Annotated in this window: 42 protein-coding genes (1 of these 42 running past the window's edge); 13 read left to right on the top strand and 29 right to left on the bottom strand. The window is 46.2% G+C overall.

Annotation, left to right across the window (positions count from 1 at the left end; translation table 11 throughout):
* Positions 1 to 41 precede the first annotated feature (41 nt).
* From QUB24_RS00005 to QUB24_RS00040, 8 genes are all read right to left on the bottom strand, one after another.
* Positions 42 to 854, bottom strand: coding sequence for a reverse transcriptase N-terminal domain-containing protein (locus QUB24_RS00005; protein ID WP_333149410.1), 813 nt, complete (start codon positions 852 to 854; stop codon positions 42 to 44).
* A 585-nt stretch (positions 855 to 1,439) separates the two neighbouring features.
* Complete coding sequence (locus QUB24_RS00010) at positions 1,440 to 3,572, bottom strand: DNA-binding protein (RefSeq protein ID WP_333149412.1); 2,133 nt, start codon at positions 3,570 to 3,572, stop codon at positions 1,440 to 1,442.
* Positions 3,573 to 3,943: 371 nt separating this feature from the next.
* Complete coding sequence (locus QUB24_RS00015) at positions 3,944 to 4,639, bottom strand: Uma2 family endonuclease (protein WP_333149414.1); 696 nt, start codon at positions 4,637 to 4,639, stop codon at positions 3,944 to 3,946.
* A gap of 33 nt (positions 4,640 to 4,672) precedes the next feature.
* Positions 4,673 to 5,677, bottom strand: a complete 1,005-nt coding sequence (locus tag QUB24_RS00020) for a ribonuclease III domain-containing protein (RefSeq protein ID WP_333149416.1) — start codon at positions 5,675 to 5,677, stop codon at positions 4,673 to 4,675.
* A gap of 353 nt (positions 5,678 to 6,030) precedes the next feature.
* Entirely contained in the window at positions 6,031 to 6,723 is a 693-nt protein-coding gene (locus QUB24_RS00025; protein WP_333149418.1) for a hypothetical protein, read from the bottom strand.
* A 151-nt stretch (positions 6,724 to 6,874) separates the two neighbouring features.
* Positions 6,875 to 7,546 carry a glycerophosphoryl diester phosphodiesterase membrane domain-containing protein gene (locus tag QUB24_RS00030; RefSeq protein ID WP_333149420.1) on the bottom strand — a complete coding sequence of 224 codons (672 nt, stop codon included), beginning with the start codon at positions 7,544 to 7,546 and terminating at the stop codon, positions 6,875 to 6,877.
* A gap of 169 nt (positions 7,547 to 7,715) precedes the next feature.
* Positions 7,716 to 8,489 carry a PP2C family serine/threonine-protein phosphatase gene (locus QUB24_RS00035; protein ID WP_333149422.1) on the bottom strand — a complete coding sequence of 258 codons (774 nt, stop codon included), beginning with the start codon at positions 8,487 to 8,489 and terminating at the stop codon, positions 7,716 to 7,718.
* Between the two features lie 295 nt (positions 8,490 to 8,784).
* Positions 8,785 to 9,447 (bottom strand): VWA domain-containing protein, encoded by a 663-nt coding sequence (locus tag QUB24_RS00040; RefSeq protein WP_333149424.1) that lies wholly within the window; start codon positions 9,445 to 9,447, stop codon positions 8,785 to 8,787.
* 247 nt (positions 9,448 to 9,694) lie between these two features.
* Here QUB24_RS00040 and QUB24_RS00045 point away from each other — a divergent pair, with 247 nt between their 5' ends.
* Together QUB24_RS00045 and QUB24_RS00050 are read left to right on the top strand one after the other, a co-directional pair.
* Complete coding sequence (locus QUB24_RS00045) at positions 9,695 to 10,297, top strand: Uma2 family endonuclease (protein ID WP_333149426.1); 603 nt, start codon at positions 9,695 to 9,697, stop codon at positions 10,295 to 10,297.
* A 52-nt stretch (positions 10,298 to 10,349) separates the two neighbouring features.
* Entirely contained in the window at positions 10,350 to 10,604 is a 255-nt protein-coding gene (locus QUB24_RS00050; protein WP_333149428.1) for a DUF6737 family protein, read from the top strand.
* Between the two features lie 451 nt (positions 10,605 to 11,055).
* On the opposite strand, the gene carB is transcribed toward QUB24_RS00050, so the two are convergent.
* Together carB and QUB24_RS00060 are read right to left on the bottom strand one after the other, a co-directional pair.
* Entirely contained in the window at positions 11,056 to 14,367 is a 3,312-nt protein-coding gene (gene carB / locus QUB24_RS00055; protein ID WP_333149883.1) for a carbamoyl-phosphate synthase large subunit, read from the bottom strand.
* 751 nt (positions 14,368 to 15,118) lie between these two features.
* Positions 15,119 to 15,358 carry a hypothetical protein gene (locus QUB24_RS00060; protein ID WP_333149430.1) on the bottom strand — a complete coding sequence of 80 codons (240 nt, stop codon included), beginning with the start codon at positions 15,356 to 15,358 and terminating at the stop codon, positions 15,119 to 15,121.
* Between the two features lie 665 nt (positions 15,359 to 16,023).
* Between QUB24_RS00060 and QUB24_RS00065 the strand changes: the two genes are divergently transcribed.
* The 4 genes from QUB24_RS00065 to QUB24_RS00080 all read left to right on the top strand — a co-directional run bounded on the left by QUB24_RS00065 (position 16,024) and on the right by QUB24_RS00080 (position 19,482).
* Positions 16,024 to 16,281, top strand: a complete 258-nt coding sequence (locus QUB24_RS00065) for a hypothetical protein (protein ID WP_333070949.1) — start codon at positions 16,024 to 16,026, stop codon at positions 16,279 to 16,281.
* On the top strand, positions 16,274 to 17,497 hold the full coding sequence (locus QUB24_RS00070; protein ID WP_333149432.1) for a murein transglycosylase A: 1,224 nt from the start codon (positions 16,274 to 16,276) through the stop codon (positions 17,495 to 17,497). Before QUB24_RS00065 ends, QUB24_RS00070 begins: the two co-directional genes overlap by 8 nt.
* Positions 17,498 to 17,648: 151 nt before the next feature.
* The gene (locus QUB24_RS00075; RefSeq protein WP_333149434.1) at positions 17,649 to 18,371 is read left to right on the top strand and encodes a tetratricopeptide repeat protein; all 723 of its coding nucleotides are present in this window, start codon (positions 17,649 to 17,651) and stop codon (positions 18,369 to 18,371) included.
* A 223-nt stretch (positions 18,372 to 18,594) separates the two neighbouring features.
* Entirely contained in the window at positions 18,595 to 19,482 is an 888-nt protein-coding gene (locus tag QUB24_RS00080) for an ROK family protein (RefSeq protein WP_333149436.1), read from the top strand.
* A gap of 255 nt (positions 19,483 to 19,737) precedes the next feature.
* Here QUB24_RS00080 and QUB24_RS00085 read toward each other — a convergent pair whose 3' ends face one another.
* The 3 genes from QUB24_RS00085 to QUB24_RS00095 form a co-directional block, all read right to left on the bottom strand.
* On the bottom strand, positions 19,738 to 20,160 hold the full coding sequence (locus QUB24_RS00085; protein WP_333149438.1) for a hypothetical protein: 423 nt from the start codon (positions 20,158 to 20,160) through the stop codon (positions 19,738 to 19,740).
* A 477-nt stretch (positions 20,161 to 20,637) separates the two neighbouring features.
* Positions 20,638 to 22,296: a CTP synthase gene (locus QUB24_RS00090; RefSeq protein ID WP_333149440.1), complete on the bottom strand. Its 1,659-nt coding sequence runs from the start codon at positions 22,294 to 22,296 to the stop codon at positions 20,638 to 20,640.
* A gap of 106 nt (positions 22,297 to 22,402) precedes the next feature.
* Complete coding sequence (locus QUB24_RS00095) at positions 22,403 to 23,347, bottom strand: Rpn family recombination-promoting nuclease/putative transposase (RefSeq protein ID WP_333149442.1); 945 nt, start codon at positions 23,345 to 23,347, stop codon at positions 22,403 to 22,405.
* Positions 23,348 to 23,826: 479 nt separating this feature from the next.
* Between QUB24_RS00095 and QUB24_RS00100 the strand changes: the two genes are divergently transcribed.
* Together QUB24_RS00100 and QUB24_RS00105 are read left to right on the top strand one after the other, a co-directional pair.
* Positions 23,827 to 26,400, top strand: a complete 2,574-nt coding sequence (locus QUB24_RS00100; RefSeq protein ID WP_333149445.1) for a VIT domain-containing protein — start codon at positions 23,827 to 23,829, stop codon at positions 26,398 to 26,400.
* A 253-nt stretch (positions 26,401 to 26,653) separates the two neighbouring features.
* Positions 26,654 to 27,550 (top strand): pentapeptide repeat-containing protein, encoded by an 897-nt coding sequence (locus QUB24_RS00105; RefSeq protein ID WP_333149447.1) that lies wholly within the window; start codon positions 26,654 to 26,656, stop codon positions 27,548 to 27,550.
* Positions 27,551 to 27,692: 142 nt separating this feature from the next.
* On the opposite strand, the gene QUB24_RS00110 is transcribed toward QUB24_RS00105, so the two are convergent.
* The gene (locus QUB24_RS00110) at positions 27,693 to 28,232 is read right to left on the bottom strand and encodes a DUF2231 domain-containing protein (protein WP_333149449.1); all 540 of its coding nucleotides are present in this window, start codon (positions 28,230 to 28,232) and stop codon (positions 27,693 to 27,695) included.
* A gap of 51 nt (positions 28,233 to 28,283) precedes the next feature.
* Positions 28,284 to 28,562, bottom strand: coding sequence for a hypothetical protein (locus QUB24_RS00115; protein ID WP_333149451.1), 279 nt, complete (start codon positions 28,560 to 28,562; stop codon positions 28,284 to 28,286).
* A 211-nt stretch (positions 28,563 to 28,773) separates the two neighbouring features.
* Between QUB24_RS00115 and QUB24_RS00120 the strand changes: the two genes are divergently transcribed.
* On the top strand, positions 28,774 to 30,006 hold the full coding sequence (locus QUB24_RS00120) for an FAD-binding oxidoreductase (protein ID WP_333149453.1): 1,233 nt from the start codon (positions 28,774 to 28,776) through the stop codon (positions 30,004 to 30,006).
* A gap of 45 nt (positions 30,007 to 30,051) precedes the next feature.
* Here the strand turns inward: QUB24_RS00120 and QUB24_RS00125 are convergent, their stop codons facing one another.
* The 8 genes from QUB24_RS00125 to QUB24_RS00160 form a co-directional block, all read right to left on the bottom strand.
* Positions 30,052 to 31,170: an ATP-binding protein gene (locus tag QUB24_RS00125; protein ID WP_333149455.1), complete on the bottom strand. Its 1,119-nt coding sequence runs from the start codon at positions 31,168 to 31,170 to the stop codon at positions 30,052 to 30,054.
* 4 nt (positions 31,171 to 31,174) lie between these two features.
* Entirely contained in the window at positions 31,175 to 34,882 is a 3,708-nt protein-coding gene (locus tag QUB24_RS00130; RefSeq protein WP_333149457.1) for a PAS domain S-box protein, read from the bottom strand.
* 83 nt (positions 34,883 to 34,965) lie between these two features.
* Complete coding sequence (locus QUB24_RS00135; protein ID WP_333149459.1) at positions 34,966 to 37,752, bottom strand: adenylate/guanylate cyclase domain-containing protein; 2,787 nt, start codon at positions 37,750 to 37,752, stop codon at positions 34,966 to 34,968.
* Between the two features lie 57 nt (positions 37,753 to 37,809).
* On the bottom strand, positions 37,810 to 39,366 hold the full coding sequence (locus QUB24_RS00140; RefSeq protein WP_333149461.1) for a PAS domain-containing sensor histidine kinase: 1,557 nt from the start codon (positions 39,364 to 39,366) through the stop codon (positions 37,810 to 37,812).
* Positions 39,363 to 39,899 (bottom strand): Rab family GTPase, encoded by a 537-nt coding sequence (locus QUB24_RS00145; protein ID WP_333149463.1) that lies wholly within the window; start codon positions 39,897 to 39,899, stop codon positions 39,363 to 39,365. The genes QUB24_RS00140 and QUB24_RS00145 overlap by 4 nt, the downstream gene beginning before the upstream one ends.
* A 2-nt stretch (positions 39,900 to 39,901) precedes the next feature.
* Complete coding sequence (locus QUB24_RS00150) at positions 39,902 to 42,601, bottom strand: OmpA family protein (RefSeq protein ID WP_333149465.1); 2,700 nt, start codon at positions 42,599 to 42,601, stop codon at positions 39,902 to 39,904.
* 6 nt (positions 42,602 to 42,607) lie between these two features.
* Positions 42,608 to 43,216, bottom strand: coding sequence for a hypothetical protein (locus QUB24_RS00155; RefSeq protein ID WP_333149467.1), 609 nt, complete (start codon positions 43,214 to 43,216; stop codon positions 42,608 to 42,610).
* A 170-nt stretch (positions 43,217 to 43,386) separates the two neighbouring features.
* Positions 43,387 to 43,596, bottom strand: a complete 210-nt coding sequence (locus QUB24_RS00160) for a hypothetical protein (protein WP_333149469.1) — start codon at positions 43,594 to 43,596, stop codon at positions 43,387 to 43,389.
* Between the two features lie 745 nt (positions 43,597 to 44,341).
* Here QUB24_RS00160 and alaS point away from each other — a divergent pair.
* From alaS to QUB24_RS00180, 4 genes are all read left to right on the top strand, one after another.
* Complete coding sequence (alaS, locus tag QUB24_RS00165; RefSeq protein WP_333149471.1) at positions 44,342 to 47,056, top strand: alanine--tRNA ligase; 2,715 nt, start codon at positions 44,342 to 44,344, stop codon at positions 47,054 to 47,056.
* A 401-nt stretch (positions 47,057 to 47,457) separates the two neighbouring features.
* The gene (locus QUB24_RS00170; protein ID WP_333149473.1) at positions 47,458 to 50,772 is read left to right on the top strand and encodes a CHAT domain-containing protein; all 3,315 of its coding nucleotides are present in this window, start codon (positions 47,458 to 47,460) and stop codon (positions 50,770 to 50,772) included.
* A 360-nt stretch (positions 50,773 to 51,132) separates the two neighbouring features.
* Positions 51,133 to 51,492 (top strand): hypothetical protein, encoded by a 360-nt coding sequence (locus QUB24_RS00175; RefSeq protein ID WP_333149475.1) that lies wholly within the window; start codon positions 51,133 to 51,135, stop codon positions 51,490 to 51,492.
* Positions 51,479 to 53,035 carry a hypothetical protein gene (locus QUB24_RS00180; protein ID WP_333149477.1) on the top strand — a complete coding sequence of 519 codons (1,557 nt, stop codon included), beginning with the start codon at positions 51,479 to 51,481 and terminating at the stop codon, positions 53,033 to 53,035. The genes QUB24_RS00175 and QUB24_RS00180 overlap by 14 nt, the downstream gene beginning before the upstream one ends.
* Before the next feature lie 47 nt (positions 53,036 to 53,082).
* On the opposite strand, the gene moeB is transcribed toward QUB24_RS00180, so the two are convergent.
* The 6 genes from moeB to QUB24_RS00210 all read right to left on the bottom strand — a co-directional run.
* Positions 53,083 to 54,243, bottom strand: a complete 1,161-nt coding sequence (moeB, locus tag QUB24_RS00185) for a molybdopterin-synthase adenylyltransferase MoeB (protein WP_333149479.1) — start codon at positions 54,241 to 54,243, stop codon at positions 53,083 to 53,085.
* A gap of 79 nt (positions 54,244 to 54,322) precedes the next feature.
* Positions 54,323 to 54,802 carry a M67 family metallopeptidase gene (locus QUB24_RS00190; RefSeq protein ID WP_333149482.1) on the bottom strand — a complete coding sequence of 160 codons (480 nt, stop codon included), beginning with the start codon at positions 54,800 to 54,802 and terminating at the stop codon, positions 54,323 to 54,325.
* Positions 54,803 to 54,940: 138 nt separating this feature from the next.
* Complete coding sequence (locus QUB24_RS00195) at positions 54,941 to 55,549, bottom strand: Uma2 family endonuclease (protein ID WP_333149484.1); 609 nt, start codon at positions 55,547 to 55,549, stop codon at positions 54,941 to 54,943.
* Between the two features lie 181 nt (positions 55,550 to 55,730).
* Positions 55,731 to 55,958 (bottom strand): ferredoxin family protein, encoded by a 228-nt coding sequence (locus QUB24_RS00200; RefSeq protein ID WP_333054336.1) that lies wholly within the window; start codon positions 55,956 to 55,958, stop codon positions 55,731 to 55,733.
* A gap of 107 nt (positions 55,959 to 56,065) precedes the next feature.
* Complete coding sequence (locus tag QUB24_RS00205) at positions 56,066 to 57,172, bottom strand: hypothetical protein (protein ID WP_333149487.1); 1,107 nt, start codon at positions 57,170 to 57,172, stop codon at positions 56,066 to 56,068.
* Between the two features lie 15 nt (positions 57,173 to 57,187).
* On the bottom strand, positions 57,188 to 57,671 hold the 3' end of the coding sequence (locus QUB24_RS00210) for an MBOAT family protein (protein WP_333149489.1). The gene runs 896 nt beyond the window's last position; only the last 484 of its 1,380 coding nucleotides appear in the window; the start codon falls outside the window, past its right edge — the gene reads right to left on this strand; the stop codon is at positions 57,188 to 57,190.

A 57,671-nucleotide genomic window follows, 5' to 3' on the forward strand; every position in this document is an offset into this window, starting at 1 on the left:
GGATAGGTTTGGACACTAACCTAGAGAAGTCACCTCCTCACTCACAACATGCGACATCGTGTCGCGCTTACCATGTCGTCCGCGTAACGGACTGATTGGTGTATTTCCTCAATTCCATTGAGCGCAATATTGGCTAGTAATGGACTAACCACACCCCCTTGTGGGGTTCCTTGTTCGGGAAATTCTGGATTAACTCCTGATTTTAGACAGCGGAATATTCCGGTCTTGATGCCCCTTGGGGCGAGGAGTCGTTCCATTATGCTGGTGTGGCTTATCCTGTCGAAGCATTTTTCGATATCGAGTTCTATGACTCGCTTGGATATTCCGTGGGCTTTTGAGTTTAGATTTAGGAAAAGAAATTTCTGCGCGTCCTGCGCCGACCTTCCTGTTCTAAATCCATAGCTCCTAGCGTGGAAAGTAGCTTCGTGCGCTGGCTCTAGCGCGTATTTTGCGAGGCATTGCCACGCTCTATCGGCGATAGTTGGTATCTTAAGGAGGCGGGTACTCCCATCCTTTTTAGGGATTGGTATTGAACGTAACTTCTGATGTTTCCAGTTGTTACTTTTGGCTCTGAGTTCTTCACTCAGGGCAAACCTTTCCTCAAATGTGAGTGAGGCTCTTCCATCGATTCCCGCAGTCTTTTTGCCAGCATTTAGTTGAGTTACTTGACGTATCGCCAACATTCTTGCAGCCCAAGATTTCAGAATTAGCTTTTGAAGGGACTTCGCTTTCCGCTTGTCTCCAACCTGAATCGCTTTATACAGGCGCTTTTGTAGGCGGAATAAATTACGGCGGAATTTCTTCCACGGTAACGTCTTCCAAGATTCACTAACATTTCTGTTGTGACTAATCATGCTCTGCTCCAGTTTGTGTGTTCTGAACACCTCAGACCAATTACGGTCTGTCCTACCCGAATTGAGGGAGTTCCGCTTCTCGTCTAGCCTACTTGGAGTTCGACTTCCCCTTGACCCTTAGCTCGTTTTTCTTCGTTCCCTCGGTTAGATTGATTGTTCCTTTAGGTGGAGCCAATTTAACTACTGGTTTCCCTGGACTCTTGCCGATATTGGTGTATATATTCGGCGGGAATAAGCTCCAGTGGAGTCGGGAGTTTTGTCTGTGTCCCGCTCTGGGTTAAGTTACTTTTCTAGGCTCTGTTTCACCGTAGAAACCCCCCATTAGCGCCAGTGTCACCCCACAACGGATGTCTGATTGCGCCCTGTTCCCAGCTTCGCTCTCTAGAAATCGAGTCTAGTCGGCGTGGGCAGATAGGGAGTCATACCTGAGTCTGGTAGGCGAGACTTTCACCCGCATCCGACCGAGAGTTCAGCCTTGTGGCTGGAAACGTTATGTACGGACTGATTACCGTGATTCACGTTTCAACGAATCGCACAACACCTACCCATTCACGGATTTTCCACCCAAAAACAGACATCAACCGATCACCACTTACCCAACGCCCCCCAAACAGTACCCGAAACCACCCCCCAAATCGCCCCCAAACCAGCCCCCACGATCGCCCCCGCCACAGGCCCCAACTCCATCGGCACCCCAGCGCTAACAGCCGGAAACATCGCAGACACCCCCGCCCCCAACACAGCACCCGCAAAAGTCCCCAAAAAACTTCCCCAAATCGCCCCCAAACTCCCACCATTGACACCCGAAGGCTGAAACGAAATCGGCAACTTCGGCGCAAACCCGCAAAAGCCCAACAAACCCCCAGAAACCACACCTCCAACAGAACCCACACCAGCAGCCACGATCGCCACACCCAGCAGCAAACGCGCAAACTCATCCATCGGCCGCATCTGGACACCGTATTGCTGCCAAACCACCAGCCCAGCCCCCAAAAAAACACCAGCCAGAGTCCCCACAAACGAGCCCCAGACAGCCCCCAAATACCCTCCCCGCCGGCCCCACACCCTCCCCACCGGCAGCGCCAGAGGAGGCCGAAAACTCGCCCAAACACAGCCCCAGACTGCACCAGCCCCCGCCCCAGCCAAAATCCTCTCCCCGATCCCCGGAGTGCTATTAATTGCGCCAAACACCGCACCGCCGATCGCCGCCAACAAAAAAGCCCCCCAAGCCGCCCCCACCAAAACTCCGCCCCACTTCCGCCAAATCTGATTCGGCGGCAAAGTAAAAACCCCCCACATCACCCCAAAAAAACAGCCCCAAATCGAACCAACAAAAATCGCCCCCAAAATAGCACCGCCGCCCTCAGCTATTGCCGAATAAATCCCCCCGATCGCCGCCAAACACAAACTACCCCAAACACCTCCCCAAGCAGCATCCTGAAAAATGCGCTCAAACTTGCCCACCGGAAGCTGAGGCGCAGGAGTCCGACTCCGAGAAGACATCGGCATCGGTAGCAACGGCACTGCGTACTGACCGAGGGGGCGTGGCAGGCCCGTGGCGGGCTGTTGCCGGCGCACTGCGGGTGGGTTCACGACAGGCGGTGGTTGGGGCTTTTTACGCTTGATTTTCGCGGGCTGCAAGTGCAATCCGTGGCTGACTGCTTGCCGCGAAGGAAACGGATCGCGGCCTTTGAGGAGTTTTGCCCGATCGCACCAAGGGCACCGACTGAGATGATTTCCGTATTTATGCTGACTATTTTTGCTGCAAGTTACCAAAGCATCTTCCGCTTCCCGAATCGCATTCACCCAAGTTTTCGCATCCGGGCGCGCCGAAGGATTGCCGTGCCCTTCCTCAAAACAGCGGATAAACATCTGCCGCAGCCGCGGATGCAGCATCTCAAAAGGAGGCGCAGCGGGCATCGGGCGGTAGCGGGCGGGCACGGGGGCACCGCCCCTACTGCATCCGGGGACATGGCCCGATCGAATTCTCGCTTCCAAAGACGGTGGTTCATCGCTACCGAGATAAACTCCCGAAAACGGATGCGTACCTTCCATCAGCAATTGAAAAATTAATACCGCTAAACCGAACAAATCGTGCTCTGGAGATCGATCGATATCGCGGAAAGTCTGGCCCTGCAACTCCGGCGGCGTAAACTCCGGTTTCCCCACGGGACACCGATAAACGTAACCTGTATAAGGATCGCGCACTTGAAACGAATCCGTGTCTACCAGCGTTACCAACGCCGTATCCGTCACGAGAATGTTCGACTCGTTTACGTCACCGATGACGTAACCCCTGACGTGGAGGGCGTTTACAGCCGAGGCGAGATTTCTGGCGGTACGGTGGAGGTAAAGATAGCTAAATAGCGGTTTTTGTTCGCGCCTGGTTTTGGGAGTGTAGAAAGTGTGTACCGGCATCACTTTTTTGACGCGCGGCATCACAAAACCGACGATTTTTTCTCGCCCGCCGACAGTATGCAGCAAATCGATCGGCCAAGCAATCGAAGCGTGCCCCGGTTCCGCGATCGGCGCATCCGGCGGCATACTGAACATGACTGTGAGTTTGTCGCCGTCTTCGTCTGTCGGTTTGTGGTAGATTTTTGCTACAAGGGACGAGTCTTGGGCGATCGGGTAGATGCGACCTTCACCCCCACTGGCGATCGCGGTTTTGGTGTCGATCGCAATCAGTTGTCCGCTAAATTGGCGCTGCAACTGCATAGAATTCGCTTAGGGTATGGGGGCATCAATCGATTTTAGATTTTAGATTTTGGATTTTAGATTAAAGAAAGCTACCCCACTGATAAATCCGTAATTCTATTTTATTGTGGGGAGTAGGGGTTGGGCAGGAGAGCCCGCCCTGGAAAATTCAGCAACAGGGTACGAGGGACTGTTCCACGATAATTCTATTTTATTGTGGGTTGGGCAGGAGAGCCCGCCCTGGAAAACTCAGCAACAGGCTACGAGGGCCTGTTCCACAATAGTTCAATTTTATTGTGGGGAGTAGGGATTGGGCAGGAGAGCCCGCCCTGGAAAATTCAGCAACAGGCTACGAGGGCCTGTTCCACAATAGTTCAATTTTGCAGTTGTGCTTACAATTGATTGGGATCGATGCCCATTTCTCGGAGTCTTGCTTCCAAAGCTTGCGATCGCGATCGTTCTTGTTCCAGCAGCATTTCTGCCTGTTCTGCCCGCGCCTCGGCTTGCTGTCGCAGTCGATCGAGTTCCACAAAACTCATAAACGGTTCTCCAGAGGGCCCGAACATTTCGAGTCCTGTTTCTGATAATTGAAACCGCACTCCCAATCTCGGACTTACCCAACCGTCCATTTGTTCGATCTGTTCTAATTTTCCCTCAGCCCGCAACCATCCTATCAGTTCCAATTTTTCTGGATCGTACAAATAGTATTCTTCCACACCATAGCGTTCGTAAAATTGAAATTTTTGCATCATCGGAGTCAGACGATTTCCCCGCGACCAAATTTCAAATGCGACTTGTGGCGCAATATCATTTTCATACCACTGTTGATAGGAACCTCGATATCCTTTGGGGATGCCAAAAACTGCCATTACATCTGGTGCTTGAGACAGTTTGTTATTGCCTTCCACCGGATACCAAAGCAAGTCACCTGCTACAAAAACATTTGGATCATCGGCAAACAGCAATTCTAAGTTTTCTTTAATCCAAACAATTAATCGAAACTGATCCGTATTGTTTGAAATCGGTTCGCCGTTATCGTCGGGGTAGATGATATTTGATTTTTCGGGAGATTGCAGTTGTGTAACCATTGCTGTTTCCCCAATTTTTTTGACAAGTTGATTTTATTTTAGTCGATCGCCTGTTTCCTCTAGCAGTTCGTCAACTGCGCCTTTGATAAAGTTATCCACCAACCAGTCGCGGGTACGTGAGAAATTGCTCTCCAATTCCAGGTAATGACTGCCTAATTTTGCCTTAAAGTCTTTGGGGAAAATCTCTTTGGCCACTAACATATTTTTCCAGCGAGTTAGCTGGCTGGCGTTGCGTTCGGGAAAGCGGTTGTACAAATAGTCGATCGCGATCGCATCTAGAATAGCCGCACCGAGGATTTCCCGCCGTTTCACCTCGTTTTCTAGCGCAATTTCTCGCCGCTGACTTAGATCCTCATGCTGGCTAACGTTTGGTTCAATCCAGTGCTGAATCAGCCAGTTTCCCCCACGGAAAAAATCGCGCTTCAACTCCAAGTAAATCGCGCCAAACAAAGCTTCAAAAGTCTCTAAAAATCTTCTATTGTGCTCGCTTTCTTCTGTTTCTTTTCCATTCCAGACGCGCCAACTGAGTTCGTTGAATTTCAGATTTTGTGCAAAATCCGCAAGTTTTTTCGGATCTGCTAAACGATCTTTTAAGGTTGAGATCGCCTCTGGATCGAGTTCTGGATATTCGCGGTAGAGGTAATCGGTAACAACCGCACCGAAAATCGCTCCCCCTAAGAGTGACAGCCGTTTGTACTTAACCTCTTGCCAAGCGGGAGACTCCTCCGGGCGATCGGAGTAATAGCTGGTAGAGTAACGGCAATTCAAGGCGATTTCCAGCAATTTTGTCTGCTGAAAGCTGGAAAGGTCGATCGCTGCTTTGACTGCTTCAATATCTACATTATGTTTAATTCGCTCTAATTCTTCTTCACATTTTCCCCACTTTTCCAACCAATCACCGCCCGCATCTTCCACATACAAATCTACAAAATCTACCCCGTAATTCATCCATTCATCCTGCATTTTTCTGGCTGCTTCCAGTTCTTCCCAGACTTTTTGCAAGTTATTTTCAACGGTGTGTGTACCTTGTACTGTCATAGTATTTGATTTTGATTTAATTAGATTTTATTTCCAACACTTTCACCGCAATTAAATCACATCTCACTTCAATTTAGAGCGAGTTGCTAGTTATTTCACACGATTGATTGCTGCGGTAAATGTTCCCATTGCTTAGCCTTCGTATCAAGCACCTGTTGCCACCGTCTGGCAGACGCCTCCCCGAAACAGAAAAGGGGAGGAAGAATCTTGCTCCGCCTTTTCTTTTGCGGGAAGCTGTCTGGGGACTAGGCTTTTGCCATTGTCGAGAATTGTGAAATATGTGAGTTAGTCAAAATTTCTTTTTCACAGAGTTGGGAGCAGTCGAACTATTCTCAGCAGCATATCTGCTTGATTTACGGGAACTTGAGGTAACGACCTGCGGGCAAATTATCACTATTATATAATGCAATGTTAACTAACTGGTTCAGGAAATTTGCATCGTTTTTATCATAACTTAAAAATAATCCTCTGTCAATCCCCCAATCTTGAAGAGTTTGTTGCCAATTTTGATATTTGAGTTCCGAAAACTCATCCGAAAGAGTAGTGACTTGAATGCAGAGGGGCTGCTGTTGGCGGTTGCTAACGATGGAATCGGTTGCCATAGAAAGATCTGCAACATATCGATACAAAACAGTGCCTTGGCGATCGACAATTCGGGCTGCGATCGCACGAATCACGATATCATCTCCCGGATCGAATTGGCCGGCCTTGAGTTTTTGTTTCCAGATGTAAAATTTGCGATCGTTTTCGCTCAGCCATTTAGGAAATAGATAGCTGTACCAATACCTTTCTCCCGGAGTCATTAACTCAAAAGCGGCTTGCTGTTCTCTTTCCGAAGGTAGAGATTGAACTGCCAGCCAAACCTGAGAATCTCGGATAAGCTGCAGCAAAAAAGCCATCACAAATTTCTTAGCAGTTAGCGAACCGGGTTTAATATCTTTCACCCAGCGATTGATTTCATCCAATCTTCTCGCCAAACTCGGATCTATTAGATCTGCGTCGCTAATTAGGGAGTTGAGCTTATCCTTAATCTCTTGTGCTTGCAAATGACGACCTACTGTACAAACTAAAGCAGAATTGTTGACACCTCGATTTTATTATAGAACCGCGCCAAATTTTCACCGCTCATTAGACATTTCCAACAATTGTTATGGGGCAGGTATCCTGACAGCCCTTGACTTGATTTTTAGGAGATGTCTATTTAATAGTTGCAGCCGATTCCCGCAGGCGCTGGTACAATAAAACCAAATAAACATTCATCAACGGCCCGGCTAAAAATCCGAGTAGATTACCTGCAAGTTTAGATGCTAGCAAATTTGCCGTCGAACTGATTAATAGGATCATCAACACTATTGGCACGGAAACCACAAAAATGATCAGAAAACTCGCTCGGAATACCAACCACCAGCGCCCTTTAGTTAATTCCCAACTGCTGCTAAGACTGTCCAGCGCCGAAGAGTTATCAATGACGGTAGCGTACAAGGAAAATATTAAGCGATATGATACATAAAGACCGGGAATTATTAGTGCAATGAAGCCGGCCAACGCCAGCCCCGAAGACATAATATAAACCCAAATAAGGGGCAGCAATCTTCTGTTTGCTTGATTGAAAGCCTGACCCACAGTTACTTGATTTCGAGTCAAACTTCGGTAAGTGTAGAAAATCATGGCTCCCGACAATAAAGGAATTGCCACGAACCAGTAGATAATATTGAAAGCAACACCGACTGAACCGAGATTGTCTAAACTATTGATCGCGGACAATATCAAATTGGGAAAATTGATTGTCAACAGGGGAGCGTATATAGGCCCCGTAGTAGCAAATGTTTCTCGCAACAAGTTTGTGGCACTAATTCGTGAACTTGTCATAATTTTTTATCCCCTTTTTGTAAGTGGAGTTGAGATCACATCTTGCACCATTCTCAATCAGCCTTTTCTGAACAGGCTTTCCGGCCTGTTCCACAAGAAAATTTATCTTTTGTGGAACAGGCCGGAAAGCCTGTTCTTGAGAATGGTGCAATATCTCAAGTTGAACAGACTAGACATTGCTCGAAAAAGTTGCTAACAATAATGTTAAGTCATCATCGGTGCGTTCGGAAACGCGGGGCGATCGCAAAAATGACTCTAACTGCTGTTTGGCATCTTCTTCTTCTTTCCACTCGCCAGAAAACCGAAACAAAGGCGCAAAAAACGGCCCATGTGGCGTGCCTTCTGGGATTTTGAGAGCTAGCATTTGCAAGCCGTCGGAAAACACCGCCAAGTGCCGCAGTTTTTCCCGGAGTACCTGAAATTGCGCTGTTTCTATCGCATTCGGCGAAATCAAAAAGATAGTTTCGTTGATGTATTCGCCGCAGGGAGGTACAGTCAGGGCGATCGCATTTCCTGCACTATCACCTGCTACCGCCGCACCGTCGCCGATTTGAGCAACTGCGATTAATTCCGGCGTAGCAACAACCGCAATTAAAGTGCAGGCTAAATCTCTCGCAGCCACTTCCCGCACAGCCGCTTCTGCTTCCACCTGCGCCCGCGCAACTTGCAGTGATGCTGTCAAGAATACCTGCCATTCATCGTCATTTTGAGGCAGCCTTTCCTGTTGCTGGCAAATCGTTTCGACAACCGCTTCCACAGCAATTTTTGCCCCAACTTCTGCGAGTGCTGCCGATCCCGCGCCATCGGCAACCGCTGCCGCTAAAACACCGTTTGGCAAGAGACGCCAGCAGTGGGCATCTTGACAAGGCTGCGATCTTTTTTCGTGGCTCGTACCTATCACCGATGCCGCTACAACTTGCCAATTAAAGGATGAATTCTGCATTAATAACTCTTTAACTCAAAACTTCGTAAATTCACAACTCTGCAAAGTCTGGACGGGTTTATTTATCCCTAATTACAGCACTTTTCTGGGTTCGCAGGTACTAGCCCTTGTAGGGACACGGCAGTGCCGTAGGGACACGGCACTCTTACTAATGACCAATGACTAATGACCAATGACCAATGACTAATGACTAATGACTAATGACTAATGACTAATGACTAATGACTAATGACTAATGACCAATGACTAATGACTAATGACTAATGACCAATGACCAATGACTTCCAACTAATGACTAAACAGTTCCCCATCCAGGTGGCGGCAGTGCTACTTGTTCATCAATTTTTGAGTGAGAAACTCTCTGCATACTAGCCGACAGCCAGATGAACATCTCTCTAAAGTCTAATCCTTTCAATTTTACAGGCGTGCGATCGACAATTTGCGCGAGACGGGGAATATTAGCACCTTCCACTCCGACTGCAAAAAATGCCACGCGCTTGTTAGTTTCTTCCTCTTTAATCCGCTGTGCTGCTATTTCCACAACATCGTCGGATTCACCTTGAGGTTCGCCGTCGGTAATCATAAATACCCACGGGCGGTAGTAGGTAATGCCGTTGTTGCGGTATTCGGATTTGCGGGCCGCAATGGTATCTAATGCTAGCTGAATCCCGGCGCCCATGTGGGTTTGTCCTTGAGCTGTCAGCAGTGGCGTCTCGAACTGGTCGGCGGTAACGAAGTCTTGTACGACTTTGATATGATTGTCAAATGAAATAATCGCGACTTCGACTCGCTTTTTAGCTAGTTCGTCTTTAATTAGGTCATTCCTAAAAATTTCCAGCCCCTCATTCAAGGCATCTATGGGTGCGCCTTGCATGGAGCCGGAGGTGTCCAGCAGGAGGACGCAGGGACAGCGCGGCTCTGGGTTTTCGGCAAATTCTACGGCTTCGTCTAGTCTCATGGTTCGGGGTTGACCTGGGAGTGGCTCGATTTCTAGGTTTGTTACTTTCTACCCTAGCAAGTAGGTGACATATTTAGCTCAATCTGCCCGCTGGCGATCGTATTTTACCATTTACCTGAATCGATTTGAGATTTTTAATTGTAGATTTGAGATTTTATAATTGGATGTCTGGGGTCAAAAAAACAAATTCATTCCTGCCTGTGGTAATATAGACTAATAGTATTAGTGCAAAATAAGGAAGAATCTTATGATTGCAACAGTCACGCAAAAATTAACCTTTGACCAATTCCTTGTAGAATGTCCAGAAGATGGACGCTATGAACTGGTAAATGGAGAAATTGTAGAGATGAATGCGACAAGAAATCATGATGATGTTGCTGATTTTACGTCTGACTCATTTAAAGATCAAATTAAACGGCTAAGTTTAAATTATGTAGTCAACAATACCGCCGTTATCAGAACTGTAAGTAAAGCCGGCATCGAACAAGGGCGGAGACCGGATGTCAGTGTAATCGATCGCGATTTGTGGCGGTCAAACCGTTCTGCTTATTCTGCCTTACAAGAACCAATTCAACTGGCAGTGGAAGTAACATCAACAAATTGGGAGGACGATTATATAGACAAATTGGACGAATATCGGCGCCTCGGAATTCCTGAGTATTGGATTGTCGATTATTTAGCAATTGGCAGCAGGGAATTTCTGGGAAATCCCAAAGTTCCAACTGTATTTGTCCACTTTTTGGATGCAGATGGCAACTATCAAAGAAGCGCGTTTAAAGGCAGCGAAAGAATTGTATCGCGGACTTTTCCCGAATTAACGCTGACAGCAGAAGAGGTGATGAATGTTTAACTTCGGTTAATCCAGCTAGCCAGACTATTCTCCATAAACAATCACTAAAAATATGAAATCTATTTCTGATAAAAAACTTTCTAATCAAAAAGCTATTAGTCCTTGGAGTTACAAACCTTGGTGGTGCCAACCTTGGTCGATTCTTTTAACTGGTACTAGCCTGATTAGCGGTAGTTGGTTTTTATTAAAAACTATTTGGATAACGGTTTTAGTCGCGATTCCTTTATTAGCATGGATGGGTTTTTTCTTGTTAGTTTGGCCGAGGTTGATGCTGTCTAGCGGAGTTTTGGATTCCGATGCAGATTAGGTTTTGGTGGCGCGCACCTTATGTTTAGGGTAAGGTGCGCGCTCATTGGTGTCAACTTAACGTTAAACCCTCAGTCCGGCAGGGTTTGAAACAACAGCCTCAAAGCGAAAGTCCTCGCTATGAGGACTAATGAGTTCTTCAGTCCTCTTTGAGAGGACTTTCGCTATCAGACAGGGAATTCATTCCCTGGCGGAGTGCCGGGTGAACGCGAGGACTGTTTCATTCTCTTGTAGGGGCAATCCCCCCGTGGTTGCCCCGATGTCTGAAACCCCGACCCGCTCGTCTATGGGCTGGGCGGGCACGGGGAGTAGGGGTCGCACCGCCCCTACAAAACCCTGCTTTTTCTGAGAATGAAACAGTTCTGGGGTCAGCCGGAGGAATGGCGGACTAAAAGCTTCAGTTGACACTAATAGTGCGCGCTGCACATCCTAAACATAGGGTGTTTCGCCCTCTAGGCTTGCGGGTAATAGTCTTGAATTGCTTTTACTTCCATCGGGTGAGATTTGAGCGATCGAATTCCCGCTGCTGTCGCTTTGGCACCGGCTATTGTGGTAATAATCGGGATTTTGTAAGTCAAAGCTGTGCGCCGGATAAAGATGCCGTCGGCGCGGGATTCTTCGCCGGAAGGCGTGGTGATAATTAGTTGAATTTTCTCATTTTTGATCGAATCCAACAAATTCGGCCGCCCTTCGTGCAGTTTCAATTCCAAATCTACCTCTAAACCTTGCTCTCGCAAAACTTTGCGTGTCCCGTGAGTTGCGACTACTCGGAAACCCAATTCTAAGAATTCCTTGACAACGGGTACAACTGCTAGTTTGTCCCGATCGCGCATCGAAACCAGCACGGTTCCCAACAGCGGCATCATTTGTCCAGCACCTAATTGAGCTTTGGCAAAGGCTTTGCCAAAATCGGTGTCAATTCCCATGACTTCGCCGGTCGATCGCATTTCTGGCCCTAACAAGGTATCAGTTCCCGGAAACTTAGCAAAGGGCAATACAGCTTCTTTTACCGAAACATGAGTGGGTATAATCTCTTCAGTAAAACCCAAAGCTTCTAGAGTTTTGCCAGACATGACTCGCGAGGCCATTTTTGCTAAGGGAACTCCGATCGCCTTGGAGACAAAAGGCACTGTTCGAGAAGCGCGCGGGTTAGCTTCCAAAATGAAAACTTCTTCCCCTTGAACAGCAAATTGAATATTCATCAACCCGATGACTTTCAGGGATTTTGCTAATTCTACAGTCCAGCGGCGGATTGTTACCAAAGCTGCATCAGAAAGTGTTTGGTAAGGGATAGAACAAGCAGAGTCGCCGGAGTGGATTCCCGCTTCCTCGATGTGCTCCATAATACCGCCGATCGTCACATTGCCAGTAACATCGGCGATCGCATCGACATCAACCTCGATCGCATTCTCCAAAAACTTATCAATTAAAATCGGATGATCGGGTTCTACTAGCACGGCATAGGTCATGTAACGTTCCAATTCCGTATCGGAATAAACAATTTCCATTGCTCGCCCGCCTAATACGTAACTCGGTCGCACCACTACCGGATAACCGATCCGTTGAGCTACGATTAAAGCGTCCTCAAAACTACGGGCTAAACCGTTAGCAGCTTGCTGAATATCCAACTCGCGCAGAATCTTTTCAAATCGCTCCCTGTCTTCAGCAGTATCAATGGAATCCGGCGAAGTACCCCAAATTTTTGTTTGTACATCGGGGTGATTTTCGAGGGCTTTTTGTAAAGGCAGCGCCAATTTCAGTGGCGTTTGTCCACCAAACTGAATAATTATTCCTTCGGGATTTTCGGCTTCGATGATGTTGAGAACATCTTCTTTTGTTAGCGGTTCAAAATACAGGCGATCGCTCGTATCATAATCCGTCGAAACCGTCTCCGGGTTCGAGTTGACCATAATTGTCTCAAAGCCATCTTCTCCTAGGGAATAGGAAGCGTGACAGCAGCAGTAATCAAACTCAATTCCCTGTCCGATCCGGTTCGGCCCGCCACCTAAAATCATCACTTTTCGTTTGGTAGAAGGCAAAACTTCCGACTCCGGCGCCAGACTGTGGCCTACAGGCGAAACTTTCTTTTCTTCATCGCCCAATTCCCAAATTGCCGCTCCCGCTTCGTAGGTGGAATAATAATACGGTGTAAACGCTTCAAATTCAGCGGCACAGGTATCGACTGTTTTGTAAATCGGAATTACGCCTAACTGTTTGCGGTAAGCGCGGACTTGATCTTCCGATGTTTTGGTGGCGTAAGCAATTTGGCGATCGCTAAAACCCAACTGCTTTACTTCAAACATTGTCTCTTTTGTCAACTGTTCCAACCGCGTTCGTTTCAAGAACTTCTCAGTTTCCAGCAATTCCTGCATTTTATCCAAAAACCAAGGATCGATTCCTGTAAACTCGAAGATATCTTCCACCGACATTCCCATCATCATCGCGTGGCGAACTGTAAAAATGCGATCGGGATTTGGTGTCCGCAATCCGGCGCGAATTTGTTCCAAACTCGGCAACTTTTCCGGTTTGTCGCACCCGAAACCTGCGCGGCCTGTTTCCAATCCCCGCAGGGCTTTTTGGAAAGATTCGTTGAAGCTGCGCCCGATCGCCATTACCTCCCCAACTGACTTCATTTGCGTTGTCAGAGTCGGTTCGGAACCGGGGAACTTTTCAAAGGCAAATCGGGGAATCTTCGTCACCACGTAGTCAATTGTCGGCTCAAAAGACGCCGGAGTTTTCTTGGTGATATCGTTGGAAATTTCGTCTAGGCTGTAACCTACCGCTAATTTTGCCGCCATTTTGGCAATAGGGAAACCAGTTGCTTTCGAGGCCAAGGCGGAGGAACGGGAAACCCTAGGGTTCATTTCAATAACGATGAAATCTCCGTTGACAGGATTGACGGCAAATTGAATATTGGAACCGCCGGTTTCAACTCCGATTTCGCGAATAATTTTCACCGAAGCATCTCGCAGGCGCTGATATTCTTTGTCTGTGAGAGTTTGCGCCGGGGCGACGGTGATAGAATCGCCGGTGTGGACGCCCATCGGGTCGAGATTCTCGATCGAACAAATAATCACTACATTATCTGCCAAATCTCGCATTACTTCGAGTTCGTACTCTTTCCAACCAATCAAAGATTGTTCGATTAAAATTTGCGATACTGGACTGGCATCAATCCCGCCTTGTGCCATTTCTTCAAACTCTTCTTGATTGTAAGAAATGCCGCCTCCCGTGCCTCCCATTGTAAAAGCAGGACGAATAATTAACGGATAACTGCCGATTTGGTGACCAATGGCTTTGGCTTCGTCGAGAGTGTTGGCGATTCCCGAAGGGCAAACTGCAACCCCGATTCGCGCCATCGCTTCCTTAAATAATAGCCGATCTTCGGCCATTTCAATTGCTGGCAACTTAGCACCAATCAACTCGACGTTGTACTTTTCTAAAACGCCATTTTTAGCGACGGCAACTGCTAAATTTAGCGCCGTTTGACCGCCCATAGTCGGTAAAACTGCTTGAGGTCTTTCTTTAGCGATGATTTGTTCGAGGATGGCCGGCGTTAGAGGTTCGATGTAAATGCGATCGGCAGTTTCGGGATCGGTCATAATCGTTGCCGGGTTGGAATTCACCAACACTACTTCAAAACCTTCTTCTCGCAAAGCTTTGCAAGCTTGTGTCCCTGAATAGTCAAATTCGCACGCTTGACCGATAACAATTGGGCCGGAACCAATGAGAAGAATCTTTTTTAAGTCTTGACGACGGGGCATAGGTTCGTAATTAGTAATTGGACAAGGTTGAGGATTAATTTGATATTTTGCATCAGTCTTAGAAACAGGCTTTCTAAGCTGTTCCCCCAAAAGCTTACTCAAAAAAGTGCAAGTTTTGTTGTTAATTTGAAATTGTGCACCATTCTCAGCCTTTTGGAAGCAGAACCTAGCAACTCCGGCCCACAGACACCCCCAGCTAACCAGAAATATTGATGAGAAAAGGGTGCAGTCGATCGGTAAATCAAGACTATTTTAAGTGTTGCGGTCAAATCGTGTTCTAAAATACACAATCCCTGTATTCCGCCGGATTAATCATTGTAGGGACTTCCGTCAAGGCGTGTCCTGACTGTGGGGAACGGATAAAATTAACGGGGTTGGATGATGAAATTTCCCGTAGCACGGGCGAGGGCCCGACGCCATCGCCCTCGGAGGATGTGACAATCGTAGATATAGCCATGTAGCCGCGGCGATGGAGGACACGGCAATACCTTGTCCAAAGCGTGTCAACTTAAGCCCATCGTCCGCCAGCCCTCCCACCCGCCCGTCAGTCCGCCAGGGAATGAATTCCCTGTCTAATAGCTAAAGTCCTCTCAAGAGGACTAATGAGTTTAAAAGTCTTCTTCTGAGTCCTCATCGCGAGGAGTTGAGTTTTGAGGCAGGGGTTTCAACCCCTGTCGGACTGCGGGTTTAACGTGTTTGTGGACACGACGAAAGGCACGGTGTCGTGTCCCTAGCGTATTTCAGCCTATTTTTAGGCTTTGCGCGATCGGCGAATGAGTACGCTTATAACTTGTCCCGGCTTTGCACCTCGCTGCGGCGGACTCCAATCGCCGACTTGGGCAAATCCCAGTCGGTACAAGGTGTGAATGGTTTCTAACACGGCTGCGCGGGAACCGACAACCGTTATCCGCACGACTTCCTGTTCGGATACTGCTGAGGCGTCATTTGGACGCGCGGACAAGTTATCGTCAGGCACGAATTCCTGTGACATAATATGATCTCCTGGTTTTTGGTTTTCTAGGAAAACCCAAAAACCCAGCCGCCCCGCACGGTAACACAGAGCAGGGCGGCTACAGAGAGTGTTAGAATTCTCCATTAGCCTCCAGACTGGTTAGCTCAGTTTGGCGGTTAGCTGTCTATTGCTGTTGGCGCAGCAATGGGCAGTGCAACTAGATTTTTGAGCGACGCGGGCTGCTTCCTCCTTGAGGAAAGCAGCCTTATTTTCACAGCGTAGCCGCAGATGGGGGCCGCCGTCAATCGATTTTAGATTTTAGATTTTAGATTTTAGATTGGGGTTTTCCTCCTGCAACTCAATCGATTTTAGATTTAAGATTTAAGATTGAGATTTTCCTGCAACAACTCTCTGGTCTCTCCCACCCTCCCCTTCTCCCACTCTCCCACTCTCCCCCTCTCCCCCTCTCCCTCTCCCCCTCCCCCCCTCTCCCTCAATCCAACCCACTAGATGAGGGAATGCGCCGAGGAAGAGGTAAAATATGGAATCGTTCCAAAAGCTTAAAATCAAAAAACTAAAATACAGATATGCCTACAACTCAAGTGCGAATATTCCTTGCACCTGCTGCTTGAAGGCAACCACATCAATTTTTGATTTTTGATTTTTGATTTTTGATTGTCCTCCAACAACTCTCCCCATCTCCTATGCCTAGAACACCAAGCGAATATTCCGTACACCTGCTGCTTGATGGCGGCCACCGCGAAGAAGTGCGTTTCGCAACCCTGCAAGATTTTCAAAAGTGGTACAGCAGTACGCTGGTGCCGAAACAAGATTCAAGAGAATTTCTTAACGTCCCGATTAAAAATATTCAAGGCGAATACATGGTAGTTCGGCCTACCAGTGTTCTCGCAATTCGCGTAGAACCGATATTTACTTCTAGCGTCGAACGATACGATGAATAAGGAAAATAATCAATTCAGTAGGGAAGATTGGAAATTGATCAAGATTTTTCGCTATCAGCTATTAGCCATCGCCTGTTGCGTTTTGGCGATCGCTTTTTCGGTGCCCGCCGTTGCAGTTCCATCGCTGCAACCAATTAGTGTAAATCAGTTACAAGCGAGTGAGTTGGAGTCGATCGCCTTTGACGCTCAAATCTGGGGCGAAAATGGCAAACCGGGCGATAAAGAATTGCTGTTAAGGTCGATCGACCACAGCCTGCGCTATCTCAATACATCAGCCGCCGCCACTGCTTACAGCCGCTATCCAGTAGCAGGAGTTACGCGCGATCGAGTCCGCCGTTCCCTCGATCGATTCCGCCAATTAGTTGTCAGTTCCACAACCCCAGCACAACTTCAGGAATCTGTCAAGCGCGAATTTGTATTTTACAAATCCACGGGCAAAGATGGCAAAGGAACAGTCGCATTTACAGGTTATTTCGAGCCGACTTACGCAGCATCTCGCACGCCTAATGCCGAATACCGTTATCCCCTGTACCGGATGCCGCCAAACATGGCATCTTGGCCGAAACCTCACCCGACAAGATTGCAATTAGAAGGCGCAGATGCTTTGCAGGCAAGTAAAGGATTGCTGCGAGGATTAGAATTAGTTTGGTTGCGCGATCGATTCCAAGCATTTCTCGTGCACGTCCAAGGTTCTGCGAGATTGCAACTAACAGATGGTAGCGTAATGACCGTCGGTTTTGCAGGCAAAACCAGTCATAGTTATACAGGAGTTGGACGAGAATTAGTTAAAGACGGAAAGTTTACTTTAGAAGAGTTAAATTTGCCGAAACTCAGGGAATATTTCACCAACTTTCCCGCAGATATGAACAAATATTTGCCGAAAAATGAAAGCTTTGTATTCTTCCGGGATACTAATGGAGTTCCAGCCACAGGAAGCATTGGAGTGCCAGTAACTGCCGAAAGGTCGATCGCCACCGACAAAGCCTTAATGCCACCCGGTGCACTAGCATTAATTAGTACAAAACTCCCTTATCCGAATGGGGCGGGACAACTCGAACAAAATGCCGTGAATCGGTACGTTTTGGATCAGGATACTGGGGGTGCAATCAAAGGCGCGGGGAGAGTTGACGTATTTATGGGAACGGGGGATTTAGCGGGCGATCGGGCCGGTTATATCAACTCAACAGGAGAACTGTATTATCCGCTTTTAAAGTAGATTAATTCTACTTTATGTGATTGTTTGCTGTGCGTCGCCATCCCGGACACGGCACTGCCGTGTCCCTACAGATATCGTCGGCAATCAATATATAATCTATTTTTGATAATTGCTATAAAATAGAAAATACCCCACCCTCCCAACCTCACAAATGCTCAACAAAATTCTGCAATTCTTCAAACGACTAATTCAGCGGCTGTTCGGAACCCCAACCAAACCCTCCCCACCGCCGGAAAATACCGCCATCCGCCCAACCTTAACTGACGCGGAATACGAGTCGAAATTCATGGAAATCCTGGAAGGGGTGAATGCCGGCTGGAGTCGAGGGGATGTAGCGGGATTCTTAATCGCAAAACGCCTTAAAGATGGTGAATTGGCGGCTTGGCTGCGACGGTTTGGGCAAAGATTGTTAGAGGGGGAAAACCTGCAGGGCGGGCACGGGGGCACCGCCCCTACGGATGCGGTGGCATCGTTTCAGGAATTGGCGCAGCGGCTGGTTTTGTTAGGTAGAATTGGCAGCGGAGAATTGTCAGAGGTTGCGAGGCAAATGGGGCGGGAGATATTGACACGGTTTCCGCTGCCGGAGGTTGAGGAGGAGGATACAAAGGGGAGGGTGATTGAGGCGGTGTTTGTTGGGGATGGTTTGGGTTTTTCTGGGGAAGGAAACCGCAGAGGCGCTGAGGCTGGGGAGGCTGAATCGGAAGTTAATGTAGAGGCGAAAGCCTGGTGCGAGAGAGGGAATGAGCAGTATAATTTAGGAAACTTTGAAGAGGCGATCGCATCTTATACCCAGGCAATTGCTCTCCAACCAGACTATCACGATGCTTTGCACAACCGAGAGGTAGCGCAACGTAAGTTAGGCGACATTAAATAGGCGAACTCGCTTGTCTCCCTAATTTTTGCTAGGTATTGCGATCGGTATGATAGTATTAAGAATTAACCCATTTTTTGTCGCTAATTATTATAGACTAAAATAGAAGTTGGAGGATTTAAATCCTCACTACCAACTTAATTGGTAAGGTGCACAATCCGCACCATAAAATATGTTTATCCTATGAGGATTAATCCCAAATCCTTGCATCCAAAACCCAAATCGAATGACACAAGTAATCGGCATTGACTTAGGCGGAACCGCCATTAAACTCGGCAGATTTAGCGAAGACGGCATTTGTCATCAATCCTTAACTGTCCCCACCCCTCAACCCGCAACGCCAGAAGCCGTTTTAGCCGCGATGACTGATGCTATTTTACAACTGAATCCGGTCGAAAATGCTGTAAGTGCGATCGGCATCGGCACTCCAGGCCCCGCAGACGCCTCCGGCCGCATAGCGAGAGTTGCAATTAACCTCAAAAACTGGCATAACGTCCCCCTCGCTGACTGGTTGGAAGCTAAAACCGGACTGCCGACAATATTAGCAAATGATGCCAACTGTGCCGGATTGGGAGAAGCTTGGCTGGGCGCAGGAAGGAACTTTAAAAACCTAATTTTAATAACTTTAGGTACAGGAGTCGGCGGTGCAGTTATCCTAGACGGCAAACTATTTGTAGGTCATCAAGGCGCGGCCGGAGAACTAGGATTGATTACTATAAATCCCGACGGCCCGGAGTGCAACAGCGGCAATCGCGGTTCTTTAGAACAGTACGTTTCGGTGCAAGCAATTCGCCGCGAAACGGGTTTGGAACCGCTAGAATTAGCAAATCTAGCTAAGTCGGGAGATGCCAAAGCTTTAGAATTTTGGCAAAATTACGGGCGCTATCTGGGTATCGGTTTGGCAAGTCTCATTTATATTTTGACGCCGGAAGTTATTATTATCGGCGGTGGAATTAGTGCAGGTGCAGAATTTTTCTTGCCGAAGGTGAGAGAAGAAATTGAGCGGCGGGTGTTGCCAACTTCTCGCGAAGATTTACAGTTATTGGTTGCTGAATTGGGCAATCAAGCAGGCATGGTAGGCGCGGCCAAATTAGCTTGGCAGCTTGTTCAATAGTTAAAATTTAAAAAAGCAGCGCCGTTTATTGCGCTTTTTTCATATCTAAACTTAGGGTGCAACCTAAGCACCTTACCCCAAAAAAAATTAAAATAAATGTTAGGATTTACTAAAAATAGTCTTCCTTCCTCCTTCATTGTTCATACTTCTAACTAATGACTAATGACTAACAACTAATGACTAATGACTAACAACTAACGACTAATGACTAATGACTAATGACTAATGACTAATGACTAACAACTAATGACTGCTTCATGGCAGAGATTGTCCAGTCGTATTTTTAATGTATTCCTGAATTTCTTGATAAGTTTCCGGGTTGTTTTGGCGCAGGATAATAATATTAGTTGCGCTGTCCGGCAGGCAAAAGCTTAGCCGACCGTTCTGTTCGCAAGCAAAAGAGCTAATTCGACTCATATCGATCGCAAATTCTTTGCGGTCATAATGAATTTTAATCCACGAACCTCTCGAATTGCGATCGATGGTTTTTTTGAGGTAATCGAGAACTTGCTTGTAAGCCTCAGAATTGCCTTGGGGATTGAGGATAATCGGCTGACTGCTATTAGGCAGCCAAAAGGTGAGACGCTTGTTATCCAGTTCGCTAGAAAAAGCACTAATAGTGTCAAGGTCAATTATGTATGTACTTTTCTCATAAGTAATTTTGCTCCAATAAGCCACAAAGCCTCCTCAAACCTGTGTTTCCTGGTATTTTAGGATAGTTTGACAACTGCTACCATTTTAGATTTTAGATTGTAGATTTTAGATTGGGCATGACTGATGACTATCTGGGTTGGGAAGTTGCCTAAAGTTGCATTTTTTGGGGAAACTGGTATCACCCTTGAAATCCGTAAAAAGTTAAGTAAAAATATCAGCATTGTTACCTTCTGGCTTCTGCCTTCTGGCTTCTACCTTCTGCCTTCTCCCTTGTGGTACTAGCCCCCCAGCCCTAGCATAGGGGTTGGGGGGGAGGTTTTTCACTCGTTGAGAATGCTGCCCGATATCTAGTCCGGTAAGTGCGACCCCTATCAAATCCTATTGGTCTGTTGGGTGGGTTTTGTAATGTCCATTGTCGGGGCGATTTGAATATTGTCTACTCGGAACCGCCCCTACAGACCTCTAATATATCAGAACTAATCGATCGCACATGATATGAGATCAGTTTGCTGCAACTTTCCCAGCCACCAAGTCGCGACCCTCATCTTCTAAAACCTCCTGCTTTCCCTGGATGCTAGCGGCCTGGATAAACCCTTGAAACAATGGGTGGGGGGCGCTAGGTCGAGATTGGAATTCGGGGTGAAATTGGCAGGCTATGAAAAAGGGATGGTTGGGAAATTCGATCATTTCTACCAATCGGCCGTCTGGAGATGTACCGGAGACTGCATAACCTGATTCTAAGAAAAGATTGCGGTAGGCGTTGTTAAATTCGTACCGATGGCGGTGTCGCTCGTAAATCACTTCTTTCTGATAAAGTTTGAAAGCTAGCGTGTCTGGGTTGACACGGCACGGATACAAACCCAGTCGCATTGTACCGCCCAAATCGACTACATCTTGCTGTTCTGGCAATAAATTAATTACCGGATTTGCTGTATCTGGGTTAAATTCAGCGCTGTTGGCATCCTTTAGTTGGGCGATGTTGCGCGCCCATTCAATCACAGCACACTGCATCCCCAAACACAAGCCCAAAAATGGAATTTTGTGGTGTTTAGCATATTCGATCGCAGCTATTTTGCCGTCAACTCCCCGAACCCCAAAACCTCCCGGTACAAGAATGCCGTTGATACCTTTGAGATAATTATCGAGGTTTCCCGATTCTAAATCTTCTGAGTTAATCCAGTGCAAATTCAGGTCGCCGCCGATCGCAATTGCCGCGTGCCGCAAAGCTTCGACCACCGAAAGATAAGCATCATTCAACCGCACGTATTTGCCAACTAAAGCAATATCAATTTTGTGATTGGGACTGTAAAGCCTGTTGACTAAAGTTTGCCACTGATGCAAATCTGGCTGGCGATGTTCGAGTTGCAGCAAATTGAGGGTTTGTTGGGCCAAACCTTCCTGTTCCATCATCAGCGGCACTTCGTAGATACTTTTAGCATCTTGAGCGGTGATGACACATTCTTCGGGGACGTTGCAGAATTCCGACAATTTCTGTTTCATGCCCAAAGACAGCGGGCGATCGCACCGACAGACTAAAATATCTGGTTGAATGCCGATCGACCGCAATTCCTTCACCGAATGCTGAGTCGGTTTAGTTTTCATCTCTCCAGCCGAAGGAATCCAAGGTATCAGCGTCACGTGCATATACACAACATTTTGCCGCCCCACATCCTTGCGAAACTGGCGAATTGCCTCCAAAAACGGCAAAGATTCAATATCTCCCACCGTTCCGCCGATTTCCGTAATCACCACATCGGGATTGGTATTTTTTGCTACCCGGTGAATTCGATCTTTAATCTCGTTAGTGATGTGCGGAATCACCTGCACCGTGCTCCCCTGATACTCACCGCGGCGTTCTTTGTTAATCACCGCTTGATAAATGGAACCCGTGGTGACGCTATTGAGGCGAGACATGGAAGTGTCGGTAAAACGCTCGTAGTGCCCCAAATCCAAGTCAGTTTCCGCACCATCTTGCGTGACAAAGACTTCTCCGTGCTGAAACGGGCTCAGAGTGCCGGGGTCAACGTTAATATAGGGGTCTAGCTTCAAAATCGAGACTGAATAGTCCCGCGACTTCAATAGGCGGCCCAAGGAAGCACCGACAATTCCCTTGCCGATGCTGGAAACCACGCCGCCGGTCACAAACACAAATTTGCTCATAGGATTTTCGACTTTAGATGCTTCAATGTCAGGTCAGACTCAAATGTGACATAGGTAATCCATAAGGGCAACCACGGGGGATTGCCCCTACACCCATTTGACCAAATTATTGACGATTGTTATGTGCTTGCAACCAAGTTGTCAAATCTGACACACTGGCAAAGTCTAATAGTGCCTCTCCTAGATTCTCTAATTGCTGAGCGGATAACTGAGCGATGCTGGTTTTGAGATCCGGCGACAGCACGCCGACACTTCGCTCCAACTGACGAACAATTAATGTCACTTTTCCTTGTTTGATGCCTTGTTCGATGCCTTGTTCGATGCCTTGTTCTCTCCCGATTCTGGTAGCTTTGGTAATTGCACCGCGCTGGTCTTGAATAAAAATTTCTCGCCTTTCTAAATCCTCCAATTCATCAGGATCGAGATTTGCTTCATTGGCAATTGTAAAAGCTTTGCGGAGTTCCGGTACATTTCCCAACTCTTCCGGCACCGACCTTAACGTGCGAGCGGTTTTCATGAAATATATCCACTTGTCAGTCAGAGTCTCTAATTCTGCTAAAGTCTTGTCAAATTTGGGCAACTCAACAAATACAAATTCTAATTCATCCGCCAAATACTCGACCCGATTGTTTTTTTCTTTGATACAAAACCGCGAAATTACTGTTTCCAGATGCTCAAACATTTGGAAATCTGTAATCGTCAAGGCAATCACGGGATTTAAGAGGTTGTAGTTTTCTCCGCTTTTCAATTGCACTGAGTAAGCTTTGGTAGCATTGTATAAAATCCGCTTCTCAAAGGATTCTACATTCAAGACCTGCATTTCAATTATCACTGTTTTGCTGCCACTAATTTTAGCTTTGACATCCAAGTAAGTATCTTTGACTCCTTTGATTTTGGGAGCTAAATAAGGGTCAAGAATTTCTAAATCTTCGATGACTGGCTGCGCTTCGTAGAGGATGGCATTTAAGAAGCTAATCAAAATGTCTTTGCTGTCAGCAGAGCCGAAGATTTTTTTAAATGCAAAGTCGGTTTTGGGGTTAATAAAATTCATGGCTTTTTCAATTTATTAGAGATTGAGAGGTTGAGGTTAGAGTTATTTAATTATTTAACTATCATACAATCTTCTAGGTTGGGTTCGCGGACGATCGCCCCAACCGACCTCACCCAAATACAGATGCAAGCCGGCGACAGCAGCCGCCCTGAGCAATCATGGCTTCGACAAAAGTTCCAGCACCCAGTCCGCCCCTAGGCGAGTCAATCGATTTTAGATTTTAGATTTTAGATTTTAGATTAAAGAATTGAAGCATTGACCCAGCCCAAAAACGGATACGCTGCCACGTACAGGAGTCGTGGAAAGATAAAAATTTTAGACCCTAGTTCAAGCTCCCAGATTTATCTGTGGGGTAAATCCAAAATCTAAAATCAGCCCTACGCGCTCAGTCATTTTCCCAAAAAGCTAACTCAGGAACGTTTCGGCAATCGTAAAGTCATGGTAAACAAAGCACCTCAAGTCTGCTAAAAAAAACAGCTATGAAGTTTGTCTGCGTTCTATCCCCTCAACGGTTGCTTTGTACTGGTATGGCATTGCTCGCTGCGATCCTCTTCGAGGGCTTCGCTAACGAGTGTGGCGCGTGGCTTGCTCCCCATGCAGCGCGGGCAAAAGAGCCTGGGGAAAATTATTCGTCTGTGTCGCCGAAAATCCTCGCTAGTAACGATGTTAATTGCAATGGGGGACGATCGCCCGAAACTCGCTGTCCAGTCGGCGGTTTGTTCGTCAAAACTCCCAACACGACGCCAGAACAAGTCTTTCCTCTGAAACAGACTGAAGTTAAAGCCAAAATAGCTGGCAATATCTCCCGCGTCGAAGTTGTTCAGAAGTTTGAAAATCCTTTTCCCGAATCTATAGAAGCTGTTTATATATTTCCTTTGCCCGACGAAGCGGCGGTGGATGATATGGAAATTAAAATAGGCTCACGAACTATTAAAGCTGATATCAAACGCCGCGAGGAAGCTTTGGAAATTTACGAACAAGCCAGAAAGCAGGGCAGGACTGCTGGTTTGTTGGAACAAGAACGATCCAATATTTTTACTCAGTCTCTGGCTAATATCAAACCGGGAGAAAAAATTGAAGTTACGATTCGCTACACGGAAAGTCTCAAGTTTGCCGGCGGCGATTACGAATTTGTGTTTCCAATGGTGGTAGGGCCGCGCTATATTTCGGGAAATTCGACCCCCCCCAACCCCTCCTTAGCAAGCGGGGGCTATAGTTCTGGTGCCGATCGCATTAACCCGCCTGTTTTGCCTCCGGGAACGCGATCGGGTCACAATATTGCTGTTTCGGTAGAAATAGATGCCGGAGTTGCGATCGGCGATGTCCGCTCTACTTCTCATCAAATTACAACAGATCGCAGCGGCAATATTGTGCAAGTTCAATTAGCCAATTCAGACACAATTCCCAATAAAGATTTAATTTTGCGCTATCGAGTGGCGGGCGAAAATACGCGCGCAACTGTCTTGACTCAATCCGACCAGCGGGGCGGTCATTTTGCTACTTATTTGATTCCGGCATTAAACTACAAAACTAATGAAATTGTACCTAAAGATGTCGTGTTTCTGATGGATACTTCCGGTTCTCAACAGGGCGAACCGCTGGCAAAATCTAAGGAGTTGATGCGCCGCTTCATTCAAGGGCTGAATCCCAACGATACTTTTACTATTATTGATTTTGCCCATACTACGCAAGCGCTTTCAACAAATCCTTTAGCGAATACAGCAGAAAATCGACAAAGTGCTATTAATTATATCGAGAATTTGCAGGCTAACGGTGGTACAGAACTGCTTAACGGCATTCAAGCAGTGATGAATTTTCCGGCGGCGGCTACGGGAAGGTTGCGGAGTATTGTATTAATTACGGACGGTTACATTGGTAATGAAAATGAAGTGCTGGCTCTGGTTCAGCAGAGTCTGAAACCAGGAAATCGACTTTATAGTTTTGGTGTCGGCGGTTCGGTGAATCGCTTTTTGCTCAACCGTTTGGCGGAAGTGGGAAGAGGCACGTCTCAGGTAATTCGTCAAGATGAACCGTCAGCAGAAGCAGCAGAAAAGTTTTTTCGTGAAATTAATAGTCCGGTATTGACTAATATTCAAATTAGTTGGGAAGGAGTGGGGGAAAAACCGGAGATTTATCCGATCGCACCCCCAGACTTGTTTGCGAGTGGGCCACTGGTTTTGTTTGGCAAAAAGACCGATCGAACTAACGGCAAACTTCGCATCCGCGGCACTCTTGCAGGTGGCAAAGCTTACGAGCAAGTTTTACCTGTTAATTTTGCTCAATCCGGCGGGCGGCAGCGGGAGTCTACTTCAGTCTCCGCAACCGCTACGGATTTTGGCAATCCGGCGGTAGCTCAACTTTGGGGGCGATCGCGCATTAAAGATTTAATGAATCAAATGTTTGGTGGCGAGACTAAATCTCTGGTGGAAGCTGTGACTAATACTGCTCTGACTTATCGGTTGCTGTCGGAATACACGGCTTTTGTGGCTGTGAGCGAAGAAGTGCGAGTCGAACCCGATGGATCTCGTCGCCGAGTGCAAGTGCCTGTAGAATTGCCGCAGGGTGTCAGCTATGAGGGTATTTTTGAGTCGGGAGGGGTAGAGCCAACTAGGGGCGGCACTCGCAGCGTTACCTCGAATCGCAACTCGGCACCAGTGAGTCCAGTTCCTGCTATGCCGCCGCCGCGAGGTTACGGTGAGTTGCAACCATCGCAGCCAAAGGCTTCTCGCCTCCAAGTAGTTAGCGCCGAAGGGTTGGATGCCGGGGCGATCGTCGCTTTGACTCAATACTTGCAATCTGTTAATCTCCCGGCGGGGGTTAGCGGTGAAACGGTGTGGGAGTTATCGGTACAAGACGGCCGCGTTGCCAGATTGGCGATCCTCTTCGTTGGCGTAGCCCCCGTAGGGGCGGGCTTCGCTAACGACACTCAAACCTCGACGCTGCAAGCAACAGACGCCGTAGAGGCTCTCAAGAGGGCCTTGAGTTCCTGGCAACCTCCTGCAGGATTCAAGGGCACGCTGCGCCTGAAGTTGCGAATTACGGTTGAGCGTTAAGGAATGACTATCTATGTCAAGAAACATTAATTTTTAATTCAAAAATACCGAAACCGGGATCGCTACCGCGAGGAAGATATAAAATCTTTATTAAGAGATTGCCTTTAAACAGAAAGTGATGTTAATGAAATTTATACCGTTTGAGGCAAATGCTAAAACAGTTTCCTTTCTGAAACAGTTTCCTTTCTGAAACAACCTTAACAGTAAAGATTTCTGGATCGAAACCCCCCAATCATAGAAGGTATGATGCCCTATGGAAGTTAGTGAACTGCTCAACAATTACGAAAAAGGAGAAAGAGACTTTACTGGAGCCGACCTCAGCGGGAAAGACCTCAGCGGAGCAATCTTAATCGGAGTCAACCTTTCGCGAGCTAATCTTTCCGGGGCGAACCTCAGCAGGGCGTTTCTCACCAAAGCAACACTCAAAGATGCACAGATGCACAGAGCAAATTTAAGTTTTGCCAAAATGGGTGAAACCCAACTCTCAGGTGCAGATTTGACAAAAGCCAATCTCAGCGGAGCTTTTTTGGTAAAAGCAAAGTTGCCCAAAGCAAAGTTAAGCGGCGCAACTTTAACTGGCGCAAACCTCCGGGCTGCTGTGTTGTGGAATGCCAATTTGTGCAGCGCCGACTTGCAATTAGTTAACTTGCTGGGCGCGAATTTGACGGGAGCTAATTTTAAGTGGGCCAACCTTTACGGTGCAAGGCTCAACAGTGCAAAACTTTTTGGAGCTCAATTAACCGGAGTCAGTCTGCGGCGAGCGCAGTTGACAGGGGTGAATCTCTGCGGTGTAGATTTGAGCGGCGTCAACGTGAGCGAAGCTAAACTAATGGGAGCTAATTTGGAAGGCTCGAATTTGGCGGGGGCGAATTTCAGCGCGGCTCAGTTGCGTGGGGTGAAGTTGGCGGGTGCAAACTTAACCGGGGCTAAGTTGAGGGGAAGTTGTTTGAGAGGGGCAAATCTGAATTGGGCAAAGTTGTCTCAAGCAGATTTGATGGCGGCAGATTTGAGCGAGGCGACGTTAATAGGAGCTAATTTAGATAATGCTTTGTTGACGGGAGCTATTTTGCCGGAATCTACTAGGCGCTATTTTTCCTTAGCTGGGGCTGGCAAAGTCAATTCTTGGGAAGTTAATGAGATTAACGGTTGATTGTTGACTGTTGACTGTTGACTGTTGACTGACAAAAGAAGTCCTGACTACAAACGACTATCGATAGGTTTGTAGTCAGGACTTTAGTCCTAAATTATCCAATGAAGAGGGAGTGAAGTCCCTACTACAAATGGTCAGGAAGCTAGGAATTATGACTCGTAGGGCCAATGACGCCGATTTTGTGGCGAAAACTTAGTTCGCCGCCGAACCAGCCTGTAATGCCCAGCAAGGTTGCCACGACGATCGATATTGCTAAACCTGTATATACGATCGGCTCAGCCGGATTTCCTTGTCGCAACACCAGGTTAATCAGGGTAAGTACCATAACCGCCACATTGCCGCCCATGTGCAACCAACCGGCACTGCGCTCGCGCACTCTTTTAACTTTGAAAAAATCTAAAAAGCCCGTGATTGCGGCCAAAATCCCCGCAGCAAAACCGACACCCATCAGCCAAACCGAAGCTCTCGCCCAAAACGGATCGCTTGTCAGCCAATAACCGATGTCCGTGCCGGCGGCTCCTACTAAAAAGGCTACCGGAAAGATGACGATGATGGGGTGGATGGGATGGCCTGCAACTGAAAGCGTACTCGTAATACCGGCGTCGCGATACTCTCTGTCGTCACTTTCTAAAATCGGCGGAAGATTGGGATAGGGCGTACTATTTCTTTGATTTGTTTCCATGATTTATACCGATAACTTTTGTACAACAAAGCCGTTTTTATTGGATTGAACTTAATCCCAAATCCGCTCGCCATTTTCGTCAACGCGGGCCTGCCGAATTACGTCGGAAATTTCCTCGGCGTCTTTGACGTGGTGCAAAGCTTTCTTTTCCCCATCCGGTTCTTCGACGATCACATAAGTTGGAACTGTAACTGTATCTCCCGTGATGTCGGGTACGTGGTCTACCGCTAGTTGCTGGGCTTTTTCTTCGATGGTTTGCGGTTCGTCGGAAATACGATCGCCCGGATTGACAGTGCGCTCCATATCTTTGCCTGGTTTGTCGATACTCATAAAAACCTCTCTGGTATTTCTAATTTTTTGCTGACTCTAATTCCTACTATTGAACGAAAAATATCTCTACGCAAACATCTCCCGACGGGTGGAAGTTTCAGTTAGGGCGATCGCAGGCAGCCTCTTCCTGTAGGTAGAGGTTTTTCGATTGGTGCCGAAAAAACGTAAGCTAAAATCTAAGCATGATATTTTCATTTCCTTTGAGTTGCCCATGAAAAGTTACGATTGGATTGTTGTCGGCGGTGGCATTACGGGTGCGGCACTGAGTTACGAACTGGCAAAAAAAGGTTTTGCTGTGCTGCTTTTGGAACGAGATGCTACCATGCAAAATGCTACTCGTTTTAGTTATGGCGGCTTGGCTTATTGGTCGGGAACGACTGATTTAACTCGGCAATTGTGTCGGGAAGGTATTGAACGCCACCGCCATTTATCAGCGGAATTAGATGCTGATACTCAGTTTCGCGAGTTGGATTTGTTGCTGACAATTGATGCGGGCAATGATGCCGAAAAAGTAGCGGCTAATTACGCGCATTTTGCGATCGTTCCGCAGCTTGTGAGTGTTGCAGAAGCTGGCGATTTGGAACCTTTGCTGAATAAAAGTGCGATCGCCGGAGCTCTGACTGTGCGTCACGGTCACATTTCGCCGAGTTCCACAAATAAAGCTTATTGTCAAGGGTTTCTGCGGTTGGGAGGAACGAGAGAATTTGCTGAAGTAATTGGGTTTATAGAAGAGGGAAATCGGATTTCGGGAGTCAAGACGGCGCAGGGAATTTATCGTTGTGAAAATGCTGTTGTTTGTGCTGGAGGTTGGAGTCGGAGTTTACTGAAGCTAGCTGGTTTTTCTGTCGGAGTTTATTTTACTCGCACGGAAATTTTGGAAACTGCACCTGTGGATTTGAAACTCAGAACTTTGGTGATGCCTGCGGTATTAAAACGTTTTGAATTGGAAGCTAAATCTAGTAGAAATGAGGTGGATTTTCTTTGGGATGAACCTGGTAAAGAGTTGCTGTCGCCGATTTTAGATTCGGGTGCCATTCAGTTTAATGATGGGAGTTTGCGGATCGGGCAATTGTCGCGCACTTTGAGCGATTTGAATGCTAAAGTCGATCGCGAAACCAGCGAAACGGCAATTCGTGCAGGCATCAGCAAAGTTTTGCCTGATTTGGCAGGTTTACCTGCAACTTGGCACGAGTGTAGTGTGGCCTTCAGCGCTGATAATTTGCCTGTAGTGGGGCCGATTGCCGATCGCCCTGGATTGCACGTTTTTTCGGGTCTCAGCAATCCTTTGGTGATTGTACCTGCTTTGGCTGAGCGATTTGCGAAGGCGGCGGGGGGAGAAGAAGATAGGGCGATCGAGCTTTTGTCTCCCAATAGATTTATCGCAGAAGGAAGTTCGGCAACGGATTCTGTAACGGATGTAACGGATGTCAGGAATAAGGAATAAGGAAGAAGGATAGATGACTACTGACTACTGACTACTGACTACTGACTACTGACTACTAACTAAAAAAGGCAGCGCGACAATAAATGTAGTACCTTTGCCGATCGCACTTTCCACACTTATTGTACCGCCGTGCAGGTCAACTATGTGTTTGACAATGCAGAGGCCCAAACCCGATCCTTTAATGTTGCCTACATTAGCACCCCGTTCAAACTGCTGAAATAGTTTTTCTTGATATTCCGGTGTCATCCCAATTCCCTCATCTCGAACGCACAAAATTATTTGCTGGTTTTCGCAGCTTAAGTCTAAACTTACCTTGCCGCCGTTTGGAGAATATTTAATGGCGTTTGAAAGCAAATTAGTCAGAACGTGGTGCAGTAGTTTTGCATCAAGATTGGCGTGCAGCGGATTTGTGTGACTGCGGAAATGTATTAGGTGTTTGTCGGTGACGATAGGTTGCAGTTCTTCTAAAATAGAATTGCATAAATCCGTCGCATTAATCTGATTTAAATTTAAGGAGATTTTGCCGGCTTCAGCTTTGCTAAGCATTAAAATATCTTCCAGCAACCCACTCATATTACTGACGGCTTTTTTAATGCGAGCGACATTTTTATGGGTAGTTCCGGGGGGTCTATGCGAGTCGCTATCTTCTAGCATTTCAGCCGATAACTGTATAGTAGTTAAAGGAGTGTTTAAATCGTGGTAAGCCATAGAAATAAAGCGCGATCTATTTTCGCTTTTTTCTGCTGCTAACGCCATTAATTTTTTCAAACTAACTGCTTCTTGATGTTTGCTCAGTGCTATCTTGATAGTGGCGTGCATTTCTCTTTCTTTAAAAGGTTTGAGCAGGTAGCCGTAAGAACCAGTATTTTCGGCTCGCTGCAAAGTTTCGTCGTCAGCATAGGCAGTTGTATAGATAATTGGTATATCTAATTCTTGATTAATTATTGCTGCTGTTTCTATGCCGTCAATGTCGCCTTTGATAACTATATCCATTAAAATTAAATCGGGTCTTAGTTCGTGGGCGCGCTGGATGGCATCCGCTCCTGAAGAAACTATATCGGCGATTTGATATCCCAATTTCTCTAGTTTTGGGGATAAATTTTTAGCAATTAACAGTTCGTCTTCGACAATCAAAATCTTAATTGGTTTTTCGGCAAAACTCATATTCTTACAATCTTTGAAAGTAGTTTAACTCGTTAAATTTTAAGTGAAAGGATGTACCAAATTCTCTGGATATTTCGATGGTTCCTTCTAACTGCTCGGTTAAAGTGCAGACAACTTGAAACCCCATCGAGTGAGTTTTCCGAAAATCTAAGTTTTGAGGAAAGCCAATGCCGTTGTCCTTAACTAAGAGGTTGATTTCTCGATCGCCCGTTTGATAACATTCTACACTAACTGTACCAGTTGTGCCATCAGGAAAAGCGTGTTTCAGCGTATTTGAAACCAATTCATTGGCAATTAAACCGCAGGGAGTAGCGGTTTCAAGATTTAGGGAAATTGGCTCAGCTAATACCTGCAACTGAATTTGGTTGTTGCTAATATTGTAAGAGTGAAACAAATTACTTACCAAATCTTCGAGATATTCACCAAAATTAATTTGCGCTAAATTAGTCGAACGGTACAGTTTTTCGTGAATCAGAGCCATAGAATAAAGGCGATTCTGACTTTCTTCAAACATTTTGCTTACTTGCGGGTCGGCAACTGTGTTCGATTGCAATTCTAACAGACTGGCAACTACGCAAAGGTTGTTTTTGACGCGGTGGTGAATTTCTTTGAGCAAAATTTCTTTTTCTCTGAGGGAGTTTTTTAAATTTGCTTCCGCTTGTTTGCGGTCGTTCAGTTCAGCTTGCAGTTGCTGGTAAAGTAAAGATTGCTGAATGGCGATCGCCAATTGATTCACCAACTGCTGAAATAAATTGATTTCCCATTCTTTCCAATCACGAGGCCGATCGCATTGGTGGGCAATCAGCAATCCCCAAAGTTTGCTGTGCTGAATAATCGGCACTACTAACTTTGCCTTAACTTGAATTTGTTTCATAAACTCCATCACACAAGGTGTAATGCTGGGAGAATCTAGTTCGGAAATTGCAGAAATTCGCCCTTGCAAATAAAGCTGATAACTGTCAGGGGGAAAAACCTCTTCGCCAAAACATCTATCTACGAGTTGGCTGCATCCTTCTGCCACGGCTTCAGCAATGACTCGCCCGCCGCTTTTGGGTAAAAGTTGATAAACCAAAACTCGATCTGCTAATAATACTTGCTGGAGTTCGGCAACCGTGGTGTTGAGAATTTCCTCTAATTGCAAAGACTGGCGGACACGACGGGCGATCGCCTCCACAAGCCGTTCTTGCTCGAACTGCTGCCCCCTAGCGAGTTCGGCGTATTTAGAATTGCTAATATCAGCGGCATAACCAATAATTTCGATCGGAATGCCCATGCTGTCAACCAATAATTTTAGTTCCGTCCTTAGCCAGCGGTAACTTCCGTCTTGGTGTAGAAAACGATACTCGCAAATGCAATTTTTTTCCTCGGATAAATCCAAAAAATTCACGAGAAATTGTGGTCGATCTTCAGGGTGAATCCGGCTCGACCAAAATTTACAATCTGCTAACAATTCTTGGGGATCGTAGCCAACGATTGTCTGAACGTTGTCGCTGATGTAAGTAGTACAAAAGTCCCCCGTCGGTGCGGCGGTAAAAATTACCGCCGGATTAGAACCCAGCAAAAATTGCAGGCGTTCTTTTAACTGCTGAAATTCCATTTCTGCTCGCTTACGATAACTGATATCTTCGATCGCCCCCATGCTGTAGAGAGGAATGCCCTCGCGATCGCGGATCAGCGTCACCGTTAAGTTTGCCCACATCAGATCGCCATTCTTCTTAATCAAGCGTTTTTCGCTTTGGAAGCGAGAAATATTGCCGCCGATCAACTGCTTGACTTCCTCTACATCTGCTTGTAAATCTTCTGGATGCGTGAGTTCACTAAAAGTCATGCTAGCCAACTCCGAATCGCTGTAGCCCAACATCTGGCGGTGAGCTTCATTGACTTTAATCGTGCGGAAGTCGCGCAGGCTTACCAAACCAAGCGCGATCGGAGCATCGTCAAATAAGTTGCGAAACTTTTCCTCACTCTTTTGCAATGCAGCTTCTGCGTGTTTGCGAGCGGTAATGTCTCGCGCGACCCACATCACCCGATCACAATCCAGTGGCGAAATACTGGCATCAAACCAAAATAATTTGCAGCCAATTTCCATCCTGTATTCAACTCTGTGGGTTTCCCCAGATGCCAATGTTTGGCGAATGTGGGCCAGGGCAAAATTAGCTTCCGCTTCTGGGAAGATTTCGGCGAGGGTTTTGCCCAGCACTTCAGGAGCAGGTTTGTACAGCAGTTCGGGGGCCGTGGGGGCGATTTTGAGGTAGCGACCGCTTGCGTCGAAAACCAGCACGATATCCGTCATGGCGTTAAACAGCGCCAGCAGTTCGGCTTCGGAGTTTTGGAGTTTTTCTTCGGTCAATTTGCGCTCGGTAATGTCGGTGTCAGTGCCAGTCAGGCGGAAGGCCTTGCCAGAAGCCGATCGAATCGCGCTGCCGCGGGCAAGTATCCAGCAGGTGCTGCCGTCTTTACGCAGCATCCGGTGTTCTACTTCATAAATTTCTGTCAAACCCTCTAGATAAGCATTTACTGCTTCGGCGACTACAACTCGATCGTCGGGATGAACGTGAGACGCCCAATTTTCCATGCGGTTAGGAATCTCTACGTCTTGATAGCCCAACAAAGCTTTCAAAGACGGAGCAATGTAGATTTCGTCGGTTTCCAAATTCCAGTCCCAAACCCCCACTTTGCCGGCCGATACTGCCATTTCGTACCATTGTGTCCGCTGCTGCACTCTCCGTTCTAACTCTGCATTGAGCTGCTGCAAAGCGATTTCTGCTTGTTTGCGATCCGTGACATCCCTGCCTGCTGCTTGATACTCGACGATTTGTCCGCTCTCGTCAAATATCGCCCGATCGATCCACTGCTGCCAGCGAATTTCCCCGCTCGGCAAAATTACTCGGTGTTCGCAGATAAAAATAGGGTTGTCGGGAGACACAGAAGTATATTGCTGTTGAAAAAGTTCTCGGTCTGGTTCTGGGATCAGCGTCATGAAGCTGTTGCCCAGTAAGTCGATCGGCTGCAAGCCGAAATAACGGCAGTAAGCTTGATTGACAAAAGTTATTTTACCGTCGGGGAGGTAGCGGCAAATCAGTTCGGTTTGGTCTTCCACAATCGCCTGGTAGCGCGCCTCGCTCTGCTGCAGGGCATTTTCGGCATTTTGGCGATCGCTGACTTTTTCTAGTTCACAATTGCCCTCTAACAGTTCGCATTGTTCCTGGAGTTTTGCCACTTCTTGGTGCAGTGCCTCGATCCAGCTATACATTGCGGGGCGAATACTTTTTTCACTGATTAAACCTACTGGCTGACCCCGTTCATCTACAATTGGCAAGTAATCGATCGAGTATTGACAAAATAGCTTAAATGCGGTAGTAATATCTGTAAATTCTGATTCTTGTAAGACAATTAAATTCCGCGTCATTGCCTCGGCAACTTTCATGCCTTGCCATCCATATTCGGTCGCAGCTAAGTTGAGCACATCTTCCGGGCTTAGCAGTCCGACTAGCTGATTTTTATCGACAACTAAGACGCAACTAATAAATGCTTTTACAGTTTCGTTTGAGTCGGGAAATGCAGGTGAATTAGGCAGTGGGCAATGGTTGTTCGTCCGACGCATCAGGGCGATCGCATCCCCGATGGAAGTTGAGGGCGCAACCGTCACAGGATGGCGATCGACAGCTTCGTCGGGCGATCGTAAATTGGCCGACAAATTAGCAAGTTCCATTAGTCTGGGTCAAAAAGTATTGTTAATTAACTTTAGCAACACTTTTAGTCATCAGCCAGATGACTTATGACTGATGATCGGCATTATTTTCTACCAATGAGAATATAAGTTTTCATTCCCCCTTTGCCTTTAACTTCAATAGTTCCCCGCTCCTGAAATACATATTTGTGTTCTAATAACTTATAAGTAGTTTCGCTGACTTGAATCCGCCAAGGCAAACCGTGAGATTCCATGCGGGAAGCAATATTTACTGTGTCGCCCCACAAATCGTAAATAAACTTTTTGATGCCAATTACTCCGGCAACAACCGGGCCGCTGTGAATGCCGATGCGAATGCTAAAATATTTATTATGGCTAGCATTAAATCTGGCTATTTCTGCTTGCATATCTAGGGCCATTTGGGCGATCGCCTCTGCGTGGTCTGCCCTGGGTTCAGGCAGCCCTCCAACCGCCATGTATGCGTCGCCGATGGTCTTGATTTTCTCTAGGCCGTGCTGTTCGCACAAAAGGTCGAATCCTGAAAAAATCTTATTGAGGAGCTCCACAAGCTCGATCGGATTCATGAGGGCAGACAAAGCAGTAAACCCTACAATGTCTGCGAACAAAACAGTCACTTCTGGAAAGTATTCGGCAATAGTAGTTTCGTTTTGCTTAAGGCGTTCTGCTATTGCCTTGGGCAGGATATTTAACAGCAGCTTTTCGGATTTTTCTTGTTCTTCCCGCAGGGCATCTTCTGCTTGCTTGCGTTCCGTAATGTCGTGATAACTCCAGACTCGGCCGATAATTTTATCTCCCAGCCGCTGCGGTTCCGAATAGCGTTCAAAAAATCTGCCGTCTTGAAATTCCAACAAATCGTAACTTTCGGCTTCGGGCTGCTCGTCAAGCGATTCTATTCTCTCTTGAAATGCTTGGGGGTCTTTGAGCTGGTTCAGGACAAAGGCGATCGTTGCCGCGTTATCTCGCAGTGCCATCACTTCGTTAGGTATGCCCCACATTTCCACAAATTCTCGATTGAAAGTGACTATTTTTCCGCTCCTGTCAGTAGCTAAAATACCATCAGCAGTAGAATCAAAAGTTGCTTGCAGCAGGGACACAGATTTTGCCAGGGCGTCTTCTGTCATTTTTCGAGCAGTAATGTCTCGCAAAATAGCGCGAATCGCTACTAGCGAACCATCCGCAAACTTACAGCTTAGGCTGCCTTCCAACAAAATTTGTTCGTGATCTTTAGTGATAAATATTACTTCAATCGATTCTGGATACAAGGTATTTTCATTTACAGTTTTTTGGGTAAAAGCTTGATATAATATATCCAGAGACTCTGGGGAACTGTTGGGATGAATAATATCAAAAACAGTCATTTGAGCAATTTCTGCTTCGGTGTAGCCCAGAGTTTGCCGCCAAGCCCGATTTACATACAAAAAATGACCGTCCGCTCCTATACTTTGAATTAAGTCAGTAGCATTTTCAAATAAGTCTCGCAGTTGTTCTTCGCTTTCCCGCAAAGCTATTTCCGCTTGCTTGCGCTTGATAAATTGACCGATTTGGCTGCCGATTGTCGCCATTGTCTGGAGCAATTCTTCATCAAAACACTGCACTTCACGGCTGAAAAAAGTCATCACCCCCAACACAGCTCTTGAAGAAGTTTCCGCCTCGTAGTCGCCCAAAATTGGGAAACCAAAAGCTCCGTGTAATCCTTCTTCTGCGGCTATTTCTCGGCGCATACAACTGTCGCTTTTTGTGACATCGGCAATCCACTGAGATGAACCGCTAGCCCAAACGAAACCCGGTAATCCTTCGCCAAACGCACAAGTCATTTGTTCGGTAAATTCGGCAAATTTGGGGATAGAAACTGAGCGTTTTGTCCAACTGGCGACGCAGCGAAGCAAATTGGGGTCGGAAACCGCAGTTATTCTCTTACTTCCTGACAGCAGTTTTTCCCCAGCTTCAGGCATCCACAGTTCGGCGGTATCCCATCCCAAGCTGTCGCAAATTACGGGGAGAATTGCTGCTATAGCTTTTTTGATTGTTTCGGATGCCGACAGGATGCGAGTGGTGACGTACTGAGCTGTTTTTCGCTTGCGGGCGCGCTGTCTATCTGTGACATCGCGGCCGATGTACACGAAATCTTGAACGGCGGGCGAAGATCCAGAAATGCCTTTAATGTCCGTCGGAATCGCCGTACAGGAAAACGAAACGGTGAGCTTTTCTCCGCTTTTTGCCGTGCAAATTACTTCAGTGTTAGTTCGAGATTGTTGAGGCGGATATTGACTGACTGCTTGCAAAGATGCGCCCACAGCAGCAAGAACTTCTATTTGCTGGCCTACTAATTCTGATTCGCTGTAACCGAACAAATCTTGAGCAGCTTGATTGAGTTTTTTTATTTTTCCCGAGGCTGTTGTTACCAACAAAACTTCTGCCATTGAAGTAATAATTTTTTCAACATAATTATTAGTAGCGGCTAAGGTACTCAATAAAATATCCATTTCATTGGTAGCTTGGACTAGAGTTTGTTCTAAAGCCATCCTGTCGCTTACGTCTTGAAAAAATATAATTAATCTCTGATAATTCTCGTCATTGGTGAACTGCACGATATACATATCAAAATAAAGCCGCGAGCCATTTTCTAATACCCGCGTGATCGCTTTTAATTCAAAATTTGGCAAACGTCTTTCAAAAATATCGATTAAAATTTCTTCAGTTCCCACCAATTCGGGGAAGGGAATGCGGACATCGTTGCCGGCGACTACTTCATCGGGAAAGTCGCCGAACCGCTCCACTTTGAGAGACTTCTCTTGGATTAAAAAATCTTTATCCAGTGCTAGGTACTCCAAGTGGTGGGGAACTAACAGTTTTTTAAACAAGGTTTTCATGTGAGATTCTTAGTAGTGAATGCGCCCTGTGTATCGAATAATCGAAAATCCATCTATTTATCTCTGTTTCTCAAAGGGAATTCTGACTATAAAGGTAGTGCCTAACCCGATCTCGCTGGAAAATTCGATTTGACCTCCGTGCAAATCTACACACTGCTTGACTATGGATAAACCCAGTCCTGTACCGGGTATTTTTCCGACATTTTTGGCTCGATAATAAGATTCAAAGAGTTGTTCTTGGTCTTCGATAGGAATGCCAATGCCTGCGTCTTTAATTTTAAATGTGGCTTCTTCATTATTCTGACAATTTAATTCAAAATAAATATTGCTGTCGATCGGCGAATATTTGACAGCATTTGACAGCAAATTTGTCAAGATGTGCCGCAGCAATTTTGGATCTAGTGCGGGCAAATGTTGCGTTTCCTGCGAGTCGGTATCATATTTTTTAGCTGGCGTAACTAATTCTTGATAAATAAAGTTAATTGTATGATTTTTTCCATAACTAATTTTAATTGATTCTACTAACTCGCTGCAAAATTTTTTTAAGTCAACTGGTGCGGGATAGAATTCGAGTTTTCCGGCTTCGGCGCTGCTGAGCAACCGCACGTCATCTAATAGCTGAGCCATGTGTTTAGATGCGGATTTAACGTGTGCGAGGTATTCTTGTTTTTCCTCGTGGGTGATTTCGTCGCCGTAGTCTTGGAGGATTTTAGTAGCAAATAATATTGTATTTAAAGGATTGCCGAATTCGTGAGCGATCATCGAGAAAAAACGAGATTTTACCTGTCTGAGTTCTTGCTCTTTTGCCAAAGAGCGACGAATTTCTATTTCTTGTTGTTTGCGTTCTGTGATGTCCCTGCCTATATAAATGAAATCGTAAAGTCCCTCTAATTCTGTCTGAATTGCCGAACAGGAAAATTCTACCCAAATTTCTTCTCCTGCTTTAGTAGTGCAGACTATTTCTAGTTCTCTACGCAGCTCTTTCTGAGACAAAATATAGCGGTGGCGAGCTTGGTAAATTAATGTTTCTTCTACTAATATTAAACACAGGGGATGGCCAATTAATTCTGCTTCGCTATACCCAAATAACCATTGGGCCGATTGATTGATTGTTTTGATAGTTCCTAATGTTGTTGTCACCAACAAAGCATCGCCCATCGAACGAATAACTTTATCTATATAATCTTTAGAAGCGGCTAAGGCACTAACCAACAGATTAGCTTCATTCGCCCTCTGAATCAACGATTGCTTCATTACCATCTTTTCGGTGGTATCTTCAATCAAAATTAGCAATTTACTTGGCACATATTCTTGTTCTTCTTCATATTTGATAGCCAACATATCAAAGTATAAAGGGCGGTTCGGGTCTGCAAACCGAGCGATACCTTTGATTTCAAAACCAGGGAGCCGTCCCATAATGATAGACATGAGGATATTTTCAATGCCAATCAGTTCGGGAAAACTCAGGCGAGCATCTGCACCTGGTATCGCGTCGCCCGGAGTATCGGCATAATGCTGCACTTCGGCGGAGGTTTCCTGAATGATGAAATGGTGATTTACTAGAAAATACTGTGTTTGTCGCGGGCCTAACAGCTTTCTTAACAGGGGGTTCATACTTGTTCTACCATTGTGTAAGCTAGTTTGTAGAAAATTTCGTCAACGTCTTTGCCGGTTTTAGCAGATGTCGTGCAAACTGCTATTACTTTGTCTTGACCTATCGCATGGGACATTTCCACTAGCAGCGCCAATTTTTCCTCGTCAATTAAGTCTACTTTGTTCAAAGCGACGATAATTGACCCTTTAGGATTGACGGAAGAATAAAGCTGAATGTGTTCGGAGATTCGCTCAACTGTTTCGGATCGGCTGACATCGGCAACGATTAAAACGCCACTAGCTCCCTGCAAGTAAGTAGGTGCTATTCCTTTGAATTTTGTATGCCCTTCTAAGTCCCAAATCAGCAACTGTGCAGTCACGTTTTCCCGCTGTTTTACGTTTTCTAATTCTACGTTTTTGCGAGAAATTTTTACTCCCACGGTGGAGAGGTATTGGTCGGTGAATTGCCGATCGACAAAACGGCGGATCAGGCTGGTTTTGCCCACACCAAAATCGCCGATCATACACATTTTTTTAGCTATAGTAACTGACATAATTATTTACTGTTTATGGTGTTAGTTATTGGTTCAAATACCACGCATCTGCTTAAAAGTCGTGGTTGATTGGGTTCCACGTCGGCAGGAGGATGGGGGATGCCAACCGTTTGGAGGCGCTTTGGGTCAGCACCCTGCCGCACTAAAGCATCTCGCACTGCTGCGGCACGCCTCAGCGACAACTGTTGATTTGTAGAAATTTCCCCAGTTCGATCGCTGTGCCCAATTATCTTAATCTGTTTTTGAGGATATTGATCCATGAAATTTTTGACACTGGCGATGATTTCTCCGTATGTAGGGTCTAATTTTGCCGTTCCTTGCTGGAAGTAAATGCGGCTTGTAATTTTCAGCGGATCTAATTTAATTGTGCTAATCACCGATTGAACACCGGGAATCTGCTTCAGGGACTGAGCTATTTTCTGTGCGTCTGCACCGTCTCTAACAGTACCCTCTACTGTAACTTTGCGATCGCCATACCGCGTAGAAATAGAAAGGCCCTCTTTCTGATTCAAAACAGCGGTAATCCGCTGTACCTCGGCCGCCGTCAAAACTGGATCTGGGGGGACATCTACAGCTAGAATTCTATTATCTAATTGCAATTTCGGTGCAGTTGATGCGGCTATTTTTGCAGCTTGTGCCCGCAATTCTTGATTTGGCAACTTTCCGGTTAGCTTTAAAGTTTTGCCATCAACTGCAACATCTAAGCGGTAAACTGCTAATTGGGGAGTGGATGCTAAAGCTGCCAGGGCATTTGCTTCGAGGCGACGGTAAATGTTGCTGCGATACTGATAAATCCCCCAAGGTACTAAGATTAAGCTCAGGGCGGCTAAACTGATAGCCGCTAGGGCGATCGGGGGTTTTGTTGATTTTTCTTTTTGCAGCGGGTCGAATAAACTTTTTATGCACGGGTGCAGCGACTCCGGTATAGTACCGGGGTCGCCATTAAACTCGTGAATTACTTTAGCATAATTAAGGATGAGATTACTAACTGTTTGCCGCAGTTTGTTGATGAACGACTGTGGCGGTTCTCCTTTTATCACGACGGCCATGTAGCAATATCCCGCTACTTCTAGCATAATTTTTGAGTCGCCGTATTCAATTTGATTGAGTTCGGAAATTTCTCCCGGCTGCACGATGCACTCGTTAACAAAGCTGCGAATAGCTGTCAGCATTCCTGCTACCATTTCTGATTCTAACTGGTAGCTTTCTGAGTTTTGAACTTCGGAAATAACCAAGCCTGATGCTTTATGAATTAAGAATGCTGCTTGGACGGTAAAGGGTATTGATTCTTTGAGGATTAATTCAGCTTCGGAGACTCCTTGTACTTTGGAGCGAATTTTGCGCTGAACTCCTTCGACGCTGAGGGCATTTGACACTTTTTCATTGATTGTCTTGATAGCTTCTGCCATGTATCGGGAAATAGTATTGCCAATTACGGGATAGAGGGCATCCACCATAGAGTCGCGTTCGAGTTTTATTTGGGCTGTAATCGCTTTGCCCATTTCGGGGGCGAGGGCTTGGGCGATCGACTCTTGGTCAAGGCGAATTTGCTCTTTAATTGCCAGACCAATTTCTGGGGCGATCGCCTTGGCAATATCCGCTGGCGAATTCACTATTTGTTGAGAAAGTGCGTCGGGAAGCAACTCAGCTATTGCCGCACTCATTGCCGACTTGTTTTCCTGAGTTTTTGCCCTGATCACTTCGTCAATAATTGGCACCATCGCCTTGACAACTTCTTCTCTGGAATCGGCAATTTTGCGGCTGAGAATTTCTGCGATCCAAGGCAGCATCAACTGAATCAACTCTTGGGGTTCGTAGATTTGGTGCTCCAATTTTCCTAATTTATCGTTGATTGTTCCCATCAGGTGGCGCACCCCCGGCAAGTCGTTTTCTGCCAGAAGATTTTTGACTTGCTCTATATCCGACATTTTTGAGCCGAACATCAGATTTTGCAGCCTTTCCATCGCGCTGTCGGCTTCATTTAAATCCTGTTTAATTTGACCTAATATTTCTGCGGGCTGTTCTCGTAAGTTGGGAATTTCTAGAGGCAAAGCCACCGCAGCATTTAAATATGCAGTTTCTGGTGGATCTGAGACTGTGGAAACTATGAATTCATTGGGAATTTCCGAGGATTTTGACTCGGAATCGGTTGCGGAAACATCCTGTAAATGCCGATCGAACCCGTAAGATTTTTGAGCCTGTACGTACTGTAGAGAATCTTTCATTGTCAAGTTAGACAATTCTTCGACAGGCTGTGATTCCTCCTCCAAATCCGGCTGGGCGATCGCGGAAACATCTATAGTTTTAGCTGAGGAATAGTCTTTTTCCAGTTCTGAACTGTTGAGTTTGTGAGTAGCGAATAGCAAACTTTGGAACTCGTCTGCAACAGGTGGGGCATCGCCCGACTCCGGTTGGCGAGATCCTGTTTCGGGTACACTCGCTGCCACTTCCTCTGGCGCTTGCTCCGAAATACCTAACAAATCCATCAACCCGCCGAGGGCCCCAGCTTGATTATTTTCTCCGCTGCTGTCATCTTCGGGCTCTGCATTTTGCTGGTTGGAACCCGCAAAAATTTTGAGATCTACTAACAGATTCAGCAAGGGTTCTAGCTGGGTTGCTGCATCCGCAGCAGACTCGTCAGGTTGAGAAACAAAACCCTCTAACTCATTTGTGTCAGCCGGATTTTCTTTCGGTAAAGCCATGCGTTATTATCCGTGATGGTGGCGCTCCGGCAACAGAAATTCGGTATTTAACTTATTATCCGCAACGCCTTTAAGTTCGGGTACAAATTCTGTTCCTTTGAGCCTCATGCCGAGTTCAAACAGAATTTCTGCCATGTCGTCTCTAGAAACTTTAACATCTCTGAGCATGGAAAAGCGGCGATCGAGCTCTTCAAAGACCTGTGTTTTCAAAGTGCGGCTTTCTTCAGATAGTCGATCTCTGGTTTTGGAGAGTTCGTCGCGAAGCGAACTGGTTTGATTGTCTATAGCCTCGTCCAGGGCTTCCACGCTGCTGGAGAATTTGCGGTTAATGCGATCGACTTGCTGACGGATGTCTGCACTTTCTTCTTGGGTGTTTGAGGTGAGCGATTTAACTTTCTTTTCTAGCGAATCAACTGCAGCCCTCATTTCTCCTGAAAGAACTGTTTTTACTTGTTCGATGCGAGTTTGCATATCTTGCTGCATCATCGACAAGTCGGAATCTATTTTATCGAAGCGATTGTCGTATTCTCTAAGCTGCGCCCCGAAAATTATATCCCGGATCTGGTCAATATTTCCCAGCCGTTCGCGCATTTCTTCTTTAGTTATTTCGGCCATACTTGCACCTGGAATCTCCGGAAATTGTGAGTTTAAGAACTGTGCTAGTGATTTACTAGCGTTGTTGGTGGCACTAGCTTTTTTGACGGGGCGGGCTGTTATTTTTTGAACTCTCACCCCTGCGTCGGGGATGGGATTTTTTAGAGTTTTGACTCTAAATATCCTGAGATTCAAATTTTTGAGCCTGGTCTTGTCACCAAAAATGGCGGTTGGCTATCCTTGGCTTGCAGCAAGCTCAGAGGAGCGTAGACTTTCCTGCTATACAGCACAGCCGGGTAGGTTTTAATGTCTTGAGTGACATCCTCAATGATATCCCATCTTGACAGTGCCTCATACCACAGCGCTGGAGTCCCGGCAAAAAGCGGGTGGGCTTGCTCCACGTCCCATTATATATAATATATAACTCCAAGGCTGCACTGATCGCTCGCCGATCGGCTCCGAGGGATGTTGCCTTTGACCAGAAAGCACTTATACAGTCGAACTCGGCCGATCTCTCCCCCTCGAATCCTCGAATCCTGCGATCGCCCTATAAAAATTCATAGGGCCCGATCGACAGCGATCAGACCCAATAATATGAGAACTTTGTTTTTTCTAACAAACGAGATGTGTTTCCGGTGGAGAACTTTTACTTACTAGGGTGTACAACTTGTGCAGCTTTACTTTTAATCCGCAACGACAACTAAGTCTTACTTGACTGCGGTTTGGCTTGACTGCTCGATCGGCAGTTCGCCACTATTCCAAGTTTTGTTCGGTTAATTTCTGCTGCGCCTGGGAATCTAGACCGGAGACACCATGTCTATATCCTCGAACTTTCTTTCTAAATATAGCGACCTCCTTTCTCTTTCTGTCCCGGTGTCTATTATTAAGTTAGCATGAGCTTTCCGAGGAGTAAAGCACAATTTGCAAAACTTGATAGGTCTTTACATTACTAAGTATAATGATATGAATATCCAAATAGATGTAAGTTAGCACTCACGCACTCCGAACAAAGAAACCGGGTTTTTTCACCGAGATTGAGGATTTTAAGCAAGTATTTTGGTTGAAAAACCCGGTTTCTGGACACCCGTGCAAAAGTCCTATAAATTCTATTGTTGCTACATCTTTACATACTTAACAGTTCTTGTCATGACTATTTCTCCTAAGTTTCTCAGTGGTAGCCAAATCCGCGAAACGTTTCTCCAGTTTTATGCCCAGCGGGGACATAAGATATTGCCGAGTGCTTCTTTGGTGCCCGAAGATCCGACGGTGTTGCTGACGATCGCCGGAATGCTACAATTCAAGCCGATATTCCTCGGACAGCGCACCGCCGAATCACCGCGCGCCACGACTTCTCAAAAGTGTATCCGCACCAACGACATCGAAAACGTCGGCCGCACCGCCCGCCACCACACGTTTTTTGAGATGTTGGGCAACTTCAGTTTCGGGGATTATTTCAAGAAACAGGCGATCGCCTGGGCGTGGGAACTTTCCACGGAAGTTTTCGGTTTACCAGCGTCGAATTTGGTTGTTAGCGTTTTCCGAGAAGATGACGAAGCTTTTGCGATTTGGCGCGATGAAATTGGCATTCCGGGCGATCGGATTCAACGCATGGGAGAAGATGACAATTTCTGGCAATCCGGCCCGACTGGCCCCTGCGGCCCGTGTTCGGAGATTTACTATGATTTTCACCCAGAGAGAGGCGACAAGATTGACCTCGAAGATGATACCAGGTTTATTGAATTCTACAACCTGGTTTTCATGCAGTACAATAAAGATGCAGAGGGCAATTTAACACCCCTGCAAAATCAAAATATTGATACTGGCATGGGATTGGAACGGATGGCGCAAATCCTCCAGAAAGTCCCCAATAATTACGAAACAGATTTGATTTTTCCCATCGTTCAATCTGCCGCAGAACTTGCCGGAATTGATTACCACAATAGCGATGAAAAAGTCAAGGTTTCGTTGAAAGTAATTGGCGATCACATTCGGTCTGTGGTGCACATGATTGCAGACGAAATTCGCGCGTCGAATGTTGGTCGGGGTTACATTTTGCGCCGGTTGATTCGCCGGGTGGTGCGCCACGGGCGGCTGATTGGAATTCAGGGCGAATTTACGGTGCGGGTGGCTGAAAGTGCGATCGCCCTTTCGGAAGCTGCTTATCCGAACGTGCGGCAGCGGGAAGCTCAAATTAAGGCGGAATTGGCAAGGGAAGAGGCGCAGTTTCTCAAGACTTTGGAACGCGGAGAGAAGCTGCTGGAGGAAATTCTCAAAAAAGCTCTTGTGGAACAGGCGTCTCGCCTGTCGGTTTCTCAGGGCGGGCAAGATGCCCAACCCCTACTCCCCACAGTAGAGATTTCTGGTCAAGATGCTTTCACTCTTTACGATACCTACGGTTTCCCCTTAGAACTGACTCAAGAAATTGCTGAGGAACAGGGAATTTCTGTGGATTTGGACGGCTTTGAAGCGGCGATGGAGGAACAGCAAATTCGCGCTAAAAATGCTCGCCAAACAATCGATTTGACGGTGCAGGGTTCTTTGGATAAGTTGGCTGAAACAATCCAAGGAACTGAGTTTGTCGGTTATGCTGAATTGTCGAGTTTAGCTGAGGTGGAAGTTATCTTGGTTGACGGCAAATCTGTGGAGGAAGCAACGGCGGGTACTGAGGTACAAGTTGTTTTGAACCAAACGCCGTTTTATGCAGAATCCGGCGGACAAATTGGGGATAAAGGTTATTTGAATGGCAGCATTCAGGGAGAGAAGGGAGAGGGTTTGTTAGTAAGAGTTGATGATGTGAAGAAGGAATCGGATTTCTTCGTGCATTTCGGCTTTGTGGAACGGGGAACGCTGAGAGTTGGCGATAGTATTACTGCGAAGATTGACAATAGCGGTCGCCGCCGAATTCAGGCTAACCACACAGCAACTCACTTATTACAATCAGCTTTGCGGAAAATTGTAGACGATTCGATTTCGCAAGCTGGTTCGCTGGTATCGTCAGAAAGATTGCGGTTTGATTTCAATTCTCCGCGCGCTGTCACAGCAGAAGAGTTGCAGAAAATTGAGGATTTAGTTAATAGTTGGATTGCTGAGGCGCACGCTGCGGTCGTTGCAGAAATGCCGATCGCCCTTGCGAGAGAAAAAGGCGCGACTGCGATGTTTGGCGAGAAGTACGGCGATGTGGTGCGGGTAATCGATTTTCCCGGCGTTTCGATGGAATTGTGCGGCGGAACTCACGTCAGCAATACCGCAGAAATCGGGCTGTTTAAGATTGTTTCCGAAGCGGGGGTAGCGGCGGGAACTCGCAGGATTGAAGCGGTTTCCGGCCAAGCTGTTTTGGACTATTTGAATGTGCGGGATAAGGTGGTGCGCGATTTGGGCGATCGATTTAAGGCGAAGCCTGAAGAATTGCCGAACCGGATTACTAATTTGCAGAATGAGTTGAAGGATACTCAGAAACATTTGGCTGCTGTGAAGTCGGAATTGGCGATCGCGAAATCCGACCAGTTGCTGAGTGCGGCGGAGGATCTCGGCGAATTCAAAATCATTGTAGCTCAATTGGGAGATGTGGATACAGAAGCGCTGAAAACTGCGGCGGAAAGATTGCAGCAAAAGTTAGGAAATGCTGCGGTTGTTTTGGCATCAATTCCTGAACCGGACAAGGTAAGTTTGGTAGCAGCTTTTAGTCCTGAAGTCAATAAGAAAGGATTGCAAGCTGGCAAGTTTATCGGGGGAATTGCTCAAATTTGCGGCGGAAAAGGCGGCGGGCGACCGAATTTGGCGCAAGCTGGGGGACGCGATGCAAGTAAGTTGCAGGAAGCGTTGGAAAGTGCTCGCAATTTGTTAGTTGAAGGGTTGGGGTAATTAGCCGGATTAGGTGATTTCGGGGAAACTGTAGGGGCGGGTTTTACCAACCATAATTGCCAATAATCGACAATCTGATAAACCCGCCCCCACCCAACCATAAATCACAATGTACATGGTGCTTGTAGGGGCGGGTTCACCAACCATAATCGTCAATAATCGACAATCTCGAAAACCCGCCCCCCCCAACGAAAAATACCAACCTACATTTTCCGATGCGATGCAAATTCCAGGTTGATGTGGGCGATCGGTGGTGGGGGGCGGGTTTATCTAGATTGTTGGTATTCGTTAGATATTGTTGGTGGAACCCGCCCCTACAAAATCTGGGTAAAGGTATTGTGCAAAAATCCCTGGTTTTTCCCGCGCAAAAAATGTAAAATATCTCAAACATGGGTAGTGCAATGAAAAGCAAAAAACAAACCTATTTCGACCTGATCGAATCCCTGATCAACTCCCCCAACGAAGAAGCACAAATCGCCATCCTGAAAGCCAAGGGAAAACGGATAGATGATGATTTTGCGGGATTTTTACGGAAGTGGGCAACTAAAATAATAGCAGAAAAGAATTCCCGCCAAGCTAGAGACATTATTATTAATATTTTCAACTTCAGTAACTTGATTGCACAGTTTCCACAGGGTAGCAAAAGCAGCAATATGGAAATTGCCATTGCAGGCTACGAGGTGGTCATGAAAATTTTTAACCGATATGATGATCCCGAAAAATGGGGAGATATTCAAAATAATTTAGCAAATGCTTACAGGAACAGAATCAAAGGAGAAAGGCAGGATAATCTAGAAAAAGCGATCGCATTTTATGAAGCAGCTAGTGAAGTTTACAGCCGCCCTGCTTTCCCGGAACAATGGGCAGCTATTCAAAATAATTTGGCAAATGCTTACAATAACAGAATCAAAGGAGAACGGGGTGAGAATATCGAAAAGGCGATCGCATTTTATCAAGCAGCTAGTGAAGTTTACACCCGCGATGCTTTCCCGCAAAATTGGGCGATGACTCAAAATAATTTGGCAAATTCTTACAGTGACAGAATCAAGGGAGAACGGGGTGAGAATATCGAAAGGGCAATCGCATTTTTTGAAGCAGCTAGTGAAGTTTATACCCGCCCTGCTTTTCCGGAACAATGGGCAGGTACTCACAATAATTTGGGAGAAGCTTACCGTAACAGAATCAAAGGAGAACGGGGTGAGAATATCGAAAAGGCGATTGCATTTTTTGAAGCAGCGAGTGAAGTTTACACCCGCGATGCTTTCCCGCAAAATTGGGCGATGACTCAAAATAATTTGGCAAATGCTTACAGTGACAGAATCAAGGGAGAAGGGGGTGAGAATATCGAAAAGGCGATCGCATTTTATGAAGCAGCTTTACAAGTTTACACCCGCGCAGCTTTTCCGCAAGATTGGGCGATGACTCAAAATAATTTGGCAATTGCTTACATTGACAGAATCAAAGGAGAACGGGGTGAGGATATCGAAAGGGCGATCCCATTTTTTGAAGCAGCTAGTGAAGTTTACACCCGCGCAGCTTTCCCGCAACAATGGGCGATGACTCAAAATAATTTAGGAGAAGCTTACCGTAACAGGATCAAAGGAGAACGGGATGAGAATATCGAAAGGGCGATCGCATTTTTTGAAGCAGCTTTACAAGTTTACACCCGCGATGCTTTTCCCCAAGATTGGGCACCGACTCAAAATAATTTGGCAAATGCTTACAGTGACAGAATCAAAGGAGAACGGGATGAGAATATCGAAAAGGCGATCAAGTTTTATGAAGCTGGTTTACAAGTTTGCACTCCCACAACTTTGCCAATTGACTGTCTGAGAACAGGCAGAAATCTAGGCAATTTAGGATTTGCAGAAAGCTTGTGGGAAACAGGCATATTCGGCTACGAAAAAGCCATCGAAGCAGTCGAACAAACCCGCGAGTGGATAACCTCGGACAACCGCAAACGAGAAATTATCGAAGAAAATCTCGATGTCTACGAAAAAATGATGCAATCCTGCATCAATCACCAACAATATGACAAAGCCCTGCAAACAATCGAACGCAGCAAATCCCGCTACCTAGTCGAACTCTTCACCAACAGCGAAATCTACCCCAAAACAGCCACCGAAACCGAGAAACAGCAACTCCAAAACCTGCGCCGCCAAATCGCAGCCTCCCAACAATTCCTAGAAACAGAAACCCCATCTCCTCCCCCTCTTTCTCCCCCCGTTGTAGGGGCGGTGCCCCCGTGCCCGCCCTCTCCCTCACAACGCATAACCCAAACCCGCAGCCTCAGCCCCGAATATTTCCAACAACAAAAAGCCAAATTAGAAACAACATCACAGCAACTAACACAACTGCTGGAACAGATAAAACAGCGAGAACCAGAATTCACCCTAACTCAAAAAGTCGAACCCATCGACATCACCAAATTCCAACAAACCTTAGACACCGAAACAGCAATCATAGAATGGTACATCGGCAATAACTCCAACTCCGAGGATAGCTGGGGCGGATCAGCCTTCATCATCACCCGCGACAGCATAAAACCAGTCACATATACTACAACCGAAATAGCCGAATTAGAAACCTGGAAAAACAACTATCTCGACGAATACCGCAACAAAAACACCAACACAACCTGGCAAAAAACCCTATCCCAAAAACTCCAAAAACTCTCAGAAATCCTGCGACTAAACGAGATAATCGCCCACATCCCCCCCAACTGCAAACAACTAATCCTAGTACCCCACCGCTACCTGCACCTATTCCCCCTCCACGCCCTACAATTCACCTCAGAGGGCGGGCACGGGGGCACCGCCCCTACGAGGTACTTGTTAGACTGCTTCCCCGCAGGCGTAAAATACGCCCCCAGCTTGCAACTGCTGGAACTCGTAAAAAATCGCATCACCACCAGAAACTCCCCCCCACCAAATCAACAACAACTATTTGCCCTCCAGAATCCCACCGAAGACTTATTCAACGCCGACATGGAGGTAGAAACCATCAAAACCCGATTCAATCCGCATCAAATTTTACTCAAAAAACAAGCCACAAAAACCGCCCTCAACGAAAACCGAGAAAACCTCTCAAGCGCCAACTACCTGCACTTTTCCTGTCACGGCGTATTCAACTTTGACAATCCGCTGCAGTCATCCCTAGTCTTAGCCGATTCCCTGGAACCGCAAACCTCACCCCCGCCCCCAGAGTCAAATCAGCCCGCTGAAAAACAGCGCTATGTCACCCTACGCAGCGGCAGAAAAGCCATCCCAGAAAAATGCCTCACCCTGCGAGAAATCTTTGCTGATTTGCAGTTACCGCAGTGCAGTCTCGTCACACTTTCCGCCTGCGAAACCGGGTTAACCACCTCAACCGCAATGACGGATGAATACATTGGTTTACCCAGCGGTTTCTTGTATGCGGGTAGCATGAATGTTGTCAGCAGTCTGTGGGCTGTCGATGATTTTGCCACCGCAATTTTGATGATTAAATTTTATCAGGAATTGCCGGATGCAGATTCAGTAGCCCTCGCTTTGAATGCGGCGCAAAACTGGATGCGCGGGGTGAGTATGGAGGATTTTCGAGTTTGGGTAGGATTGTTAAATTTAGATGAAAAATCTAGAGAAAGTGTGAAAGAGTGGTTAAGTTATATACCCAAAGGTAAGCAGCCTTTTGTTCATCCTAAGTATTGGGCGGCATTCTGTGCTACTGGATATTAGATCGGGTGGGTATTATAATGGTTTTAGGTTAAACCGAAAGGCCGCCAGGGAATGAATTCCCTGGCTAATAGCGAAAGTCCTCTGAAGAGGACTGAAGAGTTATACTTAATTCGAGTTATTCACCTCCTTTATGATTCGGCGGTTACAACCGCTACTTGTTAAACTAAGTCTGCCTCCGCAGACAAGCAAGATAAATGGGGTACTTAAGCTAAATTTGGTATTAGTCCTCTTCAGAGGACTTTCGCTTTGAGGCAGGGAATTCATTCCCTGCCGGACTTCGGGAAAGAGCGTGTTGATTGACACCACTAGCTGACAATGCCCGCCCAAGTAAATCACATTTTATTAACGGAGGATTTTACAGTGAAAATTCACAAAGATATCGCTACCTTTCTATACTGGCTGAAGGAAGAACAGAGCATTTTCTTGCCGGAAGCATGGCGCGATTTACCAAACTTAGAAGACGAAATAGCCAACTTAGCAGATAATGAATCTTCAATTGCTGAAGCTATCAAAAATTGGTGTATACAACGCGACTTAGGAGAACAATTAAGAGATTGTCTGCGAAAAGATTTCGACGATGCGGGCGAACCCACCCCAAGTACAACACCGCCGCTAACCAATATCACTCAAACTCTGCGTACCAGCATTGAAGATAGCTACAAAAAACTTCAAGAAATCGCAGCAAATAATCAATCAGATACCAGCAATGACTCCAACTAGCAAAATCTATGCCCCCAACGTTTATTTATTTGCCTTTCACCTCTGCAACGCCCTAGAATCAGAGTCAAATTCCCCTGTGGAATCCGCCAGTTTGTGGCAGAAGTGCGATGAGATTTTGCAAACTAAATTAGCAGTCACTACAAAATTTAAGGACAGCTATTTGCACAAAAAAGAGGAACCTGTCGGCTTCCGAGTTAACCTAATTAATAAACAAGTTGTTGGCAACCGCAATTCCCTTGCCTTTGCTAAGGAGATTTCGGTTGAGAATCAGCAAATTCCTGTCAAGGGTTTTGCCCTACCGCTGCGAATTGATGACAGCTATGCCCTGGGTTTAAAAATTTTTGTTCCCGAAAAAGTTAACGGCATTAAAACACCTGCTGTCGATGTTAGCATCTTCAAGGAATTTAATCCCGATAACTGCTTGCTACCGGATTTCGTGCAGAGTTATTTCGGGCAAACTCTGCTGCTTACAGCTTGGCTGAGTGTCGAACAAAATCAGGCGGCGCGGGCAGATTCGCAGTTTCTCAGAAGTTTAGGCAAACAGTGTCTAGAAAAGTTGATTTCTGGTCAAAATCTGCCCGATTTTTACCGTCAAGGCGAATTGTTCGGTAGCCCGATTTTAGAATACGGCAATCCGAGTCGGCAAGATACCGACTGCCACGTTATTATCTGGTTTTTCAACAGTCCGACAACTGATGAAATCTGGGATGAGACGCGGTACAGTGATTTTATGGATTTGTTTCTGTACCGAAATAAGATTCTTCGCGCTTATCACGACAGCCGCAAGCTTTACGCCGTGACTCGCGAGGAATACAAGCAAATTGAACTGGATATTGACAAGACTTTTAAGTATTTGCAGCGAGATCAAGCTCAGCAGAGGCAATCGAAAGGTGCGGGTTTAAAGGAGGAAGAATTAAAATATCTAGAAACTCAGATGATTGAGATGCCACCTCGGGCTGTGAAGTATGCCCGAATGCTGATTGATTTGGAGTTTCGCCAAAATACGATCGCAATTAACGCCCAAAATTACCAGGATAAATTAAATCAAATAAGTCTTGACATCAAAGCAGCTAAAAAGTACAATGATAGTGATGCCGATTTAAGTTTCCTCGAAACATTCAGCAAAGAAACTTGCCCGCAGTTTCAAAGGCAGATTCAAGCAGATTTAGGCTATTTCAAACACGGTTCCGGCTTGCTAGACCAAGCAACCGAGGCAATTAGAGCTATTGTGGCGATCGAAGAAGCTTATCGGAATGCAAAATTAGAGGTCACGATTCAGGCTGTCGGCTTTGGTTTAGGAGTAGCCGGGGTAGTGGCTGGCAGTTCTCCTTATTTGATTAAACAAGACCCGCCGAATCAAATTGTTGCTTTGCCTTTGCCTTTCCTGAAGGTGGGAATTAATTCTTTTGCCTTCGTATTGTTGATTAGTATCGGTGCCGGGGCTCTAGTTTGGGGTGGGGTTGTGTTACTGGCCAAGTCCAAGAATCTACTAGGTAAGTTCAAGAATCTACTAAATAGAAATAAACAGTTGCCGCCGACATAATCCCGGTTCCGGGCGGGCAAATCGCCCGCCCCAGAAAAAGATTAGCCTTAATATTGAGGTACAGACGGGTCTACTTCTTCACTCCAAGCAGTAATTCCGCCCTTAACATTAATCCCCTCAATTCCAGCTTCCTTCAAAATCCCCAAAGCCTTCGCAGAACGCCCGCCCATTTTGCAGTGTGCAATCAAGCGGTGGCCGTTCAACAATTCCTTGACCTTAGCCACACCTGCGCCGTGTTCGATATCCGGCAAAGGAACCAAAACAGACCCAGGAATTTGACAAATTTGATACTCATTGGGATTGCGAACATCCAACAATACAAAATCCTTCGCACCGCTGTCGATTAACTGCTTAAGTTCTTTGACAGTCATCTCAGGAATTTGCGGTTGCTCTGTTTTTAGTTGATTAAAGCCGCAGAATTCTTCGTAATCGATTAACTTTTCAATTACCGGGCGCACAGGATTCGGGCGTAATTTTAATTGCCGGAATGTCATATCTAAGGCATTGTAAAGCAACAATCTGCCGCTCAAAGTAGTGCCTTGACCCAAGATAATCTTGATAGCTTCCGTTGCTTGAATGCAGCCAACTACTCCAGGCAATACGCCTAAAACGCCACCTTCGGCACAAGAAGGAACCATCCCAGGAGGCGGGGGTTCCGGGTACAAATCGCGGTAATTCGGGCCACCTTCGTAGTTGAAAACTGTTGCTTGCCCTTCAAATCGGAAGATAGAACCGTAGACGTTGGGCTTGTTTAAAAGCACGCAAACGTCGTTCATCAAATAGCGAGTCGGGAAATTGTCCGTACCGTCGATAATGATATCGTAAGGAGTCGCAATGTCGATCGCATTTTCCGAACTAACGCGAGTCTCGTACAAATCAACTTGACAAAAAGGATTAATTTCTAAAATCCGATTTTTAGCCGACTCAATCTTCGGTTTCCCAACCCAAGAAGTGCCGTGAATTACTTGCCGCTGCAAATTAGAATGGTCTACAACATCAAAGTCTACAATCCCAATGCGGCCAACACCGGCGGCTGCTAAATACAGCAGCAGCGGCGAACCGAGGCCTCCCGTACCGATGCAGAGCACGCTGGCAGCTTTGAGACGCTTCTGCCCATCCAATCCCACTTCTGGCAGGATCAGGTGGCGAGAGTAGCGTTCGTATTCTTGTTTGTTGAGCTGGATCTCCTCCAGATTAGGATTTAGCATGATATTGTGTGTAGCGCAGATTTTGAATTACATCCTATCTGAATCTTTCGCATTTTTACCTGTTTGTTATTTTTACTAATTATTTCTTAATCTCAGTCGGTTCCACTAGGCGAATTTCCTCTGCTTGAAAGTTCCCCTCTCCGTCAAGACTCCAACTGCGGAGGTCTTCCCAACAGCCTTGTCGGACGGACACAATAATATAAGAGTATTCGGCCCAGGCCAATGTCCGATCGCACTCTGAGGGTACTGCGGGAGAATCCGTGTGAGAATGATATATACCGATAATATCCAGACTGTGATCGCGCCCGTGTTTCATCGCCCGCAACATATCTTCGGGCTTAATAGCATATCTGCGTCTTTCTGTCAATCCTTTTTGTTCCGGCCAATTCTCCTCAGCTTCCGCACTCCAAGCATTTTGAGTCGGCCAAACTTCTACTAAAGTTTTAACATCGCCAGTAACTCGACCGAGCAACAAACCGCAGCATTCTTCAGGATAAGCGCTTTCGGCGTGGGTACGCATGGATAAAATGTGAGAGTCGGAAAGTGCGATCGGCTGCATGGGATTTTATTGTAGATTTTATTGTAGTTTTTTTTGTAAAGTGCGATTAAGAGCGGGATAGCTACGCTTCACGGGCTTTTTTTTAATTGTGGAACAGGCATCTTGCCTGTTCAATACTGGCTTTTCTGGAGATGTCTATTAATTTGAGGTTCCTGTAGCTGTTTGCAAAACAGTTCTATAAGCAATGACAGCTTCAGTTTGGTTAACATATCCTACATATTGACTCAATATAGAAAAGTCTAACTCAGGCAAAAATTCACTGCTCGAAATTAACTCATAACCAGACTCCCGCAAGTGGTAAATAGAAAATTGATCGTTAGCCCAAAACCAGACTTCAGGAACTTGCAAACCGCGATACACTTCTAGTTTGTCAACTCCACCGCTAGTTAGAGCAATTTCGATCGCAATATCAGGGATTTCTGCAAGTGCACCCAAGCAGTAACACTCATCCGGTTCCGCACCCCGTCTCACAGCTTCGCGGCGAAATGTAGCACTACCGTAACCGTTGAGATTAATTAGCCTTTCAACCGCATAGGTTTCTATCAACCGGGCAATAATTGTTTTAAGCCTTTCATGTTCTGGCGAAGTCGTCATAATAATTTCTAACGTTCCTTCCAAGTAGATCATCCTGGGAAATTCATCGACAAACATATCGGAAAGTTGTTCGTATTGCTTCCAAGTCACATCATATATAATTATGCGCTGTTCAGTCGCTGGAGCGAGAGTTTTTGGATCTAAAAGTAGCATAATTAATTACCTGCACTTAAGATATCTCAACGTTAAATTTTTTCGTTATTTCTCAACTTCTTCTCTGTGTCCTCTGCGGCCTCTGCGGTTCGTAAAAAAAGTTCCTATATAAATTTAACGAACCGCGAAGACGCTTAGGACACAAAGGAAGAGAACAGAAGGGGAAAAAGAGTTAATTCAATCAAGTTGGAGTTTGCTGCAACTCAGGCCGCTCATCTGGAACGATCGCACCTTCGACAGGACACACCTGCAAACAAATACCGCAGTCAATACAGGTATCAAAATCAATCCAAAACCAATCAGTACCCTTGACATTTTTGCCTGGGCCGGGGTGAATACAAGCAACCGGACAAGCGCCGACGCAATCAGCAATTCCCTCGCAAATATTCGTAACAATAGTGTGTGCCATAGTGTTCTCACTTCTTCAAATTTGGTGGACGAACTCGAAATAACTTTTCACTTGGAGTGGAATCTAAAGCCTCAGTTTTTCTTCTAATTTCACATTGAAAACCGACGTTATCGAGGTTGATTCGATTTGCCAAGCAGCCCGAACAAATCTTCAGCCACAACTTTGTGACCGTCTTTGTCAAGGTGAACCGTATCAAATTTAATATACATCGGGGCAAAACGACCCTCTTTTTGAGCAATTTGCGATCGCCCGCGGCGAACTCCTTGAGTAGAATCGACATAGGGTAAACCAAGAGACTTACTAATTTCCCCAAGTCGCTTACCCGCATCCATAGTCAGCCGCTGTCTGGGTACTTGCTGTTCGTTATCAGAAAAACCGTCAAAAGCCATAAAGCGAGTAGGCAAGTAAACTACAACCAAAGAGCGGCCCTCAGCAGCAACAGAGTCCCGGAGTACACTCAAATCCGTCTCGAATTGCTTCCAAGCACGTTCGGCGATATCGTTGGGAAAATCAGCCTGCTGCCAACCCAAGGCTAGGGTTGGGCCCAAAGGAACATCCGGTTTGAGGTTGTTGTTTGCCAAACCCAGGAAGTACAAGCATTTTTGGGAGTTTATTTTCAGCCAAGACGGGGTAGCGAAAATTTTTAACTGGTTTTTCAGAACCGCCAGCTTGGATTTGGCAATTGGCTGCAGATAAGGGTTTGCAATCACTGATTGGCCATCGCGACGAAACCAGGTCATCGAAACCAAGTTGTTGTCTACCGCCAGTACCACTAAATCTGGCTGGTACTCGGACCACAGGTTGCGGTAAACCGTGTTGATTTCCTTGAGTGTATAACCCTCTAGAGCGCCATTGATGTAGGTTGCCTTAGCACCGTTTTTCTGAAAAATAGTTGCTAGCTGAGCTGGCCAAGTCTCTTCAGCAGCAATCCCAGTACCGAAGGTGGTGGAATCTCCCATTCCCAGGATTCGCAACTCGCCTGGAGCTTTTTTAATCGGCACCACAGGGCCACGATTGCCGGGACTGCTAACGGCGATGGGATGACCGCCTGTGAATTCCCCATCGAAAACATTATTGGTATACTCACGAGCAGTCACTTGCAGGAGTGCTTCTAATAATACAAATGCCAACAATACCTTCGACAAATCCACAGCAATGTAGCGAACTGTGGTTTTTAGATTTGCAATGGCCTTGTCATTAAATATCTGACTCATAATTTTTCAAGTCGATTAGAACTGGAAGTAAAGGAAATTTGAACTTGAGGAACCGGCGAAGGTAAACATCAGCGCGAGCGCCATTGCACAAGTAATCCACTTGAGCGAATTTGGGTGGTTTTGTGTCCAACTCATCCATTTTTGCTTCAAATCCCACCATTCAACTAGCAGAATTGTTGCCATGTAGAACAGCGGCCGATAGTCAATAGGTATCCGCCCGTCAGCAAAGGTCAATATCCGCTGCAATACTACAACGGCACTGTTCAAATCCGATGCCCGGAAGAATATCCAAGAAGTACATATTAGAAAAAAGGTAATTAGCCAGCGGATTAAATAGTTTATTTTAGAAGTTGGCTTAGATGAAAGTTTAGTTGCTCGTTCAATGGAGAGCATTGCTCCTTGGAAACCTCCCCAAACAACCCAGTTCCATCCAGCACCGTGCCAGAGACCTCCCAGCAGCATGGTAATCATTAGGTTCGCGTAAGTGCGGAGATTGCCG

Origin of the sequence: Microcoleus sp. B9-D4, assembly GCF_036705105.1 — a bacterium.
GTDB lineage: Bacteria > Cyanobacteriota > Cyanobacteriia > Cyanobacteriales > Microcoleaceae > Microcoleus.

Bases quoted from the DNA above. Each gene is read 5' to 3' on its own strand.
- QUB24_RS00005 (WP_333149410.1), bottom strand. From the start codon at position 854: ATGATTAGTCACAACAGAAATGTTAGTGAATCTTGGAAGACGTTACCG.
- QUB24_RS00010 (WP_333149412.1), bottom strand. From the start codon at position 3,572: ATGCAGTTGCAGCGCCAATTTAGCGGACAACTGATTGCGATCGACACC.
- QUB24_RS00015 (WP_333149414.1), bottom strand. From the start codon at position 4,639: ATGGTTACACAACTGCAATCTCCCGAAAAATCAAATATCATCTACCCC.
- QUB24_RS00020 (WP_333149416.1), bottom strand. From the start codon at position 5,677: ATGACAGTACAAGGTACACACACCGTTGAAAATAACTTGCAAAAAGTC.
- QUB24_RS00030 (WP_333149420.1), bottom strand. From the start codon at position 7,546: ATGACAAGTTCACGAATTAGTGCCACAAACTTGTTGCGAGAAACATTT.
- QUB24_RS00035 (WP_333149422.1), bottom strand. From the start codon at position 8,489: ATGCAGAATTCATCCTTTAATTGGCAAGTTGTAGCGGCATCGGTGATA.
- QUB24_RS00040 (WP_333149424.1), bottom strand. From the start codon at position 9,447: ATGAGACTAGACGAAGCCGTAGAATTTGCCGAAAACCCAGAGCCGCGC.
- QUB24_RS00045 (WP_333149426.1), top strand. From the start codon at position 9,695: ATGATTGCAACAGTCACGCAAAAATTAACCTTTGACCAATTCCTTGTA.
- QUB24_RS00050 (WP_333149428.1), top strand. From the start codon at position 10,350: ATGAAATCTATTTCTGATAAAAAACTTTCTAATCAAAAAGCTATTAGT.
- carB (WP_333149883.1), bottom strand. From the start codon at position 14,367: ATGCCCCGTCGTCAAGACTTAAAAAAGATTCTTCTCATTGGTTCCGGC.
- QUB24_RS00060 (WP_333149430.1), bottom strand. From the start codon at position 15,358: ATGTCACAGGAATTCGTGCCTGACGATAACTTGTCCGCGCGTCCAAAT.
- QUB24_RS00065 (WP_333070949.1), top strand. From the start codon at position 16,024: ATGCCTAGAACACCAAGCGAATATTCCGTACACCTGCTGCTTGATGGC.
- QUB24_RS00070 (WP_333149432.1), top strand. From the start codon at position 16,274: ATGAATAAGGAAAATAATCAATTCAGTAGGGAAGATTGGAAATTGATC.
- QUB24_RS00075 (WP_333149434.1), top strand. From the start codon at position 17,649: ATGCTCAACAAAATTCTGCAATTCTTCAAACGACTAATTCAGCGGCTG.
- QUB24_RS00080 (WP_333149436.1), top strand. From the start codon at position 18,595: ATGACACAAGTAATCGGCATTGACTTAGGCGGAACCGCCATTAAACTC.
- QUB24_RS00090 (WP_333149440.1), bottom strand. From the start codon at position 22,296: ATGAGCAAATTTGTGTTTGTGACCGGCGGCGTGGTTTCCAGCATCGGC.
- QUB24_RS00095 (WP_333149442.1), bottom strand. From the start codon at position 23,347: ATGAATTTTATTAACCCCAAAACCGACTTTGCATTTAAAAAAATCTTC.
- QUB24_RS00100 (WP_333149445.1), top strand. From the start codon at position 23,827: ATGAAGTTTGTCTGCGTTCTATCCCCTCAACGGTTGCTTTGTACTGGT.
- QUB24_RS00105 (WP_333149447.1), top strand. From the start codon at position 26,654: ATGGAAGTTAGTGAACTGCTCAACAATTACGAAAAAGGAGAAAGAGAC.
- QUB24_RS00110 (WP_333149449.1), bottom strand. From the start codon at position 28,232: ATGGAAACAAATCAAAGAAATAGTACGCCCTATCCCAATCTTCCGCCG.
- QUB24_RS00115 (WP_333149451.1), bottom strand. From the start codon at position 28,562: ATGAGTATCGACAAACCAGGCAAAGATATGGAGCGCACTGTCAATCCG.
- QUB24_RS00120 (WP_333149453.1), top strand. From the start codon at position 28,774: ATGAAAAGTTACGATTGGATTGTTGTCGGCGGTGGCATTACGGGTGCG.
- QUB24_RS00125 (WP_333149455.1), bottom strand. From the start codon at position 31,170: ATGAGTTTTGCCGAAAAACCAATTAAGATTTTGATTGTCGAAGACGAA.
- QUB24_RS00130 (WP_333149457.1), bottom strand. From the start codon at position 34,882: ATGGAACTTGCTAATTTGTCGGCCAATTTACGATCGCCCGACGAAGCT.
- QUB24_RS00135 (WP_333149459.1), bottom strand. From the start codon at position 37,752: ATGAAAACCTTGTTTAAAAAACTGTTAGTTCCCCACCACTTGGAGTAC.
- QUB24_RS00140 (WP_333149461.1), bottom strand. From the start codon at position 39,366: ATGAACCCCCTGTTAAGAAAGCTGTTAGGCCCGCGACAAACACAGTAT.
- QUB24_RS00145 (WP_333149463.1), bottom strand. From the start codon at position 39,899: ATGTCAGTTACTATAGCTAAAAAAATGTGTATGATCGGCGATTTTGGT.
- QUB24_RS00150 (WP_333149465.1), bottom strand. From the start codon at position 42,601: ATGGCTTTACCGAAAGAAAATCCGGCTGACACAAATGAGTTAGAGGGT.
- QUB24_RS00155 (WP_333149467.1), bottom strand. From the start codon at position 43,216: ATGGCCGAAATAACTAAAGAAGAAATGCGCGAACGGCTGGGAAATATT.
- alaS (WP_333149471.1), top strand. From the start codon at position 44,342: ATGACTATTTCTCCTAAGTTTCTCAGTGGTAGCCAAATCCGCGAAACG.
- QUB24_RS00170 (WP_333149473.1), top strand. From the start codon at position 47,458: ATGAAAAGCAAAAAACAAACCTATTTCGACCTGATCGAATCCCTGATC.
- QUB24_RS00180 (WP_333149477.1), top strand. From the start codon at position 51,479: ATGACTCCAACTAGCAAAATCTATGCCCCCAACGTTTATTTATTTGCC.
- moeB (WP_333149479.1), bottom strand. From the start codon at position 54,243: ATGCTAAATCCTAATCTGGAGGAGATCCAGCTCAACAAACAAGAATAC.
- QUB24_RS00190 (WP_333149482.1), bottom strand. From the start codon at position 54,802: ATGCAGCCGATCGCACTTTCCGACTCTCACATTTTATCCATGCGTACC.
- QUB24_RS00195 (WP_333149484.1), bottom strand. From the start codon at position 55,549: ATGCTACTTTTAGATCCAAAAACTCTCGCTCCAGCGACTGAACAGCGC.
- QUB24_RS00200 (WP_333054336.1), bottom strand. From the start codon at position 55,958: ATGGCACACACTATTGTTACGAATATTTGCGAGGGAATTGCTGATTGC.
- QUB24_RS00205 (WP_333149487.1), bottom strand. From the start codon at position 57,172: ATGAGTCAGATATTTAATGACAAGGCCATTGCAAATCTAAAAACCACA.